The sequence below is a fragment of the Ornithinimicrobium sp. CNJ-824 genome (genome assembly GCF_001942405.1).
Lineage (GTDB): Bacteria > Actinomycetota > Actinomycetes > Actinomycetales > Dermatophilaceae > Ornithinicoccus > Ornithinicoccus kibberensis.
In genome coordinates, this window is the sequence record NZ_MKKA01000055.1 from 112,612 (window position 1) to 170,282 (window position 57,671).

At 74.5% G+C, this 57,671-nt stretch carries 49 protein-coding genes and 5 pseudogenes (2 of these 54 only partly in view); 34 read left to right on the forward strand and 20 right to left on the reverse strand.

Features of this window, described 5'->3' with window-relative positions; translation table 11 throughout:
• The 4 genes in view from BJF81_RS13485 to BJF81_RS13495 are tightly spaced (at most 10 nt apart) and all read right to left on the reverse strand, a layout consistent with a single transcriptional unit that may run on beyond the window.
• Nucleotides 1-503: the 5' portion of a 3-oxoacid CoA-transferase subunit B gene (locus BJF81_RS13485; RefSeq protein ID WP_075958772.1), read on the reverse strand. Its footprint begins 172 nt before the window's first position; the window shows 503 of its 675 coding nt (coding positions 1-503); it begins with the start codon at nt 501-503; its stop codon lies off the left edge, out of view.
• 3 nt (nt 504-506) lie between these two features.
• Nucleotides 507-1,310, reverse strand: a complete 804-nt coding sequence (locus BJF81_RS13490; RefSeq protein ID WP_075958773.1) for a CoA transferase subunit A — start codon at nt 1,308-1,310, stop codon at nt 507-509.
• Nucleotides 1,311-1,320: 10 nt separating this feature from the next.
• The gene (locus tag BJF81_RS18130; RefSeq protein WP_158068696.1) at nt 1,321-1,491 is read right to left on the reverse strand and encodes a hypothetical protein; all 171 of its coding nucleotides are present in this window, start codon (nt 1,489-1,491) and stop codon (nt 1,321-1,323) included.
• Nucleotides 1,488-2,060 carry a TIGR03089 family protein gene (locus tag BJF81_RS13495; protein ID WP_075958774.1) on the reverse strand — a complete coding sequence of 191 codons (573 nt, stop codon included), beginning with the start codon at nt 2,058-2,060 and terminating at the stop codon, nt 1,488-1,490. Before BJF81_RS13495 ends, BJF81_RS18130 begins: the two co-directional genes overlap by 4 nt.
• A 115-nt stretch (nt 2,061-2,175) precedes the next feature.
• Between BJF81_RS13495 and BJF81_RS13500 the strand changes: the two genes are divergently transcribed.
• Nucleotides 2,176-3,108, forward strand: a complete 933-nt coding sequence (locus BJF81_RS13500) for a DNA-3-methyladenine glycosylase family protein (RefSeq protein ID WP_075958775.1) — start codon at nt 2,176-2,178, stop codon at nt 3,106-3,108.
• 17 nt (nt 3,109-3,125) lie between these two features.
• Here the strand turns inward: BJF81_RS13500 and BJF81_RS13505 are convergent, their stop codons facing one another.
• Nucleotides 3,126-4,295 (reverse strand): coenzyme F420-0:L-glutamate ligase, encoded by a 1,170-nt coding sequence (locus tag BJF81_RS13505; RefSeq protein WP_237770243.1) that lies wholly within the window; start codon nt 4,293-4,295, stop codon nt 3,126-3,128.
• Nucleotides 4,292-5,324 (reverse strand): annotated as a pseudogene (locus tag BJF81_RS21625) (2-phospho-L-lactate transferase CofD family protein). The gene BJF81_RS13505 and the pseudogene BJF81_RS21625 overlap by 4 nt, the downstream one beginning before the upstream one ends.
• Before the next feature lie 268 nt (nt 5,325-5,592).
• Between BJF81_RS21625 and BJF81_RS13515 the strand changes: the two are divergent.
• The 4 genes and pseudogenes from BJF81_RS13515 to BJF81_RS13525 all read left to right on the forward strand — a co-directional run bounded on the left by BJF81_RS13515 (nt 5,593) and on the right by BJF81_RS13525 (nt 11,046).
• The gene (locus tag BJF81_RS13515) at nt 5,593-5,862 is read left to right on the forward strand and encodes a WhiB family transcriptional regulator (protein ID WP_075958776.1); all 270 of its coding nucleotides are present in this window, start codon (nt 5,593-5,595) and stop codon (nt 5,860-5,862) included.
• Nucleotides 5,863-5,927: 65 nt separating this feature from the next.
• Nucleotides 5,928-6,599, forward strand: a pseudogene (locus BJF81_RS21630) (glycosyltransferase family 2 protein); the annotation flags it as partial.
• A 56-nt stretch (nt 6,600-6,655) separates the two neighbouring features.
• Complete coding sequence (locus BJF81_RS19865) at nt 6,656-9,157, forward strand: hypothetical protein (protein ID WP_237770244.1); 2,502 nt, start codon at nt 6,656-6,658, stop codon at nt 9,155-9,157.
• Entirely contained in the window at nt 9,154-11,046 is a 1,893-nt protein-coding gene (locus tag BJF81_RS13525; RefSeq protein ID WP_075958778.1) for a DUF5719 family protein, read from the forward strand. Before BJF81_RS19865 ends, BJF81_RS13525 begins: the two co-directional genes overlap by 4 nt.
• 126 nt (nt 11,047-11,172) lie before the next feature.
• On the opposite strand, the gene BJF81_RS13530 is transcribed toward BJF81_RS13525, so the two are convergent.
• Nucleotides 11,173-11,559 (reverse strand): metallopeptidase family protein, encoded by a 387-nt coding sequence (locus BJF81_RS13530; RefSeq protein WP_075958779.1) that lies wholly within the window; start codon nt 11,557-11,559, stop codon nt 11,173-11,175.
• An 82-nt stretch (nt 11,560-11,641) separates the two neighbouring features.
• On the opposite strand from BJF81_RS13530, the gene BJF81_RS13535 reads away from it, so the two are divergent.
• The 4 genes from BJF81_RS13535 to BJF81_RS13550 are packed head-to-tail and all read left to right on the forward strand — an operon-like array spanning nt 11,642 to nt 14,997.
• Complete coding sequence (locus BJF81_RS13535) at nt 11,642-12,013, forward strand: DUF3499 domain-containing protein (RefSeq protein WP_075958780.1); 372 nt, start codon at nt 11,642-11,644, stop codon at nt 12,011-12,013.
• Between the two features lie 46 nt (nt 12,014-12,059).
• Nucleotides 12,060-13,493, forward strand: coding sequence for a phosphomannomutase/phosphoglucomutase (locus tag BJF81_RS13540; RefSeq protein ID WP_075958781.1), 1,434 nt, complete (start codon nt 12,060-12,062; stop codon nt 13,491-13,493).
• Entirely contained in the window at nt 13,486-13,707 is a 222-nt protein-coding gene (locus BJF81_RS13545; RefSeq protein WP_075958782.1) for a Trm112 family protein, read from the forward strand. Before BJF81_RS13540 ends, BJF81_RS13545 begins: the two co-directional genes overlap by 8 nt.
• Before the next feature lie 3 nt (nt 13,708-13,710).
• Nucleotides 13,711-14,997 carry an SIS domain-containing protein gene (locus BJF81_RS13550; protein WP_075958783.1) on the forward strand — a complete coding sequence of 429 codons (1,287 nt, stop codon included), beginning with the start codon at nt 13,711-13,713 and terminating at the stop codon, nt 14,995-14,997.
• Between the two features lie 82 nt (nt 14,998-15,079).
• Here BJF81_RS13550 and BJF81_RS13555 read toward each other — a convergent pair whose 3' ends face one another.
• Nucleotides 15,080-16,714 carry an HNH endonuclease gene (locus BJF81_RS13555; RefSeq protein ID WP_143780858.1) on the reverse strand — a complete coding sequence of 545 codons (1,635 nt, stop codon included), beginning with the start codon at nt 16,712-16,714 and terminating at the stop codon, nt 15,080-15,082.
• A 132-nt stretch (nt 16,715-16,846) separates the two neighbouring features.
• On the opposite strand from BJF81_RS13555, the gene kynA reads away from it, so the two are divergent.
• From kynA to secA, 12 genes are all read left to right on the forward strand, one after another.
• Nucleotides 16,847-17,779: a tryptophan 2,3-dioxygenase gene (gene kynA / locus BJF81_RS13560; RefSeq protein WP_075958785.1), complete on the forward strand. Its 933-nt coding sequence runs from the start codon at nt 16,847-16,849 to the stop codon at nt 17,777-17,779.
• Nucleotides 17,772-19,028, forward strand: a complete 1,257-nt coding sequence (locus tag BJF81_RS13565) for a kynureninase (protein ID WP_075958786.1) — start codon at nt 17,772-17,774, stop codon at nt 19,026-19,028. The genes kynA and BJF81_RS13565 overlap by 8 nt, the downstream gene beginning before the upstream one ends.
• Nucleotides 19,025-20,521, forward strand: a complete 1,497-nt coding sequence (locus BJF81_RS13570; RefSeq protein WP_075958787.1) for a mycothione reductase — start codon at nt 19,025-19,027, stop codon at nt 20,519-20,521. The genes BJF81_RS13565 and BJF81_RS13570 overlap by 4 nt, the downstream gene beginning before the upstream one ends.
• Nucleotides 20,522-20,560: 39 nt before the next feature.
• Nucleotides 20,561-22,039: an adenosylhomocysteinase gene (gene ahcY / locus BJF81_RS13575; RefSeq protein WP_075958788.1), complete on the forward strand. Its 1,479-nt coding sequence runs from the start codon at nt 20,561-20,563 to the stop codon at nt 22,037-22,039.
• 13 nt (nt 22,040-22,052) lie between these two features.
• Nucleotides 22,053-22,730: an MtrAB system response regulator MtrA gene (mtrA, locus tag BJF81_RS13580; RefSeq protein WP_075958789.1), complete on the forward strand. Its 678-nt coding sequence runs from the start codon at nt 22,053-22,055 to the stop codon at nt 22,728-22,730.
• Complete coding sequence (gene mtrB, locus BJF81_RS13585) at nt 22,699-24,534, forward strand: MtrAB system histidine kinase MtrB (RefSeq protein ID WP_075958790.1); 1,836 nt, start codon at nt 22,699-22,701, stop codon at nt 24,532-24,534. The genes mtrA and mtrB overlap by 32 nt, the downstream gene beginning before the upstream one ends.
• Nucleotides 24,535-24,769: 235 nt before the next feature.
• Nucleotides 24,770-26,305, forward strand: coding sequence for an LpqB family beta-propeller domain-containing protein (locus tag BJF81_RS13590; RefSeq protein ID WP_075958791.1), 1,536 nt, complete (start codon nt 24,770-24,772; stop codon nt 26,303-26,305).
• A 69-nt stretch (nt 26,306-26,374) separates the two neighbouring features.
• The gene (locus BJF81_RS20565; protein ID WP_075958792.1) at nt 26,375-27,145 is read left to right on the forward strand and encodes a ComF family protein; all 771 of its coding nucleotides are present in this window, start codon (nt 26,375-26,377) and stop codon (nt 27,143-27,145) included.
• Between the two features lie 116 nt (nt 27,146-27,261).
• A complete protein-coding gene (hpf, locus tag BJF81_RS13600; protein WP_075958793.1) occupies nt 27,262-27,960 on the forward strand; it encodes a ribosome hibernation-promoting factor, HPF/YfiA family in 699 nt (232 codons plus the stop codon).
• Nucleotides 27,961-28,104: 144 nt separating this feature from the next.
• Complete coding sequence (locus BJF81_RS13605) at nt 28,105-29,307, forward strand: winged helix-turn-helix domain-containing protein (protein WP_075958794.1); 1,203 nt, start codon at nt 28,105-28,107, stop codon at nt 29,305-29,307.
• A 117-nt stretch (nt 29,308-29,424) separates the two neighbouring features.
• The gene (locus BJF81_RS13610) at nt 29,425-32,058 is read left to right on the forward strand and encodes an ExeM/NucH family extracellular endonuclease (RefSeq protein WP_143780859.1); all 2,634 of its coding nucleotides are present in this window, start codon (nt 29,425-29,427) and stop codon (nt 32,056-32,058) included.
• Between the two features lie 93 nt (nt 32,059-32,151).
• Nucleotides 32,152-34,881: a preprotein translocase subunit SecA gene (gene secA / locus BJF81_RS13615; protein WP_075958796.1), complete on the forward strand. Its 2,730-nt coding sequence runs from the start codon at nt 32,152-32,154 to the stop codon at nt 34,879-34,881.
• Nucleotides 34,882-34,935: 54 nt separating this feature from the next.
• Here secA and BJF81_RS13620 read toward each other — a convergent pair whose 3' ends face one another.
• Both BJF81_RS13620 and BJF81_RS13625 read right to left on the reverse strand, forming a co-directional pair.
• A complete protein-coding gene (locus BJF81_RS13620; RefSeq protein ID WP_143780860.1) occupies nt 34,936-35,424 on the reverse strand; it encodes an Rv3235 family protein in 489 nt (162 codons plus the stop codon).
• A gap of 133 nt (nt 35,425-35,557) precedes the next feature.
• Nucleotides 35,558-36,310 carry a hypothetical protein gene (locus tag BJF81_RS13625; RefSeq protein ID WP_075958798.1) on the reverse strand — a complete coding sequence of 251 codons (753 nt, stop codon included), beginning with the start codon at nt 36,308-36,310 and terminating at the stop codon, nt 35,558-35,560.
• Nucleotides 36,311-36,455: 145 nt separating this feature from the next.
• On the opposite strand from BJF81_RS13625, the gene BJF81_RS13630 reads away from it, so the two are divergent.
• Nucleotides 36,456-37,019, forward strand: coding sequence for a hypothetical protein (locus BJF81_RS13630; protein ID WP_075958799.1), 564 nt, complete (start codon nt 36,456-36,458; stop codon nt 37,017-37,019).
• A 10-nt stretch (nt 37,020-37,029) separates the two neighbouring features.
• On the opposite strand, the gene BJF81_RS18705 is transcribed toward BJF81_RS13630, so the two are convergent.
• Complete coding sequence (locus tag BJF81_RS18705; RefSeq protein WP_075958800.1) at nt 37,030-37,251, reverse strand: helix-turn-helix domain-containing protein; 222 nt, start codon at nt 37,249-37,251, stop codon at nt 37,030-37,032.
• 145 nt (nt 37,252-37,396) lie between these two features.
• On the opposite strand from BJF81_RS18705, the gene BJF81_RS13640 reads away from it, so the two are divergent.
• The 6 genes and pseudogenes from BJF81_RS13640 (at nt 37,397) to pruA (ending at nt 41,971) form a co-directional block, all read left to right on the forward strand.
• The gene (locus BJF81_RS13640) at nt 37,397-38,083 is read left to right on the forward strand and encodes a hypothetical protein (protein WP_075958801.1); all 687 of its coding nucleotides are present in this window, start codon (nt 37,397-37,399) and stop codon (nt 38,081-38,083) included.
• Nucleotides 38,080-39,087: a hypothetical protein gene (locus tag BJF81_RS21160; RefSeq protein WP_083664236.1), complete on the forward strand. Its 1,008-nt coding sequence runs from the start codon at nt 38,080-38,082 to the stop codon at nt 39,085-39,087. Before BJF81_RS13640 ends, BJF81_RS21160 begins: the two co-directional genes overlap by 4 nt.
• Nucleotides 39,017-39,706 (forward strand): AAA family ATPase, encoded by a 690-nt coding sequence (locus BJF81_RS17670; protein WP_342447150.1) that lies wholly within the window; start codon nt 39,017-39,019, stop codon nt 39,704-39,706. The genes BJF81_RS21160 and BJF81_RS17670 overlap by 71 nt, the downstream gene beginning before the upstream one ends.
• A 74-nt stretch (nt 39,707-39,780) precedes the next feature.
• Nucleotides 39,781-40,026: pseudogene (locus tag BJF81_RS21635) on the forward strand (DUF6912 family protein); the annotation flags it as partial.
• A 26-nt stretch (nt 40,027-40,052) separates the two neighbouring features.
• On the forward strand, nt 40,053-40,262 hold the full coding sequence (locus BJF81_RS18135) for a hypothetical protein (RefSeq protein ID WP_075958803.1): 210 nt from the start codon (nt 40,053-40,055) through the stop codon (nt 40,260-40,262).
• 80 nt (nt 40,263-40,342) lie between these two features.
• Nucleotides 40,343-41,971, forward strand: a complete 1,629-nt coding sequence (pruA, locus tag BJF81_RS13655) for an L-glutamate gamma-semialdehyde dehydrogenase (RefSeq protein ID WP_075958804.1) — start codon at nt 40,343-40,345, stop codon at nt 41,969-41,971.
• 3 nt (nt 41,972-41,974) lie between these two features.
• Here pruA and BJF81_RS13660 read toward each other — a convergent pair whose 3' ends face one another.
• Complete coding sequence (locus tag BJF81_RS13660; RefSeq protein WP_075958805.1) at nt 41,975-42,481, reverse strand: DUF2505 domain-containing protein; 507 nt, start codon at nt 42,479-42,481, stop codon at nt 41,975-41,977.
• A gap of 5 nt (nt 42,482-42,486) precedes the next feature.
• On the reverse strand, nt 42,487-42,996 hold the full coding sequence (locus BJF81_RS13665) for a hypothetical protein (RefSeq protein WP_075958806.1): 510 nt from the start codon (nt 42,994-42,996) through the stop codon (nt 42,487-42,489).
• 133 nt (nt 42,997-43,129) lie between these two features.
• On the opposite strand from BJF81_RS13665, the pseudogene BJF81_RS20430 reads away from it, so the two are divergent.
• The 4 genes and pseudogenes from BJF81_RS20430 to BJF81_RS21170 form a co-directional block, all read left to right on the forward strand.
• Nucleotides 43,130-45,130: pseudogene (locus tag BJF81_RS20430) on the forward strand (NAD-glutamate dehydrogenase); the annotation flags it as partial.
• 175 nt (nt 45,131-45,305) lie between these two features.
• The gene (locus BJF81_RS20435) at nt 45,306-47,918 is read left to right on the forward strand and encodes an NAD-glutamate dehydrogenase domain-containing protein (protein WP_075958808.1); all 2,613 of its coding nucleotides are present in this window, start codon (nt 45,306-45,308) and stop codon (nt 47,916-47,918) included.
• 66 nt (nt 47,919-47,984) lie between these two features.
• The gene (locus BJF81_RS21165; protein WP_342447151.1) at nt 47,985-48,821 is read left to right on the forward strand and encodes a histidine kinase N-terminal domain-containing protein; all 837 of its coding nucleotides are present in this window, start codon (nt 47,985-47,987) and stop codon (nt 48,819-48,821) included.
• Between the two features lie 59 nt (nt 48,822-48,880).
• Complete coding sequence (locus BJF81_RS21170; protein WP_342447152.1) at nt 48,881-49,516, forward strand: sensor histidine kinase; 636 nt, start codon at nt 48,881-48,883, stop codon at nt 49,514-49,516.
• Nucleotides 49,517-49,555: 39 nt separating this feature from the next.
• Here BJF81_RS21170 and BJF81_RS13685 read toward each other — a convergent pair whose 3' ends face one another.
• Nucleotides 49,556-49,804 (reverse strand): WhiB family transcriptional regulator, encoded by a 249-nt coding sequence (locus BJF81_RS13685; RefSeq protein WP_075958809.1) that lies wholly within the window; start codon nt 49,802-49,804, stop codon nt 49,556-49,558.
• Between the two features lie 310 nt (nt 49,805-50,114).
• On the opposite strand from BJF81_RS13685, the gene BJF81_RS13690 reads away from it, so the two are divergent.
• Nucleotides 50,115-51,323 carry an amidohydrolase gene (locus BJF81_RS13690; RefSeq protein ID WP_075958810.1) on the forward strand — a complete coding sequence of 403 codons (1,209 nt, stop codon included), beginning with the start codon at nt 50,115-50,117 and terminating at the stop codon, nt 51,321-51,323.
• A 34-nt stretch (nt 51,324-51,357) separates the two neighbouring features.
• Here the strand turns inward: BJF81_RS13690 and BJF81_RS13695 are convergent, their stop codons facing one another.
• From BJF81_RS13695 to BJF81_RS13710, 5 genes are all read right to left on the reverse strand, one after another.
• Nucleotides 51,358-52,173: a (2Fe-2S)-binding protein gene (locus BJF81_RS13695; RefSeq protein ID WP_075958811.1), complete on the reverse strand. Its 816-nt coding sequence runs from the start codon at nt 52,171-52,173 to the stop codon at nt 51,358-51,360.
• The gene (gene ppdK / locus BJF81_RS13700; protein WP_075958812.1) at nt 52,170-54,830 is read right to left on the reverse strand and encodes a pyruvate, phosphate dikinase; all 2,661 of its coding nucleotides are present in this window, start codon (nt 54,828-54,830) and stop codon (nt 52,170-52,172) included. Before ppdK ends, BJF81_RS13695 begins: the two co-directional genes overlap by 4 nt.
• Before the next feature lie 77 nt (nt 54,831-54,907).
• Nucleotides 54,908-55,417 (reverse strand): kinase/pyrophosphorylase, encoded by a 510-nt coding sequence (locus tag BJF81_RS20440; protein WP_269087341.1) that lies wholly within the window; start codon nt 55,415-55,417, stop codon nt 54,908-54,910.
• Nucleotides 55,314-55,745 carry a kinase/pyrophosphorylase gene (locus tag BJF81_RS20445; protein ID WP_269087342.1) on the reverse strand — a complete coding sequence of 144 codons (432 nt, stop codon included), beginning with the start codon at nt 55,743-55,745 and terminating at the stop codon, nt 55,314-55,316. The genes BJF81_RS20440 and BJF81_RS20445 overlap by 104 nt, the downstream gene beginning before the upstream one ends.
• Before the next feature lie 25 nt (nt 55,746-55,770).
• On the reverse strand, nt 55,771-56,103 hold the full coding sequence (locus BJF81_RS13710; RefSeq protein WP_075958813.1) for a hypothetical protein: 333 nt from the start codon (nt 56,101-56,103) through the stop codon (nt 55,771-55,773).
• A gap of 62 nt (nt 56,104-56,165) precedes the next feature.
• On the opposite strand from BJF81_RS13710, the pseudogene miaA reads away from it, so the two are divergent.
• Nucleotides 56,166-57,112, forward strand: a pseudogene (gene miaA / locus BJF81_RS13715) (tRNA (adenosine(37)-N6)-dimethylallyltransferase MiaA).
• Here the strand turns inward: miaA and BJF81_RS13720 are convergent.
• A protein-coding gene (locus tag BJF81_RS13720) for a class I SAM-dependent methyltransferase (protein WP_075958841.1) crosses the window boundary here: on the reverse strand, nt 57,084-57,671 show its 3' portion. 39 nt of this gene lie beyond the right edge of the window; the window shows 588 of its 627 coding nt (coding positions 40-627); the start codon falls outside the window, past its right edge; it ends in the stop codon at nt 57,084-57,086. The pseudogene miaA and the gene BJF81_RS13720 sit on opposite strands and share 29 nt — an antisense overlap.

Below are 57,671 nucleotides of genomic sequence, written 5' to 3' on the forward strand. Positions count from 1 at the left end.
ACGACCCTCAGGCCGGTGATCGGCAGCGAGCACTCCTGGACGATCTTGTGGCTGCCGTCCTTGGCCACGTGGTCCATGAGCACGATGACCTTCTTGGCCCCCATGACCAGGTCCATCGCCCCGCCCATGCCCTTGACCATCTTGCCCGGGATCATCCAGTTGGCGATGTCCCCGTCGGCCGAGACCTGCATGGCACCCAGGATCGCCGCGTCGACCTTGCCGCCGCGGATCATCCCGAAGCTGGTGGCCGAGTCGAAGATCGAGGCGCCGGGGCGCAGCGTGACGGTCTCCTTGCCGGCGTTGATGAGGTCGGGGTGCTCCTCGCCCTCGTAGGGGTAGGGGCCCACGCCGAGGATGCCGTTCTCGGACTGCAGCACCAGCTCGACGTCGTCGGGCACGTAGTTGGGCACCAGGGTCGGCATGCCGATCCCGAGGTTGACGTAGTCGCCGTCCTTGAGCTCGGCGGCCGCGCGGGCCGCCATCTCCTCACGGGTCAGGGCCATGGCTCAGGCCTCCTGGGTCTGGTCGGAGGACCCGTCCGGCCGGGGCCGGGTGGTCCGCTTCTCGATGTCCTTGTCGGCGGCCTGCTCGGGGGTGAGGGCCACGACGCGCTGCACGTAGATGCCGGGCAGGTGGATCTCGTCGGGGTCCAGCTCGCCGGGCTCGACGAGCTCCTCGACCTCGGCCACGGCCACCTGCGCCGCCATCGCGCACAGCGGGTTGAAGTTGCGGGCCGACCGGTTGAAGACGAGGTTGCCGTGCCGGTCGCCCCTGGCCGCCCGGACCAGGCCGAAGTCGGCGAAGATCGAGTCCTCGAGGACGTAGTCGCGGGTCACGCCGCGCACGGTGTACTCGCGCGTCTCCTTGGGCGGGGACTCCTCGACGACGTTGCCCTCGGAGTCGTAGCGCCACGGCATACCCCCCTCGGAGACCTGCGACCCGACGCCGGTGGGCGTCCAGAACGCGGGGATGCCCGCACCGGCGGAGCGCATCTTCTCGGCGAGGGTGCCCTGCGGGGTGAGCTCGACCTCGAGCTCGCCGGCGAGGTACTGCCGCGCGAACTCCTTGTTCTCGCCCACGTAGGAGGCGATCGCCCGGCGGATCCGACGCTCGGCGAGGAGCAGGCCCAGCCCGGCGCCGTCGACCCCCATGTTGTTGGACACCACCTGCAGGTCGCGCGTGCCCCGGGCCAGGACCTCCTTGATGAGCACGGTCGGGATGCCGGCCAGACCGAAGCCGCCGACGGTCACGGTCATGCCGTCGTCGAGGCCCTCCAGGGCCTCCGCGGCGGAGGAAACGACTTTGTCCATGCGGGCGAGGCTACCCGGCGGTCCCCTCGCCGAGGCTGCCGGGGCAGCGGTGGGTCACGCCCTCGGCCGCGAGCCGCTCCTCGGGGCCGCCGGCCGAGCCGCGGACGAGGACGACCGAGCCGTCGGCGGCCAGGACCTGCAGGACCTGGCGGACGGTCAGCCCCGGGTCCGTGGTGGTCACCAGGGCCCGGGCGCGGGGGGCACGGCGGGCAGCTCCTCGAGCAGCTCGGCGTAGCTGAGGCGGTCGCCGTGGTGGACGAGGGCGGTGTCGTCCTCCTCGGCCTCGTCCCAGGGGGCGAAGTCGTCGGCGAACCCGGCCAGCTCGCCCGCCTCGTCCATGACCCCGGAGCGCAGCTCGGCGCCGAACCCGCGAGCCAGCGCCGGCAGGGCCACGGCCACCACCTCGTCGCAGTCGTCCGCCAGGGAGCTGTCCGGGTCGGTGGTGACGAGCACGTCGGCACCCTCGTGGGCGTCCACCGTCAGGGTCGCGCCCACCGACCAGGCCGCGAGGGCCCAGTAGACGAGCCGCCAGTGCGGGCTGGGCAGGTCGACGAGGACGACGGTCCCGGGCTGGGCGTCGAAGGACTCCTGGAGCGCGTTGGCCGCCTTGGCGACCCAGGTGGCCAGGACGCGGCGGGAGATCTCGATCCGCTCGCCGGCGGCCTCGGGGGAGTCGTCGTAGAAGGTGATCGCCGGACGGGTGGCATCGGCGCCGACCGCGTCGGCGAGCACCTGGGGAGGGAGCTGCACGGGCTACACGCTAACCCGTGGCCGCGCCTTGCGCCGCGCCGCCCGAAGCAGGCACAGTGTCCCGGTGACAGCCACGGGCCTGCGTGCCGTTCCCTCCCCGGGGGTCCCCGGCGGCGTGCCCGGGGGTGCCCGGCCCGCCCGGAGGGTATGGCGTGCCGCCTGGCCCGTGGACGTGCGCGCCACCTGGGGGGTGCTGCGCAGGGGGGCGGGGGACCCGGCCTGGCGGGTCGTCGCCGGGGCGCTGTGGCGGGCCATGACGACGCCCGCGGGACCGGTGACGCTGCGTGTCACGACGAGGGCCGCGGAGGCGACCGTGCTGGCGGACGCGTGGGGCCCGGGGGCCGACTGGGTGCTGGACCGGCTGCCGACGATGCTCGGCGAGGGGGACGTCGGGGCCGAGGGGTTCGTGCCCTGCCACGACCTGGTCGCCCGGGCGCTGCGGCTGCACCCGGGCTGGCGGGTCCCCCGGACCGGGCTGGTGCTGGAGTCGCTGGTGCCGGCCGTCATCGAGCAGAAGGTCACCGGCCAGGAGGCCTTCTCCGGCTGGCGCCGCGTCGTGCAGCGCTTCGGCGAGCCGGCCCCCGGTCCCGGCGGCGCGCTGGGGGTGCGGGTGCCTCCTCCGCCGGCCGTGCTGGCGCAGATCCCCAGCTGGGAGTGGCTGCGCGCCGGGGTGAGCCCGCAGCGCTCGGCCACGGTGGTGCGGGTGGCCCGGGTGGCCGCCCGGCTCGAGCAGCTGCCCGAGCTGGACCTGGCGGCCGCCCGGCGGCGCCTGGTGAGCATCCCGGGCGTGGGGGTCTGGACCGCGGCCGAGACGGCGCACCGGGCGCTGGGCGACCCCGACGCGGTGAGCTTCGGCGACTACCACGTCGCGGCCAACATCGGCTGGGCGCTGACCGGCCGGCCGGTGGACGACCAGTCGCTCGTGGAGCTGCTGCGGCCCTACGCCGGGCAGCGCTACCGGGTGCAGCGCCTGCTGGAGCTCTCCGGGGCGGTCCGGCCGCGCCGGGGGCCCAGGATGGCGCCCCGGCGGCACCTGCCCACGGGCTGAGGGGCCTTCGCCGGCGCTCAGGCGTCCGGCGGCACCACCCGCACCGGTCCGGTCAGGTCCTCCCCGGCGAGGGCCACCTCGAGCCGGGCCGCCACCCGGCCGGCCAGGACCGGGTCGGGCGCGGACACGGCATACCCCCCGGCGGCGGAGCCCCCGACCGAGGCACCGTCGTGCCCGACGAGCGCCACCCGCACCGCCCGCGCGCCCCGCACCTCCTCGTCCTCGGGGGCGACGGAGGCGATGCCGACCTCCTCGGCGCGCGCGCTACCCGGGGCCACCCCCAGGGCGGCGCGGACCGCCTCCCGGTGGCCCAGGGCGAACCAGTCGCCGGGGCCGGTCCGCACCAGGGCCGCCGCGCCCGTCCCGCCCTGGCCCGGGTCCGCGGCGGTGGCGATGACGAGCGCCCTGACGGCCGGTCCGCGCAGGAGCGCCGCGGGGACACCGTCGGCCTTGCCCCTGACCAGGTCGGCGGCGGCGGCCAGCTCGTCGCCGACCGCCCGGGTCGTCACGGCCAGGGGACGGCCGTCGTGGTCGGTGGCCCCGCGCAGGTCGTCGAGCACGGCCAGGCCGTGGGCCCCGAGGGCCAGGTCGGTCTGCCCGGCCCGCCAGGGCCGCCCGGCGGTGTCGCTGAGGAGCACGCCGAACCGCGTGCCGGGGGGCAGGGCCTCGGCGAGGGCGGCGTGCAGCGCGGCCGCGGCCGCGTCCGGGTCGCCGGGCAGCACGAGCAGCCCCCCGTCGGGACCGGTGTTGGACGCGTCGATCCCCGCGGCGGCCATGACGGGGCCGGCCTCCGCCTCGACGACCCGGGTGGTGCCGTGCGGCGTCCGGCGCTCGGCGACCACGCGACGGCTGCGCCGCAGGACCTCGGCCTCCCGGCCGCCCTGCGCGTCCGCGTCGACCCGCAGGCCCTGCGTCTTGGAGACGGCCTTGGCCGAGACGACGAGGACGTCGCCGTCCCGCAGGCCGCCGCGGGCCCTCGCCGCGTCCAGGAGCAGGCCCGCCAGGTCGTCGTCCGTGCGCAGCTCGGGCAGGCCGCGCAGGGGCAGGACGAGCAGCCCGTCCGGCCCGTCCTGCCCGGCCGGCACCGTCGGTCCGTCCTGCGCCGCCGGTCCGTCCTGCGCCGCCGGTCCGTCCGGTCCGTCCTGTACCTGCGACCTGCCCCCGGTCCCGGGTCCGACGGGGGTCACCGCAGCTCGTCGGCCAGGTCGAGGGCGGCCCCGGCGATGCGGGCGGCCCCCTCGACGTCCCGCATGAGCAGGTCGAGGGGACGGACCTGGACCCGCGGAGGGTAGCCCGCGTGCTCGTCGGCCGTGTCCACCAGCCAGCCGTCGAGCAGGTCCGCGTAGAGGCCGGCCACGCCGGCGGCGCTGACCTCGACGCCCAGGGGGGCCAGGCAGGCGTCCGCGTGCCCGCGGACGGGTCGCCCGCCGACGATGGGGCTGACCCCGACGACCGGCGCCCGGGTCCCTCGCAGCGCGTCCCTCACCCCGGGGACCCCCAGGACGATGCCGATCGAGACGACCGGGTTGCTCGGGGGCAGCAGGACCACGTCCGCGCCCCTGATGGCCTCCAGGACGCCCGGGGCGGGGGCGGCGCCGGACAGCCCGGCGACGGTGAACCGGCGCACCGGCAGGGACGCGCCGTGGCGCACCCACCATTCCTGGAAGTGGATCGCCCGCTCCGGCACGCCGTCATCGGCCCCCCGGTCGGTGCCTGCCGCGTCGCCACTCCGGCCGGCAGGACCGTCCAGGCGCCGGCGTCCACGAGACGTGGGTCTCGATGGGGCTGTCGGTGACGGGGAGCAGCCGCACGCCCTGCCCGGGCAGCCCCCACCGGGCGGCGAGCCGGGCCGTCACCTCCGAGAGGGTGGCGCCCTGGGCCAGCCAGAGGCTGCGGGCCACGTGGGTCCCCAGGTCCCGGTCGCCCAGGCCGAACCACTGCGGCTGCACGCCCAGGGCCCCCAGCTCGCCCATGACCTCCCGGGTGTCGCCCTCGCGGCCCCACCCCTGCTCCTCGTCGACCCCGCCGCCGAGGGTGTAGAGGACCGAGTCGAGGTCGGGGCAGACCCGCAGCCCGAAGAGGGTGATGTCGTCCCCGGTGTTGCCGACGACGGTGACCTCGACCTCCTCGCCGGGGGCACGCCGCCGGAGCTCGTGGACCAGGCCGCGGACGAAACGGGCGCCGCCGACGCCGCCGGACAGTGCGGTGATCTGCATGCGCCCCATTGTGCGGGCGGGCGGCGCCGGGGACGGAGGCGGGCGGCGCCGGCACCCCCGGCCACCTGCGGCGGGGCCGCTTGGGAGCCCCGCCGGGCCGGGGCCGCGCGACGTCCGCCCGCCGGCCAGGACGGGGACCACTAGCAGATCTGGGGTTGACTACGGCGGATGACACGCGTGTAATTCACCCATCGTGTTCTTCCCGACCGAAGGCAGCTCGGGCCCGGGAGTGGCGGTGGACGTGTTGGCGAGAGGTCGAGGAGGAGCCATGCACGAGATGGAGATGCTGAGCCTGCTGAGCGGGGCCGACGAGGTCGACGAGGCTTCCTGGCAGGAGCGCGCCCTGTGCGCGCAGACCGACCCCGAGGCCTTCTTCCCGGAGAAGGGCGGGTCGACCCGCGAGGCCAAGAAGGTGTGCGTCGGGTGCGAGGTGCGGGCCGAGTGCCTGGAGTACGCCCTGGCCAACGACGAACGCTTCGGCATCTGGGGCGGCCTGTCCGAGCGGGAGCGGCGCAAGCTCAAGAAGCGCGCCGTGTGACCGGCGGGTCCCGACCCGCCACGTCCGACCCCACCTCCGTGACGACCCCCGGCGGTCGGGCCCGGGTGGACGACGTCTCCGTCGTCGTCCTCACCCGGACCGACGGCCCGTCCCTGGACGGCCTCCTCGACGCTCTCGCCGCCCAGTCCCGCCGTCCCGGTCGGGTCGTCGTCGCCGGGGTCGACCCCGACGAGCCGCGGACCCGCGCCGCCTTCGAGCACCCGCTCGTGCGGGAGCACCGCGTGCCCCTCGTCCTGCGTCCCCCCGCCTCCGCGGGGTCGGAGGACGGCACGGCGACGGACGGGACCGCGACCGACGCCACGACCGCGAGGCCGGGGCGCCCGCCCCGCTGGCAGGCCGTCGAGGACGCCCGGTCCGTGCTGCCGGTGCATCCGGAGCACTGGCTCTGGCTGCTGACCGACGACAGCCTGCCCGAGCCGACCGCGCTCGCCGCCCTCGCCGCCGCCGTCCGGCGCAACAGCCGGGTGGGCGTGGTCGGGCCCAAGCTCGTGCGGGCCGACGACCCACGGCTGCTCGTGGGCGTCGGTCACCACGTCACCCCGGCCGGTCGCGAGGTCGACCTGCGACGGGCCGCGCTCGTCGACCAGGGCCAGCTGGACCTGCGCCAGGACGTCCTCGGCGTCCCCCTCGTGGGGTCGCTGGTCCGCAGCGACGCCCTCGAGACGTCCGGCGGGCTCTCGCCCGAGTTCGGCGACGACGGGGTCGAGGGGCTCGACCTGGGCTGGCGGGCCCACCTGACCGGCCACCGCGTGGTCGTGGCGCCCGACGCGTCGTGCGGACGGGGGACGACGGCCTGGGGGTGCAGGACCCGCGGCGCACCCGGGTGCGGCAGCGCCAGCTCGCCCTCGCCCGCGGATCGGCCTGGTCGGCGCCGTGGCGCGCGCTGGGGGTCGTCCTCACCAGTGCGCTGGCCGCCCTCGTCCTGCTGCTCGTCAAGCGTCCGGCCGAGGCGGCCGACGAGTGGGCCGACGTCCGCGCGGCCCTCGCCCCGCTGCGCGGGTGGCGGGCCCGGCGGCAGTTCCGTGGGCGACGCACGGTGCGACCGCGGGACCTGCGGGCCCTCTTCCTGCCGGCCACGGCCGGTTGGCGGTCGACCGTCGAGACGCTCGGGGACGCGCTCGACCCTCGTGCCCGGACCCGCCGTCGGCAGGCGGGGCCGGCGGCCGGCGGTCGTGCGGTGCCCGAGACCGGACCGGTCTCGGACGAGCTCGCCGAGATCTCCGGCGAGGAGGAACGGCGCCCCTGGGCGAGCTGGCCGTTGGCGCTGGCGGTGCTCGTCACGACGGCGGCGACGGTGTGGGGGTGGCGCCAGCACCTGGGCGACCTGCGGCCGGGTGGTCCCGGACTAGTGGGGGACGAGCTGGGCCCGGCGGCCACCGGGCCGGCCGGCCTGTGGCGCTCGGCGCTGGACGGCTGGCGCGGCGGCGGGCTCGGGCACGACCACCCGCCCGAGCCCTGGCTGCTGCCGTGGACCGCGCCCACCCTGCTCGTCGACGCGGTCGCGGGCCCCGGGGGCGCGCCGAACGCTGCCGGGGTGGCCCTCGGGTGGCTCCTGCTGGCCGCCGCCCCGGTGGCGCTCGTCACGGCATACCTCGCCCTGCGCCGGGTGACCCACCGGCGGTGGCTGCGCGCCGCGCTCGCGCTGGGCTGGGCGGGAGCCACCCCGCTGGTCTCCGCGACGCAGGACGGACGGGTCGGTCCCGTCGTGGTGCACCTGGTGGCGCCCCTCCTGGTGGCCGGCTACGTGGTCGCCGCCACCCGAGGCGGCGGGACGCGACGCACGGCCGCGGTCTTCGCGACCGCGCTGGGCGTCGCCCTGACCGCCCAGTGGGTGCCCCTCGTCCTGGTCCCCGCCACCGTCGCCGGGGTCCTGGTGCTGCTGCTCGGCAGCCGGGGGGCCCGGTGGCGGGGCGCGGTCCTGGCCGCGCTTCCCTGGGCCCTCCTGCTCCCGTGGCTGCCGGCCCTCCTCACCGACCCCGTACGGCTGCTGGGCGGGGCGGGGGCCACCGTGGCCGCACCAGCTCTCCCGGCCGGCGCCCCGGCCTGGCAGACCGCCCTGCTGGTGCCGGGAGCTGCGCTCGACCCGTCGGACCTCTCGGCGGCCCCGCTGTGGGCCGCCCTGGTGGCCTGGGCGGCGGCGCTCGCGGCGACCCTGCTGCCCGGGAGGTCCGGACGTCGTGCCGGGGTGCTCGTCGTCGGGGCCCTCCTGGGCCTGCTCCTGGCGCTGCTGGCGCCCCGGGCCGGGCTGGGCGTCCTGCCCGCCGGGCACGCCGAGGCCGGTCTGACGGTCACCGCCTGGAACGGGTCCATGCTCTCGGTCAGCGGCGCATCGCTGCTGCTCGCGACGGCCCTGTTCGTCGACCGGTCCTGGCGCGCCGAGGGCCCCCGCCGGAGGGAGCCGTGGCGTGCCGCGGTCCGGCGTCCGCGGGCCGTCGTGGCGGCACTGACCGCCGCGGTGGTGGTGCTGGCCGCGCTCGTCCCCCTGGCGGTCGCGGTCTGGCGTCCGCCGGCCGACGGGCTCCTCGCCGCCCCACCGGCCCTGCCTCCGGTCGCCGCGGCCCAGGCCGACGGCCCGTCCGCCCCCCGGACGCTCGTGCTCACCCCGGTCGGGGAGAACGAGGTCGTGGTGGACCTCGTGGGACGGGAGATCGAGCCGGCCAGGGTGCTGCGGGACCGGACCACGGAGCTGGCCGTGGGGGTCGGGCCGGCGGGCCCGGTCGAGGAGGTCGCCCGGACGGTCGTCTCGGAGGGCGGCGACCGGGCGGTCGCCGGACTGCTCGAGCTGGCCGCCGGCTACGTCCTCGTCGCCGCCGAGGAGGACCACCCGCTGGTGGGACGGGTCGACGCCCTGCCCGGCCTGACGAGGGTGGGCGGGCCCCAGGGGCAGGTGCTGTGGCGGATGAGCGACAACGAGGCCGCCCGGGTGCGGGTCCTGGACGCGGACGGCGGCCTGGTGTCGCGCGTGCCCAGCCAGGGACCGCACGGGGTCGCGGCCGGCCGGGTCGAGGACCTGCCGGACGGTGCGACGCTCCACGTCGCCGAGGGGACCGGCTGGTCGCAGGTGGCCCGGGTCGCGGTCGACGGGGAGGACGTGGCGGTCGGCGCGGACGGGGAGGTCGCCCTGCCGGAAGGGACCCACGACCTCGAGGTGCGGCTCGCCCGCCCGTCCCTCCCGTGGCACCTGGTCGCGCTGGTCCTGACGCTGGTCACCGTCTTCCTGGCCCTTCCGTTCGGACGACCCGAGCCGGACACCACCGAGGAGGAGGAGCCGTGAGCCCCGACGAGCAGACTCCGGGCACGGACACCGGACCGGGCACGGACCCTGTGGGCACGGAACGCTCCGAGGGCGGGGACCCGGGCGAGAGCGGGGACCCCGCACCGGAGGCGTCCGGTGCGACCGTGGCGCGGCCTCGTCGGGCCCGCTGGTGGCGGGGAGCCGGTGCCGCCCTCGTCCTGGCCGGGCTCGTGGGGGCTGCCGCAGCCGTCGACGGCGGATCCCTCGGCCGGTCCGTCCCCCCGGCTGCCGGTCCGGGCGACGCGGCCGTGACCGCGGGCCCCTCCGACGTGACCCTGGTGGACTCCGCCGCGCTCGCCTGCCCCGGCGCCGCCGCCGACGAGGTGCCGGTCCGGGTGGTCGCCGCACGGGCCCCCACGACGCTGCTGACGGACGACGCCGGTCCCGTGCCCGGGCAGGGTGCTGTCGACGACGCGGCGACGACGACCGCGGAGACCGCGCCGTCCTCGCCGTCCGAGGGGCCGTCCGAGGGGGATGACGACGACGCGAGCTCGACGCGGTCCCCAGGAGGGACCGCACGCCTGGTGCTCTCCGGCGACAGCGACGGGAGCCGCCGCCTGCCGGCCGACGAGGCCCTCGGCGTCGACCTCGCCGAGGCCCGCGCGGCCTTCGTCCTGGGCGAGGGCGGCGCGGCGCCCGGCCTCGTCGGGGCGCAGCTGGGGGTCGGCACAGAGGCCGGGGCGCGCGGGGCCTCCCTGACCCCCTGCGTGCAGCCGGCGGAGGAGAGCTGGCTCGTGGGCGGGGACGGCCGTGCGGGCGGGACGGAGCGGCTCGTGCTGAGCAACCCCGGCCCGGACCCGGTGACGGTCCAGGTGCGCGTGTGGGGCAGCGAGGGCGAGGCGACCACCACGGGCGCGGTGGGATCGTCGTGCCGGCCGGCGGACGGGTGGAGCGGCTGCTGGACGCCTGGCACCAGGGGTCCCCTCGCCGGTCGTGTCGGTGACGGCCACCGGGGGCCCGGTGTCCGCGCACCTGCACCTGCTCGTCCGGGACGGCACGACCGACCTCGGCTCCGGCACGGTGGCGCCGGGAGGGACACCAGGGCCGGCCACGGACCTGGTCGTCCCCGCGCCGCCCCCCGCCCCGGAGGCTCGGAGCACCGGGCCGTGCTGCGGGTGCTGCCTCCCGGCGACGAGGAGGCCGTCGTCGACCTGGTCGCGCTCACCGAGGACGGGGCGGTCCGGCTGCCCGACCTCGTCACGCGGGTCGCGGCCGGACGCACGGCCGAGATCGACCTCGCCGACCTGCCGCCCGGGACGACCGGTCTGCGCGTCCGGTCGGACGTGCCCGTCGTGGCCGCCGCGGGCGTCGAGGTCCTGCCTGCCGAGGGTGAGCCCGAGGAGGCGTCGCGGGACGACGCGGAGACGACCGATGCGCCGGAGGACGAGGCGGACGCCACCGCCGCGCCGGCGGACGAGACCGAGGCGACCGCCCCGTCGACCGACGAGGCGGACGCCACCGCGGCGCCGGCGGACGAGGACGGAGCCACGAGCGACCCGGGCGGGGACGACGCCGACTCCACCGCGGTCCCGCCACGCTCCCGCGAGGAGCCCCTGGTCCGCCCCGCCGGGGAGCTGGCGTGGGTTGCTGCCGGCGTGCCCTCGAGCAACCCGGTCGCATCGCGCTGCCCGACCCGGGCGTCATCCCGGCAGGCACGTCCCGGCTGGTCGTCAGCGCGGTCGACGCGACCACGGCGACCGTGCGGTGGCTGGATGCGGAGGGTGGGACCACGACCGAGGTCCTCGACCTGGCGAACGACACCGGACTCGGGCTGCCGGTGCCTGCGGACGCGCGTGCCGTCTGGATCACCACGACCGACCCGTTGGGGGAGGGCCCCGGAGCCGGCGTGGTGGCCGCCGTGCACGTGACCGGGGCGGACGGGCGTGGCCCCTTCGTGGCCTCGGCCACGCTGCCCGAGGTGCCCTGGACCCGGACGGTGACCACCGTCCGCCCCGCGGTGCCCTGAGCCGCAGGACCCGCGGTGCCCTGAGCCGCTAGAGGAGGTCCTCCGGGTCGCGGCCGTACATCCGCGCCAGCTGCTCGGCCATCACCTCCAGCACCAGGGCGGCGAGCTCGGCCTCGTCGTGGGCCCGGTGGGTGACGGGGCGCCGGTAGACCACCATCCGGGCCGCCAGCGCGCGCTCGGCGGGGAAGAGCCGTCCCAGCGGCACTCCGTCCTCCCAGGGGGCCGGGTCCGAGGGCGGCACGTCCTCCACCGCCAGCTCCACGCCGAGCTCGTGCCCGAGCCGGTGCTCCAGCGTCTCGGCGGCGTCGAGGACCATCTCGTCGAAGCGGGCGGCCCGGGTCGTCATGACGGGGACGCGCGGCCACGCCAGCGGCCCGCGCATCCCCCGGCCGTGCCGGTCCCGACGCCTGGTCACGGTCCCGACCCTAGTCCCTGGGCCGGAGGTCGACGGGGTGCCTCCACGGGAATGTCGGCCGGGGCACCTACAGTGGGGTGCTGTGACCGTCTCCCGCCAGTGCTCCAAGACAGCGTGCGTCCGCCCGGCGTCGTCGACGCTGACCTACGTCTACGCCGAGCAGACGGCGGTGCTGGGACCGTTGGCGACCTACGCCGAGCCGCACTCCTACGACCTGTGCGAGGAGCACGCCGGCCGGCTCACGGTGCCGCGCGGGTGGGACGTCGTGCGGATCGAGCTGCCGGAGGGCGAGCCCCGGCCACCGGTGGACGACCTGGCCGCCCTGGCCGACGCGGTCCGGGAGCACCGCGGGTCGGTGGTGCACGTCGACGGGCACGGCGGGGGCGAGGGCACCGGCGCCACTGTCACCGAGATCGCGCGCCGCGGCCACCTGCGCATGCTGCGCGACCGCTGAGCACGGGGTCCGTCCCGCAGGGTCCGCGTCGGTACCCTTTCCTGCTGTGACCTCCGTGAGACTGGCCGACGTCGTCAAGGCCTACGACGTGCGTGGCCTCGTGCCCGAGCAGCTGGACGTCGAGGTGGTGCGGGCGCTCGGGTCCGCCTTCGCCCAGGTCGTGGTCCTCCCCGAGGAGGAGGCCGGGGTGGTCGTCGGTCACGACATGCGCGACTCCTCGCCGGAGCTGGCGCGCGCCTTCGCCGCCGGGGTGGCGGTCCACGGCGTCGACGTCACGATGATCGGGCTGGCCTCGACCGACCAGCTCTACTACGCCAGCGGGGCGCTGGACCGGGCCGGCGCGATGTTCACGGCCAGCCACAACCCGGCCGCCTACAACGGCATCAAGCTGTGCCGGCGGGGCGCCCGGCCGGTGGGGCAGGATTCCGGGCTCGCGGAGGTCCGCGACCTGGCCCAGTGGCTGCTCGACCGCGGCGGTCTGCACGAGCTGCCCACCCCGGGGAGACCGGGGACCCTGGACGAGACCGACGTGCTCGCCGACTACGCGGCATACCTGCGCTCCCTGGTGCACCTGCGCGGAGGGCGTCCGCTCACCGTCGTCGTCGACGCCGGCAACGGGATGGCCGGGCACACCGTGCCCGCCGTGCTGGACCATCCGGACGTGCCGGTGCGGGTCGTGCCGCTGTACTTCGAGCTCGACGGCACCTTCCCCCACCACGAGGCCAACCCGCTCGTGCCGGAGAACCTGCGCGACCTGCAGGCGGCGGTCGTCCGGCACGGGGCCGATCTCGGCCTGGCCTTCGACGGCGACGCCGACCGCTGCTTCGTCGTCGACGAGGGCGGCCGCCCGGTGACCCCGAGCGCCATCACCGCCCTGGTCGCCGCCCGGGAGATCGCCAAGGAGGTCGCCGCGGGCGCCGATCCGTCGTCGGTCGCCGTCGTCCACAACGTCATCTGCTCCCGGGCCGTCCCCGAGACCATCGCCGCCCTCGGCGCGCGCCCGGTGCGCACCCGTGTGGGGCACAGCTTCGTCAAGGCGCAGATGGCCGAGCACGAGGCGGTCTTCGGCGGCGAGCACTCGGCCCACTACTACTTCCGCGACTTCTGGTACGCCGACACCGGGATGCTGGCGGCGCTGCACGTGCTGGCGGCTCTGGGCGAGCAGGACGGGCCGCTGTCGGCCCTGGTCGCCGCCTACGACCGGTATGCCGCGTCCGGGGAGATCAACTCGCGCGTGGCCGACGTGGCGGCCGCCGTGGCGCGCGCCCGGGACTGGGCCGAGGCGCAGGGGGCGGTCGCCGACACCCTCGACGGTCTCGTCATGACGAGGGAGCAGGCGCCCCTGTGGTGGTTCTCCCTGCGGGCCAGCAACACCGAGCCGCTGCTGCGGCTCAACGTCGAGGCCGCCGACACCACGACCATGGAGCAGGTCCGGGACGCCGTCCTGGGGCTGGTACGACAGGAGGACGCAGATGGCTAGGCCGCAGTACGAACCGTGGGTGCGGGAGATCCTGCGCTGCCCTGTCGGAGGGCACGAGCTCGTCGACGTCGTGGACGAGGACGGGCAGCCCGCGCTGCAGTGCGCGCAGGACTGCGACGGACCCGGCCGGCGGCGTCGCTTCCCCGTGGTCGACGGCATCCCCGTGCTGCTCGCCGACGACGCGACCGTCGTCGCGGTCGGGGACGGGGACTGACCCGTGGCCCCCCACCTCGACGAGGCGCTCCTCGACGACCCGGACGAGCTGCAGGGCAAGGACTCCCGCGGCACCCTCCGGGCGCTGGCCACCGCCGGGGCCCAGGTCCGCGAGGCCCTGCACCTGGGCCGGGAGGCCGGGATCGGGCGGCTGGCCGACCAGGGCCGGCCCCGGTCGGTGCTCGTCGCCGCGATCGGCGGCTCCTCGATCGTGGCCGAGGTGCTCGAGCTCCTCGCCGAGCCGGGCTCGCCCGTGCCGGTGCAGGCCCGCCGCAACCTGCCGCTGCCGGGCTGGGTCGGCCCGATGGACCTGGTCGTGGCCGTCTCCCTGTCCGGCCGGGCGCCCGGCCCGCTGGCGGTCGCCGCCGAGGCCGCCCGTCGCGGCGCCTCGCTTCTCACGGTCGGAGCCGACGACTCGCCGCTGGCCGAGGTCACCCGTCGGGCCCGCGGCATCCACGTGGGCACCGGCCGGGGCCGGACCAGCTCCCGGACCTCCCTGTGGACCATGCTCACCCCGGTGCTCGCGGGCGCCGACCTGCTCGGGCTGCTGGACGCCCCGGACAGCGTGCTGACCGCCGTCGCCGACCGGCTCGACGAACGGGCTGAGGAGCTGCGCCCCACCTCCGAGTCGTTCGTCAACCCGGCCAAGCTGCTCGCCCTCCAGCTCGCCGAGACGGTGCCCGTGGTGCTCGGCGACGGGCCGCTGGGCGGGGTGGCCGCCGCCCGCGCCTCCTCCATGCTCGCCCGCACGGCGCGGATGCCGGCTCCCTTCGGCGAGCTGCCCGACGCCGCCAGCGGGATCGTCGCCTGCTTCGACGGGCCCTACACCCACCGGGGCGGGCCGCGACCGGGCACGTACGACGAGCGGCGGATCCGGCTGGGCGACATCGACACCAGCGGCTGGGAGCCGCACCACTTCGACGAGCCGGAGGGGGAGCTGATGGAGCGTCGCCGCAGCCCCGACGGAGGTCGGGACATCTTCGCCGACCCCTTCCTCGACGGGCCGACCCTGCCGCCGCTGGGGCTGCTCATGCTGCGCGACGCCCCCGCCGACCCGCCCACCCGGGAGTCGGTCCAGGCCGACGCGCTCACGGAGGCCGTGCTCACCACGGCGCAGGAGGCCGGGGTCCGCGTCATGGAGGTCCGTGCCGGCCCCGGGGCACCGGTCGTCCGGCTCGCCGACCACGTCTCCATGGTCGACTTCACCGCCACCTACATGGCGCTCGGTCTGGGGCTGGACCCCTCGGTCAGCCCGCACGTGGCGGACCTGCGCGACCGCACCGGCGGCTGAGCCCCCGACGTCCACGACCCGGCCGGTCAGGCCGGCCCGGTTGGGCCGGCGTGGTCAGGGCGGCCCGGTTGGGTCGCCCTGGTCAGGCCGGGACGCCCATCCCTTCGTCGTCGTCGAGCTCCTCGCCGAGCCCGTCCCACTCCTCGGTGAACCTCTCCCACGATGCGGTGTCCTGGTCCCAGTCGTGCACGAGCCGCTCCCACTCGGCGACGAGCTGGCCCCGTCCCTTCTCCGGGTCGCCCCCGTCCCCTGCGGTGCGGCCGGACCACCACGGTGGTCGTTCGCCGTGCCACCGGGCCCCGAGGTCCTCGAGCGTGTCGAGCACCGGGGGTGGCTGGGAGTGGTGGACCTGGCCGTACCGGGTGCGGACCCTCACCGCCCGCGTGCCGTCGGCCGCCGTCACCACCTCGGTGCGCAGCTCCTCGGTCTCCTTGTCGAGGTTGCAGGCCCGGCACAGCCCCTGGCCGTTGTCGGCCGTGGTGGCGCCACCGTCCCGTGCCCTGGCCACGTGGTCGACGTCCTGGATCGGTGCGTGGCAGTAGGGCATCGCGCACTCCTGGTCGCGGGCGACCACGAACCTGCGCAGCGGACCGGTGAAGCACCGTCGGCGCCCGTCCACCTCGGCGAGCGTGGAGTCGACCGGGTCGAGCAGGAGCCGTCGCAGCCAGGCCCTGGCCTCGCCGACCTCCACGTCCCGGGTGCTGCCGGAGGCGGCGATCATGCGGGCCAGCGCGGCCGGCACCGGCCCGTAGCCCGGTGCGCGGGCCGGGTCCTCGCCCTCGTCGAGCAGGGCCCGGTCGGTCATCACCAGGCCGATCTCGACGGGCACGCCCTCGCGGGCGGGATCGACGCCGGTGACGCGCCGGACCAGCTCGTCGGCGCGCAGCTGGGCGACCGTGGGGACCTCGCCCTGCCCGGGGGTGCCGTCCCCGCCTCCCTCGGCCGCGGACGTGGCGGCCAGGTGGGCCGCCCGGGCGCTCTCCTCCAGCGACCGGTGCAGGGCGACGCCCTCGACCAGCGGCAGCAGGCCGCTCAGCCGGACCATCCCGTCGGCCGCGGGCCGGATCGAGACGTAACGGTCCCCGACCGCCCTGGCGTGCCGCTCCAGGAACCCGCGCTTGTCCGCCTCGTAGGCCAGCGACGCCGCCCTCCGGGCCAGCCGGCCCTCCGAGCAGGTGCCGAGCGTGGGCGCCAGCAGCGCGTCCACCTCCCGGGCCTGCTCGTCGGTCAGCCCCCTGGTCTCCTTCTCGACCAGCGACGCCGCCCACTCCGAGACCCGTCCCTCACGGAAGGCGGCCAGGGTCTGCGGCAGCCGGTCGTGCAGGGCGCGGGCCAGCCCGATCAGCGACCGGGACCGCTGCGGGGAGACCCTGCGGGCGAGCGACACCTCCAGGGTCACCCCCTCCCGCTCCCGGCGGCGGTGGCCCAGCTCGCCCTCCCTGGCCTGGCGGTCCACCGCCGCCTGCTCGTCCAGGTCGACGGTGACGGCCGCCTGCGCGGCGGCGCACACGTTCTTGAGTCGTTCGAGCTCGGCGAGCGTGGCCACCCGCTCCTCCTGCGTGAGCGGCTCCCCGGGCCCGGCCAGCAGGTCTGCCACCTCGCGGACCCGCACCAGGACCGCAGGGGCCGGGTCGGCCAGCTCCGGGCCGGCCAGGGGCAGCACCGGGACGGGTGCTGCCCGCGGTGGTGCCGGACCACCGTCCGTCGCGATCGGCATACCCTCCATCTGCACGTCCCCACCCCTTCCGTCGGGTGCACCCCTCCTCCCGAGGTGCCGTACCGGCACGCTAGGGCAGAGCACCGACAGGCCTGCTGACCTGCACAGATGTCGATGTGCCAGACTCCACCCGTGAGCAACGCCGCCCGCGACCACGCCGACGACCCCGTCACGCGCCATACCCGCGCCGTCCGCGACCTGGAGAGCGGCATCGAGCGGGACTTCGACCGCAACCTGTCCTACGGGGAGTACCTCGACCTGCACACGGTGCTCTCCGCCCAGCACCCGCGCGCGGTCCCGCCGCGCCACGACGAGCTGCTCTTCATCATCCAGCACCAGACCTCCGAGCTGTGGCTCAAGCTCATGCTCCACGAGCTCACGTCCGCCCGGCAGCTGATCCGCAGCGACGACCTCCAGCCGGCGCTCAAGCGGGTCGCGCGGGTCAAGCACATCCAGCACACGCTGACCGAGCAGTGGTCGGTGCTGGCCACCCTGACGCCGAGCGAGTACGCCCTCTTCCGCTCCTTCCTGGCCACCGGGTCCGGCTTCCAGTCGTGGCAGTACCGCGCCGTCGAGTTCTCCCTCGGCAACAAGAACGCGGACATGCTCCGCGTCTTCGCCCACGACCCGCAGGTGCACGACGAGCTGGAGCGGCTGCTGCACGAGCGCAGCCTCTACGACGAGGTGCTCCACTGGCTCGCGCGGCAGGGCCACCCGGTGCCCCAGGAGGTGCTCGAGCGTGACGTGACCCTGCCCTACGAGGCCTCCGAGGGGGTCGTCGACGTGTTCGCCGCCGTCTACGCCGACCCGGAGCGGCACTGGGTCGAGTACCACGTCGCCGAGGACCTCGTCGACGTCGAGGACAACTTCCAGGTATGGCGCTTCCGTCACCTCAAGACGGTCGAACGCATCATCGGCTCCAAGCGGGGGACCGGCGGCAGCTCCGGCGTGCCCTTCCTGCGGCGGGCCCTGGACCTGACCTTCTTCCCCGAGCTCTACGACGTGCGCACCCGGATCCAGGACGTGACGCCCGACGGGTACCACGGAGGTGAGGGCCGTGCGTGAGGTCCCCACCCGCGACGACGCGCTCGCCCTCGACGCCGCCGACCCGCTCGCGGCCTTCGCCGCCGAGTTCGAGCCGGCACCCGACGTCGTGGCCTACCTGGACGGCAACTCGCTGGGACGGCCGGTCGCCGGGACCGCCGAGGAGATGGCCCGCTTCGTCCGCGAGGACTGGGGCACCCGGCTCATCCGCAGCTGGGACGAGGGGTGGATGGGCTGGCCCGAGCAGGTCGGGGACCTCGTGGGCCGGGCCGCCCTGGGGGCGGCGCCGGGGCAGACCGTCGTGGCCGACTCGACCACGGTGCTGCTCTACAAGGTGCTGCGGGCGCTCGTGGACCACCAGCTGGCCCTCGACCCCGCCCGGACCGAGCTGGTGCTCGACACCGACAACTTCCCCACGGACCGCTACGTCGCCGAGGGGGTCGCCGCCGAGCGGGGGCTGCGGCTGGTCTGGATCGACGTCGACCCGGCGGCGGGTGTCACGCCGGAGCAGGTCGCCGACGCCGTCGGTCCCGCCACCGGGGTCGTGCTGCTCTCGCACGTGGCCTACCGCTCCGGCTGGGTCGCCGACGCCGAGGGGATCACCGGCGTCGTGCACGAGGCCGGGGGGCTGGTCCTGTGGGACACCTGCCACTCCGCCGGGTCGGTGCCGGTCCGGGCCGACGACTGGGGCTGGGACGCGGCGGTGGGCTGCGACTACAAGTACCTCAACGGCGGGCCGGGCGCACCCGCCCACGCCTACCTGACGGCGCGGCTGCACGACGTGCCCACGCTGCGCCAGCCGGTGCAGGGCTGGATGGGGCGGCGCGACCCCTTCCTCATGGAGCAGGGCTACGTCCCCGCCCCGGGGGAGCGCAGCCTGGTCAGCGGCACCCCGCCGGTCGTGGGGATGGTGCCGGTCGCCCGGGGTGCGGGCATGCTCGAACGGGCCGGGATCGAGCAGGTCCGGGACAAGTCGCTGCGCCTGACCGACCTGGCCCTGGCCGTCGTCGACTCCTGGCCGGACGAGCTGGGGGTCGTCGTCGCCAGCCCCCGGGACCGGGACCGGCGCGGCGGGCACGTGACCCTGCGCCACCCCGCCTTCGCGGAGGTGAACCCGCGGCTGTGGGCGCGCGGCGTCATACCGGACTTCCGTTCCCCCGACGGGCTCCGCCTCGGGCCCGCGCCGCTGTCGACCCGGTTCGTCGAGCTGTGGGACGGGCTGGCGGTGGTCCGGGAGGAGCTGGCGGCGGCGACTAGCCTGTCCGGGTGAGCGAGAGCACCGGCACGGATCCCGAACCCACCCGCTTCGACCTCGTCGTCATCGGCAGCGGGTCGGGCAACTCCCTGGTCACCCCCGACTTCGAGGACCGGCGGACCGCCGTGGTCGACCGCGGCATCTTCGGCGGCACCTGCCTCAACGTGGGCTGCATCCCCACGAAGATGTTCGTGCACGCCGCGGAGGTGGCCCACACGGTCCGCGACGCCGCGCGCTTCGGCGTCGACGCCACCCTCGACCGGGTCCGGTGGGACGACGTCCGGGACCGGATCTTCGGCCGGATCGACCCGATCAGCGACGGCGGGCGCGACTACCGCCGGGACGCGCCGCACACCGAGGCCTTCCTGGGGCACGCCCGCTTCGTCGGCGACCGCGAGCTCGAGGTGCGCATCGCCCACCCGGGCGGGGCCCACGAGGTCGGCAGCGTCCACCGCATCCGGGGGGACCAGGTCGTCGTCGCGGCCGGCAGCAGGCCGCACATCCCCGCGGTGATCGCCGACTCGGGGGTTCCGTACCACACCTCGGACACGGTCATGCGGATGGACGAGCTGCCGGCCAGCATGGTCGTCGTCGGGGGCGGGGTCATCGCCGCCGAGTTCGCGCACGTGTTCTCCGCGCTCGGCGTCCGGGTGACCGTCGTCAGCCGCGGGGAGCGGTTGCTGAGCCAGGTCGACGCGGAGATCTCCCGGGCGTTCACCGAGCTGGCGCGCGACCGCTGGCACGTGCACCTGCGCGCCGCCCCCGTGGCGGCCCGCCGGGGCGGGGACGGGGTCGAGCTGGAGCTGGCAGACGGCACGACCGTGACCGGGGAGGGCATGCTCGTGGCCACCGGCCGGGTGCCCAACAGCGACGGCATGGGGCTGGACGTCGCCGGGGTGCAGGTGCGCCCCGACGGGCGCGTCGAGGTCGACCAGCACGGACGGACCACGGCACCGGGCGTGTGGGCCCTGGGCGACGTCAGCTCGCCCTACCAGCTCAAGCACGTGGCCAACCACGAGGCCCGGGTGGTCGCGCACAACCTCGTCCACCCCGAGGACCTGTGGTCCTTCGACCACCGCTACGTGCCGGCCGGCGTCTTCAGCCACCCGCAGGTGGCCACGGTCGGCCTCACCGAGGCGCAGGCGCGCGAGCAGGGGTATGACGTGACGTGCAAGACCCAGGCGTACGGGGACACCGCCTACGGCTGGGCGATGGAGGACACGACCAGCCTGTTCAAGCTGGTCGCCGACCGGCGCACCGGCCACCTGCTCGGCGGGCACGCCATGGGGCCGCACGCGGCGAGCCTCATCCAGCCGGTGATCCAGGCCCTGAGCCTGGGCGGGCCGACGGGGCCGCTCACGGCGCTGCAGCTGGCGCGCGGGCAGTACTGGATCCACCCGGCGCTGGCGGAGGTGCTGGAGAACGCCCTGCTCGGGCTGGAGGTGGCGCCCTACGAGGACGTCACCGCCGACTACGACCCGCAGGGCGAGGACGCCGCCGCGTCGTAGCACCACGGTCCTGTCGGGGCCGACCCGTAGCATGGCCCCATGCCGAGCACGTCGACGTCCCTGCAGCACCGAGTCCGGGACCTGTCCCTGGCCCCCGCCGGCCGCCACCAGATCCGCCTGGCCGAGCACGAGATGCCCGGCCTGACCGCGCTGCGACGCCGCTACGAGGGCCAGGCGCCCCTGGCCGGGGCCCGGATCGCCGGGTCCCTGCACATGACCGTGCAGACGGCCGTCCTCATCGAGACGCTGGTCGAGCTGGGGGCCGAGGTGCGCTGGGCCTCCTGCAACATCTTCTCCACCCAGGACGAGGCGGCCGCGGCGGTCGTCGTCGGTCGGGACGGCACCCCCGAGGACCCGCAGGGGGTGCCCGTCTTCGCCTGGAAGGGCGAGACGCTCGAGGAGTATTGGTGGTGCACCACCCAGATCATGCTCTGGCCGGACGGGCAGGGCCCCAACACGATCCTCGACGACGGCGGGGACGCGACGCTGCTCGTCCACAAGGGCAGGGAGTGGGAGCAGCGCGGCGCGGTGCCGACCGCGGAGGAGGGCGACCCGGAGGAGTGGAGGGTCATCCTCGAGACGGTGCGGTCGGGCCTGGTCGAGGACCCGCAGCGCTGGACCCGGGTGGCCGACGGGATCCGCGGCGTGACGGAGGAGACCACGACCGGGGTGCACCGCCTCTACCAGCTGCACGAGGCCGGCCAGCTGCTCTTCCCGGCGATCAACGTCAACGACTCGGTGACCAAGTCCAAGTTCGACAACGTCTACGGCATCCGGCACAGCCTCCTCGACGGCATCAACCGCGCCACCGACGTCCTCATCGGCGGCAAGGTCGCCGTCGTCTGCGGCTTCGGCGACGTGGGCAAGGGCTGCGCCGAGGCGCTGCGCGGCCAGGGTGCCCGGGTGATCGTCACCGAGATCGACCCCATCTGCGCGCTCCAGGCCACGATGGAGGGCTACCAGGTGGCCCGGCTGGACGAGGTCGTCGGCCAGGCCGACTTCGTCGTCACCGCCACCGGCTGCCGCGACGTCGTGACCGCCGACCACGTGCGCGCGATGAAGGACAAGGCGGTCGTGGGCAACATCGGCCACTTCGACAACGAGATCGACATGGCCGGGGTCGCGCAGATTCCCGGGGTGGAGCGCACCGAGATCAAGCCGCAGGTGCACGAGTGGACCCTGCCGGCCGAGGAGGTCGACGGCGAGCAGCGCCCCGAGCGCTCGGTCATCGTGCTGTCCGAGGGCCGGCTGCTCAACCTCGGCAACGCCACGGGGCACCCCAGCTTCGTCATGTCGACCAGCTTCGCCAACCAGGTGCTCGCCCAGGTCGAGCTGTTCACCCGCCCGGACGACTACCCCCTCGGCGTGCACACCCTGCCCAAGGCGCTCGACGAGGAGGTGGCCCGGTTCCACCTGGAGTCGGTGGGGGCCGACCTGACCGAGCTGACCAAGGAGCAGGCCTCCTACCTCGGGGTGGACGTCGCCGGACCGTACAAGCCCGACCACTACCGCTACTGAGCAGGGGGACCACGTGACCGCCAGCGTTCTCGTCGTCGACGACGACCAGGCCCTCGCCGAGATGCTCGGCATCGTGCTCCGCAAGGAGGGCTACGACGTGGCCACCTGCGGGGACGGGGGTCGAGCCGTGGCGATGTTCCGCGAGCTGCGGCCCGACCTGGTCCTCCTGGACGTCATGCTGCCGACCCAGGACGGCATCGAGGTCGCCCGGCAGCTGCGCCTGGAGTCCGGGGTGCCGATCGTCATGCTCACCGCGCGCACGGACACCAAGGACGTCGTCGCCGGCCTGGAGGCCGGTGCGGACGACTACGTGGTCAAGCCGTTCAAGCCCCAGGAGCTGCTCGCCCGGATCCGGGCCCGGCTGCGCCGGGTCGACACCGGTGACGACGGCCGGCTCGTCGTCGGCGACGTGGTCATCGACGTGGCCGGACACGAGGTGACCAGGGGAGGGGAGACCATCCCGCTGACCCCCCTGGAGTTCGACCTGCTGGCCGCCCTGGCCAGCAAGCCGACCCAGGTGTTCGACCGTGAGTCGCTGCTGGAGCAGGTGTGGGGCTACCGGCACGCCGGGGACACCCGGCTGGTCAACGTGCACGTGCAGCGTCTGCGCTCCAAGATCGAGAAGGACCCGGAGAACCCGCAGATCGTGGTGACCGTCCGTGGCGTCGGGTACAAGGCCGGACATCCCTGACCTGCGGGCGGGGGAGACCGACGCGTCCGCCGGGCGCGCCGAGGCCCCCCGGCGGGTCGAGGCAGGAGCCGCCCCCGAGGCCGGAGCCACCGGCGCGTCCAGGTCCACCGGCGCGTCCAGGTCGCCCGTCCCCGGGCATGCGGACCGGGACGCCGCCCCCGAGGAGCCGTCGGACGTCGCGGAAGGAGCCTGGTGGTATGCCTGGTGGGGCCGGTCCCTGCGAGCCCGCGTCATCACCACCACCGTCCTCGTCGGCGTCTTCCTCTCCGCCCTGCTGGGGACGGTCCTCTACCAGCAGGTCGCCCAGGGCCTGGTGGCCCAGGCCGTCGCCGGCGCCGAGCGGGACGCCTCCCAGCAGGTCGCCCTCGCGCAGGAGGCCTTCGACTCCACCGACCGTCAGGACGACTCCGGCCTGACGCAGACCGCGGACGACCAGGTGCGCTCGATGGCCGGCAACAGCCCCGAGGAGGGGCGCCGGGTCCTGCTCATGCCGGGTCTGGACAACACCCGGGGCGCGGTCGTGCCGCCGACGGGCGTCGGGGTCAACGCCGAGGACCTGCCGCCGGCGCTGCAGGAGGCGATCGCCGCGGACCCGACCAACCAGCAGGTCGTCGTCGTCCCGATGAACCTCGCCGGCGAGACCGACCAGGTGACCTCCGTCGTCGTCGGGTCCCGGGTCAGCCTTCCCCGGGCGGGGGAGTACGACCTGTTCCTCGTCTACCCCCTCGTCCGGGAGCAGGAGACCCTGGACCTGCTGCGTCAGCTCTTCTACGCCGGAGGGCTGGCGCTGTCCCTCCTCGTGGCGGGCGTCGGCTGGCTGGCGACCCGGCTGGTGACCGGCCCGGTCGAGGAGGCGGCCTCGGTGGCCCAGCAGCTGGCCCGGGGCCGGCTGGGGGAGCGGCTCCCGGTCCGCGGCAGCGACGAGCTGGCCCAGCTGGCCACCTCGTTCAACACGATGGCCGACTCCATCCAGCTGCAGATCCGCGAGCTGCGCTCCCTGTCCCAGCTGCAGCAGCGGTTCGTCTCCGACGTCTCCCACGAGCTGCGCACCCCGCTGACCACCATCCGGATGGCCGGCGAGATGCTGCACATGTCCCGGGAGGAGTTCTCCGAACCGGTGGCCCGGTCCGCCGAGCTCCTGCAGCAGGAGCTCGACCGCTTCGAGGACCTGCTCAACGAGCTGCTCGAGATCAGCCGCTACGACTCCGGGGCCACCATCCTGGAACGTCACGACGAGGACATGGTCGCGCTCGTCGGGGCCGCCGCGGACGGGGTGGCGACCCTGGCCGAGCGCCTCGACGTCCTGGTCCGCGTGCACGCCACGACCGCCCCGGTCGTCGTCCGGATGGACGGCCGCCGGATCGCCCGGGTGCTGCGCAACCTGCTCGCCAACGCCGTCGAGCACGGCGAGGGCCGTCCGGTGGACGTCACCGTCGCCGCGACCGAGCACGTGGTCGCCGTGAGCGTGCGCGACCACGGCATCGGCCTGACCGAGCAGGAGGCCGCCCACGTCTTCGACCGGTTCTGGCGGGCCGACCCCTCCCGCGACCGCACGACCGGGGGCACGGGGCTGGGGCTGGCCATCGCCCAGGAGGACGCCCGCGTCCACGGAGGCTGGCTGCAGGTGGGCAGCGAACCGGGCCGGGGCGCCTGCTTCCGCCTGCTCCTGCCCCGCCAGGACAGGTATGCCGTGGCCGAGGCTCCGCCGCCCGTGCCCGGTCCCGACGAGGCGGCCCAGGACACCCGGGTACCCCCGGTGGTGCTGGCCCTGGCCTCCCGTGCCGAGGAGGACGAGCAGCCGTGAGGATCCGACGTCGCGCGCCGCGGCGCGCCGTGCCCGCCCTGGTGGCCGCGCTCGCGCTGGGCGGGTGCGCCTCGGCGCTGCCGACCGACCCCGTGCCCCAGCCGGGGCTGTCGGTGGAGGTCCAGCCGCGCCAGGACGTGCAGCGGTTCCTGCCCTCCCCGCAGCCCGGGGCCAGCCCGGAGGAGATCGTGCAAGGCTTCCTGCGGGCCAACGTGGCTTCGCCGACGACGAGGACGTGGCCCGGGAGTACCTCACCTCCACCCTGGCCAGCGAGTGGGTCCCCACCCGGGACGTGCTGGTCCTGGAGGGCAACCAGACGGTCGAGGAGCAGGCCCCCGGCGAGGTGACGGTGACCACCCCCGTCCAGGGCCGGATCGACGAGCAGGGCCGGCTGACCGAGCAGCCGGTGGCCCCCATCTCCCGCAGCTTCGAGCTGCAGCGGGTGGACGGGGAGTGGCGGATCAGCGCCTTCCCCGAGGGCTTCGGGCTGTGGCTCTCCGCCGCCGACCTCGACCGGGCCTTCCGCCCCTCCACCGTCTACTACCTCAACCCCCACCTCGACCTGTTCGTCCCCGACGTGCGCTGGCTCGCGCTGGGCGACGGGCTGACGACCTCCCTGGCCCGCACCCAGCTCGCGGAGGTGCCGTCCCACCTCGAGGGTGCGGTGCGCACCGGTGGCGGCCCGGACCTGCGGCTGGCGGTCGGGGCGGTGCCGGTGGACCCCACGACCCAGATGGCGGTGGTCAACCTGCAGGGTTCGGGCCTGTCCGACGACCCTGACCGGGTGGCCGACCTGCGCGCCCAGCTCGGCCACTCCCTCCTCGGGCTGCGGGGGGTCAGCGCCGTGGACCTGCGGGTGGCCGGGCGGTCCCTGCTCGAGGACGGGGCGGTCAACCTCGGCACCGAGCTGGGCTACGAGGAGGTGGTCCGCGAGACCGAGGTGGGCCTGCTGCGCATCGGGGAGGAGCTCATCCCGGTCGACCCGACCCGCTACGACCTGCGCAACCTTCCGGCCGCCGAGGTGCGGGACCTCGACCTGCCCCGGGTCGGCATGTCCTGGACGGGGGTGGCGGCGTCGGCCGACCTGTCCGAGCTGGCGGCCGTGTCCGCCGACCGGTCCGAGCTGTGGCGCTGGCGCGACGGCGAGAGCGAGGCGCACGCGGGCATCGGCGACGAGCTGACCGACCCCAGCTTCGACCCGCACGGGGACGTGTGGGTGGCCGGGACCTCGCGCAGCGCCCAGGACCCGCGCGTCTGGGTGCTGGAGACGGGCGACGTCTCCACGCTCGCGCGCCCGGTCGAGGTCCCCTGGCTGGCCGACGGCGAACGGGTCGAGACGCTGCGGGTCTCGCCGGACGGCACCCGGGCGCTGCTCGTCGTCCGGGCCGAGCGGGGCTCGGCCCGGGACCGCGTGCTCGTCGCCGGCATCGTGCGGGACTCCCAGGGGCGGGCCACCGCGCTGGCCGAGCCGTGGCACGCCGCACCGACGCTGGTGGAGGTCGCCTCCGCCCGGTGGGCCTCCACGACCGACCTCGTCGTCGCGGCCCGCCGCACGCAGGACCAGCGGGTCGCGGCGTTCACCGTCCCCCTGGGCGGCTGGCTGGACAGCCTGCCCGACCAGGCCGGCCTGGTCGACGTGCAGGCCGTGCCGACGGGGCAGGGCTTCGTCCCGGTCGCCCGCACGGAGGACGGACGGCTGCACACCCGCGACGGACCCTCCGTGTGGTTCGGCGCCCGCAACGGCGACGAGCTCATCGTCCCCGGCACCTGACCCGGGGCAGCCGGGCCCCGGATGTGGACGCGCCCGCGCGGCCGCCCGCCCCCGGGGGATGCTGGGGGTATGCCGTGGCGCCCCGGGGAGGACCTGCTCCACCTCCTCGAGCTGGCCGCCCCGACGGCCTGCGGCGGCTGCGGCCGGGCGGGCACCCGGTGGTGCGTGGCCTGCCGACAGGCGCTGGCGGCGGGGTCGGCCCGACGGTGGACGCCGACCCCCTGCCCGCCGGGGTTCCCCCCGACCTGGACGCACACGGCATACCGCGACGAGGTCCGGACCGCCGTGGTCGCCTGGAAGGACGGCGGCCGGGCCGACCTCACCGCCGTCCTCGCCGTCCCGCTGCGGGGCGTCCTGGCCGCCGCGCTCGCGGCGTCCCCGGACCACCTGCGGACGCTGCGGGGGACCGGCCGCCTCCCCCTGGTCCCGGCCCCGTCGGCCCGGGCCGGCACCCGGGCGAGGGGCGAGCACCGCGTCGCCGCGCTGTGCCGGGAGACGACCCGGGGCCGCCGCGCCCGGCTGCCGACCGTGGACGCGCTCCGGCTCGCCCGACGGGTCGAGGACCAGGCCGGGCTGGACGCCGAGCGGCGTCGGAGCAACCTGGCGGGCGCGGTCCAGGTCCGGCCGCGGGCGGCGGACGGGCTGGTCGGGCTGCCGTGCGTGCTCGTTGACGACGTCGTCACGACCGGGGCAACGCTCGTGGAGTGCGCCCGCGCGCTCACCGCGGCCGGGGCCGGACCGGTCCTCGCCGTGACCCTGGCGGCCACGCACCGACGGTCCTCCGGGGCGCCCGCCCGGAGGCCGAGGGGTCGACTGTCCGAAGCGACGGGTGCGGACTAGTGTGGGTGCATGGAAGCACTCCTCGCACGGGCCAGGGGGTGAGGCCGCTGGATCGAAAGGCGCCACGGACGACGCCAGAACGTACAGCACCACCCATCTTCTGCATGGAGGACTCAATGGAACTCACCGTGACCGGTCGCAAGAGGGACGTCTCCGAACGGTTCCGCAGCCACCTCGAAGACAAGCTCGACAAGATCCCCCAGCTGGCCCCTCGCGTGCGTCGCACGGAGGTCGTCATGACCCACGAGGCCAACCCTCGTCAGGCCAAGGAGTCCGAGCGCTGCGAGATCACCTGTCACGTCAACCGCCAGGTCGTCCGTGCCGAGGCCGCCGCTGACGACGAGTACGCGGCGGTCGACCTGGCCCTGTCCAAGCTCACCGAGCGCCTGCGCCGCCTCAACGACAAGCGCCGGATCAGCCACACCGGCAAGCACCGGCTGCCGTCCGTGGCGGAGGCCACCCGCGGGCTGCCGACCGAGCCCCTCGCCGGGTCCGCGGACGAGGAGCCGCGGGCGCACAGCACCGAGGAGGCGCTGGACGAGGACCTGCAGACCGAGGGCAACAGCCCGATCGAGATCCGCGAGAAGGTCCACCCCTCCACGCCGATGACCGTGGGCCAGGCGCTGTCCCACATGGAGCTGATCGGTCACGACTTCTTCCTCTACCACGACGTCGACTCCGACCAGCCCAGCGTGGTCTACCGGCGCCGTGGCTGGTCCTACGGCGTGCTGCGCCTGGACCTGAACGGCACCTCGCCGGCCGAGGGCGAGCAGGACGACGACCGCGCGCCCGAGTCCGACGCCGTGGCGTCCTGAGGCCCGCACCCTCCTGACGTCCTGACGTCCCGCCTGCGGGGCCCGTCACCCTCGGTGGCGGGCCCCGCCGCGCGCGTCAGCGGAGCACGGGCGGGCGGTCCACGAGGCCCCACGTGCGTCGGTGGGCTCTGGCACAGTGGCCGGATGAGCCGGGTCCCCACGATCAGCCTGGAGCAGGCCCGTCGCACCGCGCTGGCCGCGCAGGGGTTCGCCGACCCCCGGCCCGCTCAGGTCACGATGCGCCACGTCCAGCGTGTCGTCGACCGGGTGCGGGTCGTGCAGATCGACAGCGTCAACGTGCTGGTGCGCACCCAGTACCTGCCGTTCCTCTCCCGGCTGGGCCCCTACGACCGCGGCCTGCTCGACCGGGCCCGCGACGGCGGGCCGGGCCGCCGCCCCGCCCGGCTGGTGGAGTACTGGGCGCACGAGGCCTCGCTGGTGCCGCTGCCTACCTGGCCCCTGCTCGCGTTCCGCATGGCCGAGGCGGGCGAGCGCGCCTGGAGCCGGTCGATCGCGCAGAGCCACCCGGGGCTGGTGGACGCCGTGCTGGGGACCGTGCGGGAGCACGGCCCGCTGACCTCGCGCGAGGTCGAGGCCCACCTTCCGCACGGCGCCTCCCGGACCGGCGAGGGCTGGGGGTGGAACTGGTCGGCGGTCAAGAAGGCCCTCGAGCTGCTCTTCTGGTCGGGGCGGATCACCTCCGCCGGGCGGACGGCCTCGTTCGAGCGACGCTACGCCGATCCCGTCGACGTGCTCGGCCCTGAGCTGGTCCAGCGCCGTGACCAGCTGCTGGACGAGGACCCGCAGGAGGCCGTCACCGAGCTGCTGCAGCTGTCGTTGCGCGCCCACGGGCTCGGCAGCCGACGCTGCCTCGCGGACTACCTCCGGCTGCGCGGCCCGCGGGTGGACGCCGGCCTGGTCGCGCTCGAGGAGCGCGGCCTCGCCGAGCGGGTGCAGGTGCGCGGGTGGGACCAGACGGTATGGCGTGACCCGGCCGCCCGGTCTCCGCGCGCCGTGCCGCGGGCGGCGCTGCTGAGCCCGTTCGACTCCCTCGTCTGGCAGCGTGAGCGCACCGAGGCGCTGTGGGGGATGCGCTACCGGCTGGAGATCTACGTGCCGGCGCACCTGCGGGTGCACGGCTACTACGTGCTGCCCTTCCTGCTCGACGAACGGCTCGTCGGACGGGTCGACCTCAAGGCCGACCGGGCCGCCGGGCGGCTGCTCGTGCGGTCGGTGCACTGGGAGCCCGGGGTGGACCGGGCCGTCGCGGCCCGGGCGCTGGAGGAGCAGCTCGGGCAGATGGCCGGGTGGTTGGACCTGTCGCGGGTGGACTTTGCCCAATCGTGACCTTCCGTCCGCCCCCGCGTTGACGTTTCGCCACCACGACGCCGCCGATCCGTCCTAGGGTCCAAGACGGTGCGTCCCGGACGCGCCAGCCCACCCCCGAGAACGAAGGACAGTGCGATGACGCATCCTCCACGTCGACGGCGGGCCGTGGCGGTGACCGGAGCGACGGCGCTCCTGGCCAGCCTCCTCGTCCCCACCGCGGCTTCAGCTGACAACCACACCGACGTGTTCGTCAGCGAGATCCACTACGACAACGACGGTGCGGACGTCGGCGAGGCGATCGAGGTCCAGGCCCCGGCCGGGACCGACCTGACCGGCTGGACGTTGGCGCTCTACAACGGGTCGAACGGCGAGTTCTATGAAACGCTTCAGCTTGTCGGCGTCGTCCCGGACACGGGAGTCGTCGTCCTCGAGCACGCTGGCATCCAGAACGGCGGCCCGGACGGTCTGGCCCTGGTGGACGCCAGCGGCCAGGTGGTGGAGTTCCTCTCGTACGAGGGGACCATGACCGGCGTGGGCGGTCCCGCGGACGGGATGACGAGCACCGACATCGGGGTCCAGGAGGGCTCTTCGACCCCGGTCGGAGAGTCGCTCCAGCTCATCGACGGGGTCTGGACGGGCCCACTGGCCGAGAGCTTCGGTGTGATCAACGGCGCCGCGGACCCGGGTGACCCGGGAGACCCGGGAGACCCGGGTGACCCGGTCGACGTCTGCGAGGTGGAGTCGACCCCGATCGGTCAGGTGCAGGGGACCGGAGAGGCCACCCCGCTGGACGGCCAGACCGTCACCATCCGTGGCACCGTGGTCGGCGACTTCCAGCAGGGTGGCTTCGACGGCTACTACCTGCAGGACGCCGGTGACGGCGACCCAGCCACGTCCGACGGCATCTTCGTCTATGCGCCGAGCGGTGAGGAGGTATCCGTGGGCGACGTGGTCGGTGTCACCGGCACGGCCACCGAGCACTTCGGTCTGACGCAGGTCAAGGACGTCACGACTGAGGTCTGCGCGATCGGTGCGGAACTCCCGGCAGCCACCGTGCTGGAGATGCCCGTCCGGGACCACGAGCCCTACGAGGGCATGCTGGTCACCTATCCCGAGCAGCTGTCCATCCTGGAGTACTACAACTACGGCAGGTACGGCGAGCTGGTGCTCGGCACGGGCGACGGGACGGACCGGCAGTACCAGCCGACGGCGATCTACGAGCCGGGGTCGTCCGAGGCGGTGGCGCTCGCCGAGCACAACGCGGCATACCGGATCACCCTGGACGACGGTCTGAGCTGGCAGAACCCCGCGTTCCTGCGGCACCCCAACGGGGAGGAGTTCACCCTCGAGAACAGCTTCCGCGGCGGTGACCTTGTCTCGAACCTGACGGGCATCCTGGACTACCGTTTCAGCACCTGGAAGGTGCAGCCGACCGAGCCGGCGGAGTACACGGCCGTGAACGAGCGGCCGGACGTGCCCGAGGTAGGTGGCACGACCACCGTGGCGTCCTTCAACGTGCTCAACTACTTCACCACGCTGGAGAGTCGCGGTGCGGACACGGTGGCGGAGTTCGAGCGGCAGGAGGCCAAGATCGTGGCCGCCATCAACCCGATGGACGCAGACGTCGTCGGCCTGATCGAGATCGAGAACAACGGCGACGTGGCCGTCGGCACGCTCGTCGATGCGCTCAACGAGGCCGTCGGCGAGGACCGGTGGGCCTTCATCTCGACCGGGAAGGTCGGCACCGACGCCATCACGACGGCGTTCATCTACCAGCCGGCGGAGGTCACGCCGGTGGGCGACTTCGCGGTGCTCGACTCGTCCGTCGACGAGCGCTTCAACGACGAGAAGAACCGGCCGGCGCTGGCGCAGACCTTCGAGGAGAACCTCACCGGAGCCCAGTTCACCGTCGTCAACAACCACCTGAAGTCCAAGGGGTCGGACTGTGACGACCTCGGTGACCCGGACACCGGCGACGGCGCAGGCAACTGCAACCTGACGCGCGCGGCCGCGGCCGACGCGCTCGGTGACTGGGCCAACAGCGACCCGACCGACACCGGCACCGAGGACGTGCTGATCATCGGCGACCTCAACTCCTACGACAAGGAGGACCCGATCGACGCTCTCGAGGCTGACGGCTTCGTCGACCTGCTCGCCATGCGCCAGGACGAGTACGCCTACAGCTACGTCTTCGACGGGATGCTCGGCTACCTCGACTACGCGATGGCCAGCACCTCGATGCTCGAGAACGTCACCGGTGCGGCCGCGTGGGCCATCAACGCCGACGAGCCGAGCGTCATCGACTACGACATGTCCTTCAAGAGGGACGCCCAGGACGCCCTCTTCGCCCCGGACCCCTACCGCTCGAGCGACCACGACCCGGTCATCGTCGGACTCGACCTGGACGTGGAGGCACCTGAGGTCGACGCCTTCGTCGAGCCACCCCACATCTGGCCCGCGAACGGGAAGTGGCGCAACGTCACCACGGTGATCGACGCGACCGACAACCTGGACGAGGACCTGACGATCACCCTCGTCGGGGCCGAGGCCAGCGAAGGCGGCAAGGTCGAGGTCGTCGACGACGCCCGGTTCCGCGTGCTCGCGGTGCTCGGGGCGGAGTACACCTTCACCTACGACGTCACCGACGACTCGGACAACACGACCACCGTCACCCTCACGGTGACGGTGGAGAAGCCGGGCAAGGGCAAGGGTCTCGACAACGACAAGCCCGGAAAGCCCGGCAAGCCGGGCCGACCCGGAGGACGGTGAGCCTGACCGCTGACCGGTAGACATCTGGCACGGGGTGCAGGGGACCACGGTTCCCTGCACCCCGTCCGTCGTCGGGACGGTTAGCCTAGACAGGTGCCGAAACTGTTCGAGAAGATGCTGCGCGCCGGTGAGAAGACCGCGTTGCGCCGGCTGGAGACCATCGCCAAGCAGGTCAACGCCCTCGAGGCGGACTTCGAGGGGCTGACCGACGCCGAGCTGCGCGAGGAGACCGACAAGTTCAAGGCGCGCTTGGCCGACGGGGAAACGCTGGACCGGCTGCTGCCCGAGGCGTTCGCCGCCGTCCGGGAGGCGTCCAAGCGCACCATCGGCAAGCGGCACTTCGACGTGCAGATCATGGGTGGGGCCGCCCTGCACCAGGGCAACGTCGCCGAGATGCGGACCGGTGAGGGCAAGACGCTCGTGGCGACGCTGCCGTCCTACCTCAACGCCCTCACGGGCAAGGGTGTGCACGTCATCACGACCAACGACTACCTCGCCCAGTACCAGTCCGAGCTCATGGGCCGCGTGCACCGCGCGCTGGGCCTGGAGACCGGCTGCATCCTGTCCTCGATGACCCCGGCCCAGCGCCGGGAGCAGTACGCGATGGACATCACCTACGGCACCAACAACGAGTTCGGCTTCGACTACCTGCGGGACAACATGGCCTGGTCCCTGGCCGACCTCGTGCAGCGCGAGCACCACTACGCGATCGTCGACGAGGTCGACTCGATCCTCATCGACGAGGCCCGCACCCCGCTGATCATCTCCGGCCCCGCCGACGCCGCGACGAAGTGGTACACCGAGTTCTCCAAGCTCGTCCGCCGTCTGGAGCGGGGCGAGGCCGGCGACTCGCTGCGCGGCATCGAGCCCTGGGGCGACTACGAGGTCGACGAGAAGAAGAAGACCGTGGGTGTCCTGGAGCGGGGGATCGCCAAGGTCGAGGACTACCTGGGCATCGACAACCTCTACGAGTCGGCCAACACCCCGCTCATCGGCTACCTCAACAACGCCATCAAGGCCAAGGAGCTGTTCACCCGCGACAAGGACTACGTCGTCATGGACGGCCAGGTCATGATCGTCGACGAGCACACCGGCCGCATCCTGCCCGGCCGCCGCTACAACGAGGGCATGCACCAGGCGATCGAGGCCAAGGAGGGGGTGGACATCAAGAACGAGAACCAGACCCTGGCCACGGTGACCCTGCAGAACTACTTCCGCATGTACGACAAGATCTCCGGGATGACCGGCACCGCCCAGACGGAGGCCGCCGAGCTGCACTCGATCTACAAGGTCGGTGTGCTGTCCATCCCCACGAACCGGCCGATGATCCGCAAGGACCAGCCGGACCTGGTCTACCGGACCGAGGAGGCCAAGTTCCGGGCCGTCGTCGACGACATCGTCGACCGGCACCGCAGGGGCCAGCCCGTCCTCGTGGGCACGACCTCCGTGGCCAAGTCCGAGTACCTCTCCGAGCAGCTGCGCCGCCAGGGCGTGCGTCACGAGGTCCTCAACGCCAAGCACCACGAGCGGGAGGCCTCGATCGTGGCCGAGGCCGGCCGCAAGGGCGCGGTCACCGTGTCCACGAACATGGCCGGCCGCGGCACCGACATCATGCTCGGCGGCAACCCCGAGTTCCGTGCGGTGGCGGCCCTGTCCGCCCGCGGCCTCGACCCCACGGAGACGCCCGAGGAGTACGAGGCGGCCTGGGACGGCACGCTGGCCGAGGCCGAGGCCGCGGTGGCCAGCGAGCACGACGAGGTCACCAGCCTCGGGGGCCTCTACGTGCTGGGCACCGAGCGGCACGAGTCGCGCCGCATCGACAACCAGCTGCGCGGTCGTGCCGGCCGCCAGGGCGACCCGGGGGAGAGCCGGTTCTACCTGTCCCTGCAGGACGACCTCATGCGCATGTTCAACGCCGGGATGGTCGACCGCGTCATGTCCAGCACCGGCGTCTCCGACGACGTCCCCATCGAGTCCAAGCTGGTGTCCCGGTCGATCGCCAGCGCGCAGTCGCAGGTCGAGGCCCAGCACTTCGAGACCCGCAAGAACGTGCTCAAGTACGACGACGTCCTCAACCGCCAGCGCGAGGTCATCTACGCCGAGCGGCGCAGCGTCCTCGAGGGGGAGGACCTGCACGAGCAGGTGCGCCACTTCGTCAACGACGTCGTCGCCGACTACGTCCGTTCGGCCGCTGGCCTGGGCCTGGCCGACGGGATCGACCTGGAGGCGCTCTGGGAGGACCTCGGCCGGGTCTACCCCGTCCAGATCACCGTCGACGAGGTCGTGTCTACCGCCGGCGGCCGCAACGCCGTGAGCGCCGACCTGCTCGTCGAGGAGCTCACCTCCGACGCCCAGCACGCCTACGACCAGCGTGAGGAGACGGTCGGCCCGGAGCTCATGCGCGACGTCGAGCGTCGCGTCCTGCTGCAGGTGCTGGACCGCAAGTGGCGCGAGCACCTCTACGAGATGGACTACCTCAAGGAGGGCATCGGCCTGCGGGCGATGGCCCAGCGCGAACCGCTGGTCGAGTACCAGCGCGAGGGCTACCAGCTCTTCCAGGCGATGATGGAGGCGATCAAGGAGGAGGCCGTGCGGTTCCTCTTCCACGCCGAGGTCAAGCCGGCCGAGCCGGTGGCGCCCCGGCCGCAGGAGCAGCTCACCTTCGTCGCGCCGACCGAGGACGGCTCGGCCGAGGCGCGCCGGGTCCGGGAGGACGGCAGCCACCCGGAGGACGCGCCGGCGCAGCAGCCCGCCGCGGTGGCGGGTGCCCCCGAGGCAGGCACCAACCGGGCCCAGCGCAGGCGCGCCCAGCGCGCGCGCTGAGGACACCGGCCAGGTCGACGGGCGGGCGCAGCCGGCCACGGCGGGACACCCGGTTCAGCCGAGCTCCCAGGCGGTGATCAGCCAGCGCCCGTCGACCCCGCTCATCCGCATCGCCAGGGCGCGGACCCGCCCGTCGGCCTGCACGACCGCCGAGACCTCGCAGACGCCGTCGGCGGGGAAGCTGGTCAGCATGGTGCGCACCACCGGGGGGCGACCGGTCCGCCGGCCCCGCCGCCGGGCGAGGAGCCCGCGGCGCTGGGCACGTTCCCGGATCTCCGGGACGACCCATCGGCTGAGCTGGTCGGGGGACCGGCTGCCCTCGTAGGCCTCCAGCACCGCCCGGATCATCCGCAGCGCCCACGGCCCGGCCTCGGGCAGGTCGGGGGTGGAGGTGGCCTGGGGGCCGAAGAAGCTGTCGTCGTGCCGGTGGCGCAGGTCGACCGCGAGCCGTCCCTGGACGTACCGCGGCGTCGAGGCCGGCTCGGGGGGATCGTTCCAGTCCTGCCCGTCCGCGGGCGGCTCCACCACCGGGGCGGGCAGCACGCGCAGCACCCTGGGCGCCTCCGTCCGTCCCGCCGCGGGCGACAGGGACCGCGCCGCCGAGCCGCTCACCGGTCCGCCCCCGTCGGGACGACCAGCACCTGGCCCGGCAGGAGAAGATCGGGATCCTCCCCGATCAGCTCCCGGTTCGCGGCGTACCAGCGGGGCCAGGCGTCGGCCACGTCGCGTCCGTCGCCTGCTCGCCGAGGTGCCGGGCGGCGATGGACCACAGGCTGTCACCCCGGTGGACCACCACGTGGTCGGCCTCCTCGGAGGACCCGTCCGCGGCACCGGCACCGCCCGTGGTGACCAGGGACGCCGACGTCGCCGTGGCCTGCGCCGTGCGTGAGCGGCCTGGGGCGTCCGCGGTCGGGGTCCACCCCGGTATGGGCACCGTCGTCCCGTCGGGGCGGACGGGTGATCCCGGCGGCGCCGACGGCCTCGATGCACCGTCCGACGAGGCCCCGTCGACGCCGGGGGACAGGTGCGCCACCACCTGTGTGCCGTCCGTGGGGGCGACGCCCGCGTGGGCCGCCGTGGGCCCTGCGCCGAGAGCGGCCGCGGCCAGCAGGGCGGCGGTCACCCGGCCGGCCGCCCCGGCCGTGACGGAGGGTGCCACCCCGCGGGCGCGCTGACGGGTCGCGCCCCCGGCCGGGACCCTCCCCCGGGGGCCCAGCAGCGGAAGCGTGGCCGCGGCCACGACCACCGTCAGCCAGATGGCGACCCCGGCCGCGACGGCTGTGCTGAGGAAGCCGACGGCCCCGTCGAGCGGCACCGGCCCGAGTCCCGGCCACTGCCCGAGGGTGCTTCGCACGAGCCAGACCGTCAGCCCGCCCGACGCCACCGTGACCCCGGATCCCAGGGCGGCGGCCCGCTCCCGTGTCCCCATCTGTTCCTCCTGGATGCGTTCGGTTGCGTGTATTTGCGTCTTGATACAGCACGATAGGGCAGTCAGAGTCGTGCGGCAACGGGGGTCGGCGCGGACTGTGGACGGGGCGTGGTCGCCCGTCCGGTGCGGCTGGCACGATGCCGTCATGCGGTGGGACGACCTCTTCGAGGACCTCGGCGCCCAGCTGGAGCTGCTCGAGCGGCAGGAGCGGGCCGCCGAGGTGGCCGAGCACACCCGGTCCGAGCGTGGCACCGTGCGACTGGCCGACCGCCTCGCAGCCGCGCTCGACGGGCCGCTCCGCGTCCGCGTGCGGGGCTACGGCTGGCTGGAGGCCGTGCTGCGCGACGTCGGCACCGACTGGCTGCTCCTCGAGCAGGGTGGTGGGCAGGGGGCCCCGTCCCGCGAGCTCATCGTGCCCGCCGCGGCCCTCACGGCGGTCGAGGGGCTCACGCGGCGGGCGGACGACGGGGAGTCGGTGGGCAGCCGACGGTTCGGGCTGCGACACGCCCTGCGGGCGGTGAGCCGCGACCGGGCGGTCGTGCGGGTGCACGACGTGGACGGGGACCACGTGACCGGCACCCTCGACCGGGTCCTGGCCGACCACTGCGACCTAACCAGGCACGCCGACGACGAGCCCCGACGGCCGGGGAGCACCCGTGGCGTCCTGAGCCTGTCCTACGCCGCCGTCGCCCTGGTCCGCCGCCTCTGATGCAGCCCGCTCAGGGCTGGTCCGCCGTGCCCTGCCGGATGGCGTCCCTGGTCTGGTCGTACATGCGCTGGATGTAGGCCTCCAGCTCGGTGTTCTCCACCCGCCACACCCCACGTCCGCCGAGCTTGATGCCCGGGAGCTCGCCGGAACGGACCAGCGCCTTGACCTGCGACAACGAGACGTTGAGCGTCTCCGCCACGTCGGTGAGGGTCAGGAAGCGGGGGGCGGCCACGAGGGGTCCTTTCGTCGGTCTTGACCGAGATTTTACGGTTCGTTGGCCCACCCTTGACCGGCCTGTGGACAACAATGGCTGCCGCGCCCCCGGGCCGGGTACCGTCGGGCCGCCGCCGAGCACACCGCAGAAGGGGGAGCCTGTCATGCCCACGACCACCTCGGCCGACGCCGCCGCCGAGCCGCGTCGGGTCCGTCGGCTGGAGCGGCCCGGCTGGCGGGACGTGCGCCTCGTGGTCGGGGTCCTGCTCGTGCTGCTCTCCGTCGCCGGCGGGATCCGGCTCGTCGCCTCCCTCGACGACACCACGCCGGTGTATGCAGCCACCCGCGACCTGCTGCCCGGCCAGCCCGTGGGGGAGGGGGACGTGGTGGCGGTGCCGGTGCGGATGGAGGAGTACATCGCCCGCTACGTCGACGGCTCGGCCCCGTTGCAGCCGGGGACCCACCTGCTCCGGCAGGTCCGGGCCGGTGAGCTCGTGCCCGCGGCGGCCCTGGGGACGGCACGGGAGGCGCTGGACAAGACGGTCAGCGTGCCGGTCGACGTGTCCGCGGCCCGCACGCTGGAGGCGGGGACCGTCGTGGACGTCTGGGTCAGCCGACGCGACCCCGACGCCCTCGGGGAGGCCTACCTGGACCCTGAACGGCTGCTCGCCGGCGCCGTGGTGGACCACGTCCCGGCGGCCAGCTCGGGCCTGGGGGCGGGCGTGGGCCGCACGGCCGTGCAGGTCGTGGTCCCGGCCGACCGGGTGGGGGACCTCATCGCCGCGGTCGACCAGGGCTCCCGCACCACGCTGGTCCCTGCGCCCCGGGCAGGCTCGGAGCAGGGCCGATGACCCAGCCGCTGGTCACGGCGGTCGCCCCGCGGTGGGAGGTGGGCCTGGCGGGGACCCTGTCGCGGTCGTCGCGGGTCCGCGTGGTCCGCCGGTGCGCCGACGTCGCCGAGCTGCTGGGTGTCGTGGCGGCGGGGGTCGGGCGGGTCGCGGTGGTCTCCAGCGACCTGCGCGGGCTGGACCGCTCGGTCGTGGACGCCCTCGGGGACCAGGACGTCCTCGTCCTCGGGGTGCACCCGCCCGACGACGAGGCGGCCGAACGGCTCCTGCGCCGCTGGGGCGTGGCGGTCACGGTCCCCGCGGACGCCGACACCGCCGCGCTGGACGGGGCCCTCGTCGCGCTGCTGGACCCTCCCGGCCCCGCTGCCACCCGGACGCCCGGGCAGGGCAGGTCGCCCGCCATACCTGCGGCCGGCAGCGCCGACGCCGGCGTGGGCGAGTCGACCCCGGAGGGTGACCCGCCCCCGGCGCGGCCCACGCCTGCGCTCCGTGGGGGGCGGCCCCGGGAGGAGGGCCCCGACGACGCGGGGTCCGAGGGCCTGGGCTCCGGCGTCGGGCGGGCCGACGACGCGGCCCGCCCGGCCGGCCACGAGGACGGCTGGGCCATGGACCGGCCGGTTGCGGACGGCGACCTGGACGACGACGACGGGACCGACGGGCCGGGGGCGGACGAGGGGGCCGGGCCGGACGAGGGGACCGGGCCGGACGAGGGGACCGGGCCGGACGAGGGGACCGGGCCGGACGAGGGGACCGGGCCGGAAGGAGGGGGAGGTCGTGGTGGTCTGGGGACCGGTCGGCAGCAGCGGCCGGTCCACCGTCGCCGCCAACCTGGCCGCCGAGCTGGCCGACCCCCTGCAGCCGGTGGTCCTGGTCGACGCCGACACCTACGGGGCGAGCCAGGCGCAGCTCCTCGCGGTCCTCGACGAGGTGCCGGGCGTGGCCGCCGCCGCTCGGGCCGCCGACCAGGGGCAGCTCGACCGCGAGACCCTGGCACGGCTGGCCCCTGAGGTCCGACCCGGCCTGCGCCTGCTCACCGGCCTGCCCCGGGCCGACCGGTGGCCCGAGCTGCGCGACGTGGCCCTCGCCGACGTCCTCGCGCAGTGCCGTCGGCTGGCCCGCTGGACCGTCGTGGACGTCGCCCCGCCCCTGGAGCAGGACGAGGAGCTCTCCTTCGACACCCTCGCGCCCCGGCGCAACGGGGCGGCGCTGACGGCCCTCGAAGCGGCGGACCGGGTCGTGGTCGTCGGGACGGCCGACCCCGTCGGGCTCCAACGCCTGGTCCGGGGCCTGGACGAGCTGGCCGGGCACACCGTCGCGCCCCGCTCGGTCGTCGTCACCCGGGTGCGGCCCGGCCCGGTCGGTCCCGACCCGGGACGCCGCATCCAGGAGACCCTGACGCGGTTCGCGGGCACCGGCCCGGTGCACCTCGTCCCCGAGGACCAGGACGCCCTGGACGCCGCCCTCCTCCACGGCCGGCTCCTGGCGGAGGTGCGGCCCCGCAGCGCGGCCCGGACGGCGCTCCTCGGGCTGGCCGACGAGGTGGCCGGGCGCGAGCCGCAGAGCCGTCGCGAACGGGCTGCCGGCCGCTCCCGGGGCTGGCTGGGCCGGCGGCTCGCCCCCGCCTGACCGCGGTCGGCGCCGGGCGTGCGCGTCTGACACGATGGGAGCGTGCACGACGTCGCGCACGGAAGGGAGATCGCATGGTGACGGTGCGTTGCTACGTCCCGCTCAGCGCCGACGAGCTGGCCCGCCTGCAGACCGAGCGCCGGCTCGACGGTCCACGACCGGGGTATGCCGTGACCGGCCCGGTCCGGGAGGAGCGGGCCGCGGGCGACCAGGAGGAGTGGGAGTACGCCGCCCTCCAGGAGGCGGCGCAGGCCCTGCGCGCCCAGGGCGCCCCCGTCGTGCTGGCGGCCGTCGACCTGACGGCCGACCAGGTGGACGCCTCCCGGCCCGAGGTGCCTGCGTCCAGGTGGGCGACGTCGACCTTCCCCGGGTGGCCGCGCTGCACGTGGGCGACGACGTCGTCACCGGCGACCGGCAGGCGCTCGACGGCCAGGACGAGGAGCTGGAGCTGTCCTGGTACGACACGACCGAGATCGCCCACGTCCTCGACCTGGCCCGGGCCTGCCCGGCAGCCCCCGACCGGCCCGACCAGCCCGACCAGTCCGGCGCGGGCTGACCCGCGGCCGACCCAGCCCCGGGCCACGGGCGTCCCCGAGGACGCCGACGGGCCCACCGACGAGAACGAGGACAGCCGACATGGATGCCATCATCAACGTCCCCGACCCGGTCAACGAGCCGGTGCGGACCTACGCTCCCGGGAGCTCGGAGCGGGCCGAGCTGGAGGTCGAGCTGGCCAGGATGGCCAGCACGCCCATCGACCTGCCCCACGTCATCGGTGGTCGGGAGGTCGTCGGCGACGGCGAGGCCGTCGACGTGGTCCAGCCGCACGCGCACGCCGAGGTGCTGGGCACCCTGCACGACGGGACCGGGGCCGACGCCGCCGCCGCCGTCGACGCCGCGCTCGCCGCGTCCGTGCCGTGGCGCGAGCTGTCCTTCGAGGACCGTGCCTCGGTCATGCTCAAGGCGGCCGACCTGCTCTCCGGGCCGTGGCGGGCGCGGGTCAACGCCGCCACCATGCTGGGACAGAGCAAGACCGTGCACCAGGCCGAGATCGACTCGGCCTGCGAGCTGGCCGACTTCCTGCGGTTCAACGTGCACTTCGCCCGCCAGCTGCTGGCCGAGCAGCCGGTCACCAGCTCGCCGGGGACCTGGAACCGGATCGACCAGCGGCCGCTGGAGGGCTTCGTCTACGCGGTCACGCCGTTCAACTTCACCGCCATCGCCGGCAACCTGCCGACCGCGCCGGCCCTGATGGGCAACACCGTGGTCTGGAAGCCGGCGACCACCCAGACCCGGGCGGCCACCGAGCTGATGCGGCTGTTCGAGGCCGCCGGCCTGCCCGACGGCGTGGTCAACATGGTGACCGGCCGCGGCCCGGCGATCTCGGAGGTCCTGCTGAACCACCGCAACCTCGCCGGCATCCATTTCACCGGCTCCACCACGGTCTTCAACAGCCTCTGGAAGCAGGTCGGCGACAACCTGTCCACCTACCGGTCCTACCCGCGCATCGTCGGGGAGACCGGGGGCAAGGACTTCGTCGTGGCCCACCCCAGCGCCGACGTGGACGTCCTGCGGACCGCCCTCGTGCGCGGTGCCTTCGAGTACCAGGGCCAGAAGTGCTCGGCCGCCTCCCGCGCCTACGTCCCCGCCTCGGTCTGGGAGCGGCTGCGCGACGACCTGGTCGCCACCACCGAGGCGCTGCCCGTGGGCGACGTGCGCGACCTGTCCAACTTCATGGGCGCCGTCATCGACGACCGCGCCTTCGCCAAGCACAAGAAGGTGCTTGACATGGCGCACGCCGACGACCGGGTCGAGGTGGTCGCCGGCGGCACCTGCGACGACGAGGTCGGCTACTTCGTGCGGCCCACGATCGCGCTCGTCAGCGACCCCGAGCACGAGATGCTTACCACCGAGTACTTCGGCCCCATCCTGGCGGTCCACGTCTACCGGGACGAGGACTGGGACGCCATGCTCACCCAGATGGAGTCGGTGGCCGAGTACGCCCTCACCGGCGGGGTCATCGCCCAGGACCGGGCCGCGATCGCCGAGGTGACCCACCGGCTGCGCTTCGCCGCCGGCAACTTCTACGTCAACGACAAGCCCACCGGCGCCGTCGTCGGCCAGCAGCCCTTCGGCGGGGCCCGCGGGTCGGGCACCAACGACAAGGCCGGGTCCAAGGCCAACCTGCAGCGCTGGATCAGCACCCGGGTGATCAAGGAGACGTTCGCGCCCCCGACCGACTACCGCTACCCCCACATGGGGTGATCCTCAGCCGGGGTGGTCGGCCAGCCACTCGCGGGCGATCCGCTCCTCCAGCCGCACGACGTCGCTGATCTGGGGGGCGACGGCCGCCTCGATCCGTCGACCGAGGAAGGGCACGTTGGCCTCCAGGTCGCCGTCGACGACGTGGTCGGTGGTGCCCTCGTCCGTGCCGCGGCGCAGGTGGACCCCGCCGATGAACTGGACGGGCAGGCCCGGCATCTCCAGGGACATCGCGCCCTCCCGCTCGCCGTCCGGGTCGGCGTCGCCCCAGCGCACCGTCTCCACGACGAGCAGTTGGGGGCCCACGAACGGGCGGACCATCTCCGGCAGGTCGCCGGTGGGCAGGTGGCGCCGGGTCGTGACCACGGTCGCCCCGTCCTCCTGCTCCACGGTCACCGTCTGGTCCAGCGCGCCGGAGCGCTCGGCCCGCAGGTCCTGGTAGCCGCGGTCGCAGAGCATCTCGAAGGTGCGACGGGGGTCGGCGGGGTGCACGACGGTCTCGGTGATCCTCATACCGCTCAACCTAGTCCGTGCAGCCGACGCTGCAGCACGTGCATCCGCCGCAGCACCACGCCCTTGTGGGCGAGGGTGAGCCGCCCGCCGCGGTCCAGGTCGGCCACCTGGTCGAGCAGGCTCGCCAGGTCGGCGCACACGGCCCCGGCGCCGTCGGCCCACGCGGGTCCGTCGGCGAAGGTGGGGGCCGCCCGGCGCAGCGCGGCGGCCGCGGCCCGGCAGGAGGCGTGGTCGACCGGGCGGGCCGGCCCTCCGATCGCCCCCAGCACCGTCGGCCGCGGCGAGGGTCGTGGAGCACCGTCGGCCACGTCGACGAGCAGGTGGGCCAGCGCGTCCACGAGCCCGTCGCACAGCCCCGTCGCCTCGGGCCAGCCGAGGTCCGCCGCCGCGGCCTGCAGCTCCTCGACGGCGAGCAGCGTCGTCACCCGCCCCGCCCCGGCGGCCGGGTCGTCGCCCGGGGCGGGAGAGGCCGGGTCGACCGGGCGCGGCGACCGTCCGGGGGTCCGACGGGGCATGGGCCCACTGTAGGGCGACGGGGGGCTGCGCCGAGGCGACCGTCCCCAGGCGGCCCGTCGGGTGCGGGCGATAGGGTGACCGTGGCGCACATCGCCGTGCGCGCTGGCCTGCGACCAAGGAGTGCTTGAGCAGATGTCGTCCCCCGACACGCTGATCGACCGGTTCTACCACCACGCGCCCGACGCCACGGCGACCCGGGCCCCCGAGCAGCTGGCCGCGGCGGCCCGGTCCGTGGCCGCCCTCAGCGCCGGCCGGACCCCGGGCGAGGCCGCGGTCCGCGTGTTCAACCCTTCCGCCGACGGCGACGGCTGGAGCAGCCGGCACACCTTCGTCGAGGTGGTCAACGACGACATGCCCTTCCTCGTCGACTCCGTGCTCGGCGAAGTGGCCCGGCACGGCCTGGGCGTCCACCAGCTGTTCCACCCGCAGATGGTCGTCGCCGAGGAGGACGGCTCCGTGCTGGACGTGGACCACCGGCAGGCCGGTCCCGGTCAGCGGGCGGAGTCGTGGATCCTCGTCGAGGTCGACCGCGTGCCCGAGGAGGACGAGCGGACCTCCCTGGAGGAGGACCTGCGCCGGGTGCTGGCCGACGTGCGGCGGGCCTACGAGGACTGGGGGGCCATGCGCCAGCGGGCGCGGGCGATCATCGCCGAGCTGGAGATCTCCCCGCCCGGCACCGTCGACAAGGACAGCGTCCGACCGACCGTGGACTTCCTCAGCTGGCTGGACGACCACCACTTCACCTACTTGGGCTACCGGGCCTACGACCTCGTCGAGGAGGAGGGCACGGCATACCTGCGGTCGGTGCCCGGCAGCGGCCTGGGCATCCTGCGCGACCGTCCCGGGGCCGAGGCGACGATGAGCGAGCTGCGGCCCGAGGCCGCCGCCACGGCCCGCGAGCCCCGGCTGCTGACCATCACCAAGGCCAACACCCGGGCCACCGTGCACCGGACGGTGCCGCTGGACTACATCGGCATCCGCCGCTTCGACGACCAGGGGCGGGTCGTGGGGGAGCAGCGCTTCCTGGGCCTGTTCACCCAGACCGCCTACGCCGAGTCCACGACGCGGCTGCCCATCGCCGCCCCGAAGGTCAAACGGATCCTGGAGGCCAGCGGCTACGCGCCCGACAGCCACTCCGGCAAGGACCTGCTCGGCGTCCTGGAGGGCTACCCCCGCGACGAGCTCTTCCAGGCGCCCGAGGACTACCTGCGCGAGACCTCCGAGGACGTGCTGCGCCTGCTCGAGCGGCCGGAGGCCAAGGCCTACGTGCGCCGGGACGAGTTCGGCCGCTTCGTCAGCGCGCTCGTCTTCCTGCCCCGCGACCGCTACAACACCGCGAACCGGCTCAAGGTGCAGCGTCTGCTCGAGGACGCCTTCGGCGGGGAGATGTCCGACTACGCCACCCGGGTGGGCGACGGGCCGCTGGCCCAGCTGCACTTCATGATCCGTCTGCCCAAGGACCGGCCGGCCCCGGAGGTCGACCCCGACGACCTGCAGTGCCGCCTGGTCGCCGCCACCCGCACGTGGACCGAGACGCTGACCGACGCCGTCACCGAGAACGTGGACGACGAGAACGTCGTCGGCGACCTGGTGGCCCACTACGCCGGCGCCTTCCCCGAGGCCTACAAGGAGGACTTCGACGGGCGCGCCGCCTACTTCGACATCGCCCGGCTCGCCGAGCTGGCGGACTCCTCGGCCTCGGTCCGGCCGCACCTGTACCGGGCGGAGGACGACGACCCGCAGGAGCGGCGGATGAAGGTCTACCGCACCGAGGAGATGTCGCTGACCGACGTGCTGCCGGTCTTCGCGGACCTGGGGCTGGAGGTGACCGTCCAGCGGCCCTACGTGCTGGAGGGGGCCAAGATCACGACCAGCTATATCTACGACTTCGGGCTGCGGGCCCCCGGCGAGGACGTGTGGACCGGCCGGGACGGGCGCACCGAGGAGGAGGTCGCCGAGGCCTTCGAGGACGCCTTCACGGCGGTATGGAGCGGCGCGGCCGAGTCCGACCAGCTCAACTCCCTCGTGCTCACCGCGGGGCTGGACTGGCGCCGGGTGGTCATCCTGCGCACCCTGGTCCGCTACCTGCGCCAGGTCGGCACCTTCAGCCTGGGCTACGTCGAGGAGGCCCTGGTGGCCAACCCCTCGGTCGCGGGGCTGCTCATCGACCTGTTCGCGGCACGCTTCGACCCGGACGCCGACCTGGACGAGGAGGCCCGCGCCGCCCGCGTCGAGGAGCTCGGCCAGGAGATCGTCAGCGAGCTGGACGACGTCTCCAGCCTCGACCAGGACCGCATCCTGAGCGCTGGTGTCGGTCGTCGGGGCGGCCGTGCGCACCAACTTCTACCAGCGGGACGAGGACGGGCAGCCCAAGGCCCGCGTCTCGGTCAAGCTGCTGCCGCGCGAGCTGTCCCTGCTGCCGGAGCCGCGGCCGGCGTTCGAGATCTGGGTGTACGCGCCCCGCGTCGAGGGCTCGCACCTGCGGTTCGGTGCCGTCGCCCGCGGCGGGCTGCGGTGGTCTGACCGCCGCGAGGACTTCCGCACCGAGGTCCTCGGCCTGGTCAAGGCCCAGATGGTCAAGAACGCCGTCATCGTGCCGACCGGGTCCAAGGGTGCCTTCTTTGCCAAGCAGCTGCCGGACCCCTCGGTGGACCGGGAGGCGTGGCTGGCCGAGGGCAAGGCCGCCTACACCACCTTCATCTCCGGGCTGCTGGACATCACCGACAACCGGCAGGGCGAGGAGGTCGTGGCCCCCGACCGGGTGCTGCGCTACGACGACGACGACCCCTACCTGGTGGTCGCCGCCGACAAGGGCACCGCGACCTTCTCCGACCTGGCGAACTCGGTCGCCCGCGACTACGGGTTCTGGCTGGACGACGCGTTCGCCTCCGGCGGCTCGGCCGGCTACGACCACAAGGAGATGGGGATCACCGCCCGGGGGGCCTGGGAGTCGGTCAAGCGGCACTTCCGGGAGCTCGGGCTGGACACCCAGGCCGAGGACTTCACCGTGGTCGGCGTCGGCGACATGGGCGGCGACGTCTTCGGCAACGGGATGCTGCTGTCGGAGCACATCCGGCTGGTCGCGGCCTTCGACCACCGGCACATCTTCCTGGACCCCGACCCCGACGCGGAGCGCTCCTACGCCGAGCGGCAGCGGCTCTTCGAGCTGCCCCGCTCCAGCTGGGCGGACTACGACACCAGCCTGCTCAGCGAGGGCGGCGGGATCCACCCCCGGTCGGCCAAGTCGGTCCCGGTCAGCCCCCAGGTGCGCGAACGCCTCGGGCTGCCGGAGGGCACGACGAGCCTGACCCCCCACGAGCTGCTCCGGGCGATCCTCTCGGCCCCCGTCGACCTGCTGTGGAACGGCGGCATCGGCACCTACGTCAAGGCCTCCACCGAGACGCACGCCGACATCGGGGACCGGTCCAACGACGCCATCCGGGTGGACGGCCGGGACCTGCGGGTGCGGGTCGTGGGCGAGGGCGGCAACCTCGGGATGAGCCAGCTGGGCCGGATCGAGGCCGCCCTGCACGGGGTGCACGTCAACACCGACGCCATCGACAACTCCGCCGGCGTGGACAGCTCGGACCACGAGGTGAACATCAAGATCGCCCTCACCCCGCTCGTGGCGGACGGCGCGATGACGATGGAGGAGCGCAACGAGCTCCTGGAGTCGATGACCGAGGAGGTCGCGGCCAAGGTCCTGCGGCACAACTACGAGCAGAACGTGCTCATCGGCAACGGCCGCAGCCAGCGCGAGGTGATGGCCCCCGTCCACCAGCGCCTCATCGGCTACCTGCGCGAGACCGCCGGGCTCGACCCGGCGCTGGAGTTCCTGCCCGACCGCAAGGAGTGGGCCCGTCGCGAGCGGGAGGGTCTGGGGCTGACCAGCCCCGAGTTCTCCGTGCTCGTCGCCTACGCCAAGCTCGGGCTCAAGGACGCCCTCAACGACAGCGAGCTGCCGGAGGACCCGGCGATGACGCAGACCCTCGTGAACTACTTCCCGGGGCCGCTGCAGGAGGTCGCCGGCGAGCGCCTGCAGGCGCACCCCCTGCGGCGCCAGATCGTGGTCAACGAGATCGCCAACGCCATGGTCAACCGGGGCGGGGTCAGCTTCGCCTACCGGGCCGTGGACGAGACGGGCGCCACCCTGACCCAGATCGCCCGCGCCTTCCACGTCGTCCGGGCCGTGTTCGACATGAACACCTTCATGGCCCAGGTCGAGGAGCTGGACAACGAGGTCGACACCGACACCCAGACCGAGCTCTACCTCGAGTTCCGCCGGCTCATCGACCGCGGCGTGCGCTGGTTCCTCAACAACCGCTCGCTGTCCAGCCGGATGGAGCAGGAGATCGAGCACTTCGCCGGACCGGTCCAGTCGCTGGTCCCGGTCATGGAGGAGCTGCTGCAGGGCACCGAGCTGGACCGCTGGCAGGAGCGGGTCGACTGGGCCAGGAAGCGGGGTGTTCCGCAGGAGCTGGCCCAGGCCTACGCCTCGCTGCTGGACAGCTACTCCCTGCTGGACGTCACCGAGCTGTCGATGGACATGGACCGGGACGTGCGGGAGGTCGCGGAGATCTACTTCGGGGTCTCCGAGGCGTTCAGCCTCGACGACCTGCTCACGCACGTGTCCAACCTGCCCCGGCCGGACCGGTGGTCCTCGCTGGCCCGGGGGGCCATGCGCGACGACATCTACGGCGTCATGCGCGGGCTGGCCCGGACCGTCGCCGAACGCACGACCCCGGGGTCGGACTCGGTGGAGCGGGTCGAGGAGTGGATGATCGAGAACCGGGACGCCCTCGTGCGCACCAGCCAGGTGCTGCGGACCGTCGGCGCCATGGAGGAGCCCAGCCTGGCGCCGCTGTCGGTGGCCCTGCGCACCCTGCGCGGCCTGGTGCGGCAGGGGTCGGCCACCGACTGACCCGCAGGACGGTGCCCGGGCCGGCGGACGCAGGTGGCGGCCGGCCCGGGCGGTAGGGTCTGCTGCGTGCCCACCCTGCGCGACACGCTCTCCCGCGCCTCGATGTCGGACGCGGACGTCGACTGGCTGCACCGGCTCGTCGGCGACTGGCAGATGGTGGCCGACCTCTCCTTCGCCGACCTGACCCTGTGGATCCCGGTCGAGCTCGACGACCACGACGACCCCTTCCTGTCCCCGTGGTTCCTGGCGGCCCACGCCCGACCCACCACCGGTCCGAACTTCTACCACGACGACGTCATCGGCCAGCCGCCGACGCCCGAACGGCAGCGGTGGCTGACCCAGGTGCTCGCGTCCGGACGTGCGGTCACGCCCGACGAGATGGGCTACGTGCGCGAGCAGTACGTCCCCGTCGTGCGGCGGGGACGGACGATCGCGGTGCTGGTGCGGCACACCGACCTGCAGAACATGCGTCAGCAGGGCGGCCTGGAGGTCAACTACCTCCAGATCAGCCAGCAGCTCTTCAGCATGATCGCCGAGGGCGCCTTCCCGGTGGAGGGCGGCGCCACCGGCGTCGGCCGCGGCACGCCCAGGGTCGGGGACGGGGTCGTCCGGCTCACCGCCGACGGCCTCATCGACTACGCCAGTCCCAACGCGGTCTCGGCGCTGCGCCGGCTGGGGCACACCGACCAGGTCAACGGGGCCGACCTGTCCCGCATCGTCACCGACCGGCTGGTGGAGGGCACGCACGTCGACGAGACCGTCCCGCTCGTGCTCACCGGGCGCGCGCCGTGGGGGACCGAGATCGAGACGTCCGGCATCAACCTGACCCTGCGGGCGGTGCCCCTGACCCGCGAGGCACCCGCCTGGGCGCCCTGCTGCTGCTCCGCGACGTCTCCGAGCTGAGGCGCCGCGAGCGGGAGCTGCTGAGCAAGGACGCGACCATCCGGGAGATCCACCACCGGGTGAAGAACAACCTGCAGACCGTCGCGGCGCTGCTGCGGCTGCAGTCCCGCCGGCTGGACGACCCGGCCGCCCGGGAGGCCCTGGCCGAGGCCGGCCGGCGGCTCTCGACCGTGGCGCTGGTGCACGACACGCTCAGCCAGGGCTTCTCCGAGCAGGTCGACTTCGACGAGGTGGCCACGCGCATCATGCGCGCGACCGTCGAGGTGGCCTCCACCCGGACCGTCGTGGCGACCGAGCTGCGCGGCACCTTCGGCTCGTTGCTGGCCGAGGACGCCACCCACCTGGCGATGGTGCTGGCCGAGCTGGTGCACAACGCGGTCGAGCACGGCTTCGAGGAGCACCGCGACGCTCCCGGCGAGCTAGGCCCGGGGGAGGGCGTCCGTCCGCGCGTCGTGGTGGAGGCCCGGCGGCGCGCCCAGGTGTCGGCCCCGGGGGAGGTCGTCGAGGTCACCGTCTCCGACAACGGGGCCGGCCTGCCGCCCGGGCAGGCGGGGCCCGGGGCCGACGGGCTGGGGATGCAGATCGTCCAGGCGCTGATCACCGACCTGCGGGGCACGATCTCCTGGGAGACGGCGGAGCCGCACGGGACCGTCGTGCGGTTCACCGTGCGGCTCAGGGCGAGCCCGTCCGTCTGAGGACGGGCCGGTCGCGGCGGGGCCGGGCGGGCCGGGGGGTCAGCCGGCGCGGCGCGCGCGGGCCTTGCGGCGCTTGAGGGCGCGCCGCTCGTCCTCGGACAGCCCGCCCCACACACCGGCGTCCTGACCGGTCTCCAGGGCCCACTTCAGGCAGGTGTCGATGACCGGGCAGGTCCGGCACACGGCCTTGGCCTCCTCGATCTGCTGCAGGGCAGGACCGGTGTTGCCGATCGGGAAGAACAGCTCGGGGTCCTCGTCGAGGCAGGCTGCGCGATCGCGCCAGTCCATCTGTGGTGCTCCTTGGTCGTGCCGTCGGTCGGGTCTGGTCGCCCCCGGGCCGGCTCTGCGCCTCGCCGGTCAAGGGACGATACTGCTCCGTATCTCTTGCCTGCGAGCGCGGCCGTCCGGCGCACGTCGCGTCTGACCGTGCCAACGCCGTGGTCGAGCACAGTGTTCCCCATACTCCCAGAGGTATCGCGACCCGCACAAGGGTCTGACCGAGGTTCGTCACCCGAGGGGGTGAGGCGTCGCTCACACGGTGGGCCCGGCTGCGTACGCTGGCACCGACCCCGTCCCCGTCCCAGGAGGAGCCCTCCCCATGCACCAGGACCACCCGCTCGCCATCGTCGGCGCCCACGTCGTGCCCGTCGCCTCCGACCCCGTGCCCGACGGGGTCGTGCTGCTGCGGGACGGTCGGATCGAGGCCGTGGGCACCCGTGAGGAGGTGACCGTCCCCGGTGACGCCGAGGTGGTCGACGCCTCCGGCGGCTGGCTGGTGCCCGGCCTGGTCGACGCGCACGTCCACCTGGGCGTGTGGGAGGAGGGCGAGGGCTGGGCCGGGCAGGACACCAACGAGATGACCGACCCGGTCATGGCCGCCGCCCGCGCGATCGACGGCATCAACCCGCGGGAGCAGGGCTTCGACGACGCGCTCATGGGCGGGGTCACCACCGTCAACGTCAATCCCGGCTCGGGGAACCCGATCGGCGGGCAGGCCGTGGCGCTGAAGACGTACGGCCGCTACGTCGACGAGATGGTCCTGCGCAACCCGGCGGGGGTGAAGTCCGCGCTCGGGGAGAACCCCAAGCGGGTCTACGGCGAGCAGAAGAAGACGCCCTCGACGCGGCTCGGGGTCGCGCTGGTGCTGCGGACCGCCTTCGAGGCGGCCCGCTCCTACCGCGCCCGCCGGGACGCCTCGGACGGCAAGCCGGTCGACACCGACCTGGTGAGCGAGATCCTCGTCAAGGTGCTCGACCGGGAGATCCCCTGGCGCCAGCACTGCCACCGGGCCGACGACATCGCCACCGCCCTGCGGCTGGCCGACGAGTTCGGCTACGAGCTGGTGCTGGACCACGGCACCGAGTCCTACCTGCTGGCCGACGTGCTGGCCGAGCGGCAGGTCCCCGTCCTCTACGGGCCGCTCATCGTGAGCCGCTCCAAGGTCGAGGTGCGCGACCGGTCGCTGGCCGCCCCCGGCATCCTCGACCGCGCCGGCGTGCCGGTCTCGATCATCACCGACCACCCGGTGGTGCCGATCGAGTACCTCATCACCCAGGTCGCCCTGGCCGTCCGGGAGGGCATGGACCGGGACGCGGCGCTGCGCTCGGTCACCCTCAACCCCGCCCGGGTCCTGGGCGTGGACGAGCGGGTCGGCTCGATCGAGGCGGGCAAGGACGCCGACGTCGTCCTGTGGTCCGGCGACCCGCTGGATCTGCAGTCCCGGGTGCTGCGCACCTGGGTCGACGGGACGGAGGTCTGGACCTGGGACGCCGAGGCCCGGGCGGGGCGGGTGCGCCCGCGCGGCTGAGAGGCCGCCCGGACGGCCCCGGGGGTATGCCGCGTCAGTGCGCCTTGGTGACCCGTCCCGGGTGGACCGGAGCGAGCACGCAGTCGGGGCACAGCCCGTGCTCCGGCAGGTGGTAGAACACGCAGCAGCCAGAGCGCACGAAGGCCTGCTCGGCCGGGTCCACGCCCGGCACCGTCGTGCCCACCCCGGGCGGCAGGTCGGCGGCCGGCACCAGGTCCCCGCCGGCCCGGACGGCCGGGTCGGCCAGCAGGAGGTTTCCCAGCTCGGCGACCCGGCCGGCGTGCTCGGGCCGTCGCGCGGACAGCACCCGCAACGCGCCCACGAGGCTCGAGGTGCTGTTGCTGACGAGCACCCGCGGCGGCGTGCGCCCCTCGCGGGCGCAGGCCTCGTGCAGGTCCCGCAACGAGGAGCCGACCACCGTCCCCACGATGCGGCGCGCGGCCTCCTCGGGGGAGTCGACGGCATACCCCGCGGCGAGGTCCCTGACCGCGAGCGGCACCTGCCCGCGGTGGACCGGGCTGGCCAGCAGGGAGGTGGAGGACAGGTCCGGCAGCCAGGAGTGCAGCACTGCCGAGGCGAGGCCGACCGACCACAGCCGGGACGCCAGGCCCACCTGCACGGCCGAGACCGCCACCTTCGGGTCGAGCCCGTCGGCCGGCATCCCGGCACCGTCGGCCAGGATGGTGCGGACGACCTCGAAGCGGGCGCGCAGGGCGGGGCCGGCGAGCACGTCCGCCCAGGGCACGGCGTCGGTCCCGTCGGGAGGCGCGGCGGGGAGCGCGAAGAAGCCGCCGAGCCCGTCCAGGGTGCGGACGAGCCCGGCGGCTCCCGGCGAGGGGGTCGAGGTCACTCCCGGTGGGCCAGCACCGCCCGCGCGGCGGCGAAGCGGGCGATCGGCACCCGGAAGGGCGAGCACGACACGTAGCTCAGGCCGAGCTCCTCGAACAGGTCGATGGAGGCCGGGTCCCCGCCGTGCTCGCCGCAGACGCCGAGCTTGAGGTCGGGCTTGGCCGACCGGCCGCGCTCGGCGGCGATCTGCACGAGCCCGCCGACGCCGTCCTTGTCGATGGACTCGAACGGGTTGGTCGGGATGACCTCCTCGGAGACGTAGGCCGAGAGGAACCCGCCCTCGGCGTCGTCGCGGCTGATGCCGATCCCGGTCTGGGTCAGGTCGTTGGTGCCGAAGGAGAAGAAGTCGGCGTGCTCGGCGATCTGGTCTGCCACGATCGCCGCACGGGGCAGCTCGATCATCGTCCCGACGTGCACCTCCATCTCCATGCCGGCGGCCTGGAGCTCGTCGGCGACGGTGCGCTCGACGACCTCGCGCTGCACCTGCAGCTCCTTGGCGTAGGCGACCAGCGGGATCATGATCTCCACGGTGGCGGTGTCGCCGTCGCGCTCCTTGACCGCCAGCGCCGCGCGGATGATCGCCCGGGTCTGCATCTCGGGGATCTCCGGGTAGAGCATGGCCAGCCGGCAGCCGCGGGTGCCGAGCATGGGGTTCTGCTCATGCAGGCGCTTGACCTGGCCCAGCAGCGTGCGGGCCTCGGCCAGCTCGTCCTGGTCGCCTCCCGTGAGCTCCAGGCGCTGGACGAGCAGGGACTGCTCGACGAGGTCGGGCAGGAACTCGTGCAGCGGCGGGTCGAGCAGCCGGACGGTCACCGGCAGCCCCTTCATCTCGGTGAAGATCGCCTCGAAGTCCTCCTGCTGCATCGGCAGGATCGCCTCGAGCGCCTCGGCGCGCTCCTCGGAGTCCTCGGCCAGGATCATCCGGCGGACGGCGGGCAGGCGGTCCGCGGCCATGAACATGTGCTCGGTGCGGCACAGGCCGATGCCCTCGGCGCCCAGCTCGCGGGCCTTGGCGGCGTCCTCGCCGGTGTCGGCGTTGGCGCGCACGCCCAGGCGGCGGATGTCGTCGGCCCAGCTGACGATGGCGCTGAAGTCCTCGTTGATCTGCGGCGGGACCAGATCCAGGGCCTCGCCGTAGACCTCGCCGGTGGAGCCGTCCAGGGTGATGACGTCGCCCTCGGCGAAGGTGGAGTCGCCCACGGTGAGCTTCTTCTCGGCGGTGTTGATGCGGATCCCCTGGGCGCCGGCCACGCAGGGCTTGCCCATGCCGCGGGCGACGACTGCGGCGTGCGAGGTCATGCCGCCGTGCGCGGTGAGCACGCCCTGGGCCAGGATCACGCCGTGGATGTCGTCCGGCGTCGTCTCGTAGCGGACCAGGACGACGGACTCCCCGGCGCGCCCCCGCTCCTCGGCGGTGTCGGCGTCGAAGACGACCGCCCCGACGGCTGCGCCGGGGGAGGCCGGCAGGCCCTTGGTCACCGGGGTGCGGCCGTGGTCGGCGCCGATCGCCGGGTGCAGCAGCTGGTCCAGCTGGGCGGGGGCGATCCGCTGCAGGGCCTCCTCCCGGGTGAGCACGCCCTCCTCGACCATGTCGCGGGCCACCTTGAGGGCGGCGGCCGCGGTGCGCTTGCCGTTGCGGGTCTGCAGCAGGTAGAGGGTGCCCTCCTCGACGGTGAACTCGATGTCCTGCATGTCCTTGTAGTGGCTCTCCAGGTCGTGCATCGTCTGGATGAGCTGGCCGTACGCCTCCGGCAGCACCGCCTCCATCTCGGAGAGCTCGCGCGGGGTGCGGATCCCGGCCACGACGTCCTCGCCCTGGGCGTTGACGAGGAACTCCCCGTAGAGCGCCTTCCCGCCGGTCGAGGGGTTGCGCGTGAAGCACACGCCGGTGGCCGAGGTCTCGCCGCGGTTGCCGAAGACCATCTGCATGACGTTGACGGCGGTGCCCAGGTCGTCGGGGATGTCGTTGGCCTTGCGGTAGACCCGTGCCCGGGGGGTGTCCCAGGAGCGGAAGACCGCGTCGATCGCGCTGCGCAGCTGCTCCCGCGGGTCGGCGGGGAGGTCCCGCCCGAGCTCGCGCCGGGAGACCTCCTTGAAGGTGGCCACCAGCTCCTTGAGGTCCTCGATGGACAGGTCGGTGTCCTGCTCGACGCCGCGCCGTGCCTTGAGGGCGGTGAGCTCGTCCTCGTAGAGGTGCGGCGGGACACCCTCGACGACCTCGCCGAACATCTGGAGGAACCGGCGGTAGGAGTCCCAGGCGAAGCGGGGGTTGTCCGCCTCGGCGCCCAGCGCGTCGACGGTCTCGTCGCTGACGCCCAGGTTGAGGATGGTGTCCATCATCCCGGGCATGGAGACGACGGCCCCGGAGCGGACCGAGAGCAGCAGCGGCTTCTCGGTGTCTCCCAGCCGGCGCCCGGTGCGCTCCTCGAGCCGCTCCAGCGCGGCCAGGGTGTCGTCCCACAGGTGCCCGGGCCACTCGCCGGAGTTCTCCATCGTCGCCACGCACGCGGCGGTGCTGACGGTGAAACCGTCGGGGACGGGGATGCCCAGACGGGTCATCTCGGCCAGGTTGGCCCCCTTGCCTCCGAGGAGGGTCTTCATCTCGGCGTTGCCCTCGGACATGTCGTAGAGGTACTTGACCTGGTCGTTCTCGCTCATGCTGGCGTGCTCCGCTCTGTGCGTGGTCCCGGTGCGTCGTCGCCCCGTCTACACCTTATGACCTTAGCGCGCGCGGCTCACCGGCCGGCAGCCGCCTCCCGACGCTTCTGCACGACCTCGATCACCCGGCCGGCGGCCTCCTCCAGGGCCAGGCTGGTGGTGTCGATGACGGGGCAGCCCAGGCTGCGCTGGACCGCGGCGACCTCGTCCAGCTCGTCGAAGATGTGGGCCAGCTCGGTGTAGCCGTCCCGCTGCACCGCCCTGCTGCCCATCGTGCGGACGCGGCGGGTGCGGATCTGGGCGAGGCGCTCGGGGTCGATGGTCAGCCCGACCACCTTCCAGCGCTGCACGTCGAAGAGCTGGTCGGGGGCCGGGATGCCGGGCACGAGCGGGATGTTGGCGGTCTTGTAGCCCAGGTAGCCCAGGTACATCGACAGCGGCGTCTTGCCCGACCGGCTGACCCCGACCAGCACGATGTCGGCCTCACGCAGGTGGTTGGACAGGTTGCCGTCGTCGTTGGCGATGGAGAACTCCATCGCCTGCACCCGCTTGAAGTAGTCCTCGCCCACCCCGACGGGTCGGACCACCCGCTCCGGGTCCTGCCCGGTGGCCTCCCGCAGCCCCGACGGCCGGCTCCAGCAGGTCGGCGTGCGGCAGGGACCGTTCGGTGCACAGCTGGGCCACGAGGTGCCGCAGGCCCTCGTCGACGACCGTGGAGAAGACGACGGTGCGGGCCCGCTCCGGGTGCATCCGGGCGAACGCGTCGTGCAGCCCCTCGGCGGAGGACTGCCGCGGGTGCCGGATGATCCGCACGTCGTAGCCGACGTACTGCGCTGCGGCCGCGCGGGCCACCCGGGCGGCGGTGTCGCCGGTCGAGTCGGCGATGATGTGGACCTCGATCGGGGTGTCCGGCATGGCCCACAGCGTAGGGGACGGCTGCTCAGACGGGGTCGTTGCGCTCCCCGGGCGCCGGCTCGGTGCTCGTGCCCTCGACGTCGGAGGGGAAGGCGTCGTCGGGGATCGAGCCGGGGTCGGAGGTGCCGGTCACCTGCTCCTGCACCTCGGCCGGGACGGTCGCGTCGTCCCGGCGGGCCCCGCCGGCCAGGTAGGCGGGGCCGTCGGGCGCCGTCTGCGCCTCCAGCTGCTCGGCGGTCGTGGCCGGGGCGTCCGCGTCGTCCTCGCCGCCGCCGCCGAAGGACCCGCCCAGGAAGGTGCCCTCCTCGGTGCCCGCGTCGTCGGAGGTGCCGTCCGGGGTGCTCGTCTGCTCGTCCATGGGCCTCACCCTGCCCCGGTCCCGACGGCGCGGCAACCGGTGGGCTGCCAGACTGGACGACCATGGCCCCCGACGCTCCTGCCCCGGTCGTGGCGGTCGTCGGGCCGACCGCGACCGGCAAGTCCGACCTGGGGGTGGCGCTGGCGCTGGCCCTGGACGGCGAGGTCGTCAACGCCGACGCTCCCAGCTCTACCGGGGCATGGACGTCGGCACCGCCAAGCTCCCGCCCGCGCAGCGCCGCGGCGTGCCGCACCACCAGCTGGACGTGCTCGTCGTGCGCGAGGAGGCGACGGTCGCGGCATACCAGACTGCCGCCCGGGCCGACCTGGAGGCGGTCCACGCACGGGGGCGGGTGCCCGTGGTCGTCGGCGGGTCCGGCCTCTACGTCCGGGCGCTGCTCGACCGGATGGAGATCCCGCCGACGGACCCCGGCGTGCGGGCCCGCTGGGAGGCCGAGCTGGAGCGGGTGGGCGCCGAGGCGCTGCACGCCCGGCTGGCCGAGGTCGACCCCGTCGCCGCGCGGGCGATCCAGCCCCGGAACGGCCGCCGGGTCGTCCGGGCCCTGGAGGTCGTCGAGCTCACCGGGCGGCCGTTCAGCGCGACCATGCCCGCGCGCGAGCACGTGCGGCCCACGGTGGTGCTGGGGCTGCGGGCGGACCGGGAGGTGCTGGACGCGCGGATCGGCCGGCGGGCGGAGGCGATGTGGCGGGCCGGTCTCGTCGAGGAGGTCCGGGGGCTGGTGGAGCGGGGCCTGCGGGAGGGGCGCACCGCCTCGCGGGCGGTGGGCTACGCCCAGGCGCTGCGCCAGCTCGACGGGGAGCTGACGCAGGAGGAGGCCGTGGCGGACACGGTCGGAGCCACGAGGCGCCTGGCCCGCCGGCAGGAACGGTGGTTCGGCCCCGACCCCCGCGTCGTCTGGCTCGAGCACGACGCCCCCGACCTCCTGGACCAGGCGCTCGCCGCGGTCGCGGCCGGTCCGGTCAGCCCCGGGTCACCCGCAGGACCCTGAACCCCCTGCTGCTCGCGGTGCGCTCCACCGCCACCGGCCCCATGAGACCGGGCAGGGTGTCGGCGAGCCAGCGCTGCAGCGAGTCTGCGCCGAGGTTCTTCTGGACCACGAGGTATGCCGTGCCCTCCGGGGCCAGGCGCGGCAGCCAGGTGGTGAGCAGCTCGTGCAGCGCCGCCTTGCCGACGCGGATCGGCGGGTTGGACCACACCAGGTCGAAGGTCAGGTCGGCGGGCACGTCGCGGGGGGCCAGCACCTCGACCCGGTCGGCGACGTCCACCGCGACGGCGTTGCGCCGGGCCAGGTCGAGCGCGCGCTCGTTGACGTCGACCGCCACGACCCGTCCGGCGGGGGACTCCAGCGCCATCGTCAGGGCCAGCGGGCCCCAGCCGCAGCCGAGGTCGAGGAACGTGCCCGCGGCCGGCGGCGGGGGGACCTCCGCGAGCAGGACGCGGGTGCCCCGGTCGATCCCGTCGGGGGAGAAGATCCCGCCGGCGGTCACCACCTCGACGTCCCGCCCGGCCAGGTGCACGGGGACCGTCCGCAGCTCGCCGTCGGAGGC

Coding starts and splice junctions, on each gene's coding strand:
- BJF81_RS13490 (WP_075958773.1), bottom strand. CDS start 1,310: ATGGACAAAGTCGTTTCCTCCGCCGCGGAGGCCCTGGAGGGCCTCGAC.
- BJF81_RS13515 (WP_075958776.1), top strand. CDS start 5,593: ATGCACGAGATGGAGATGCTGAGCCTGCTGAGCGGGGCCGACGAGGTC.
- BJF81_RS13545 (WP_075958782.1), top strand. CDS start 13,486: ATGGCTAGGCCGCAGTACGAACCGTGGGTGCGGGAGATCCTGCGCTGC.
- BJF81_RS13555 (WP_143780858.1), bottom strand. CDS start 16,714: ATGCCGATCGCGACGGACGGTGGTCCGGCACCACCGCGGGCAGCACCC.
- ahcY (WP_075958788.1), top strand. CDS start 20,561: ATGCCGAGCACGTCGACGTCCCTGCAGCACCGAGTCCGGGACCTGTCC.
- BJF81_RS20565 (WP_075958792.1), top strand. CDS start 26,375: ATGCCGTGGCGCCCCGGGGAGGACCTGCTCCACCTCCTCGAGCTGGCC.
- hpf (WP_075958793.1), top strand. CDS start 27,262: ATGGAACTCACCGTGACCGGTCGCAAGAGGGACGTCTCCGAACGGTTC.
- BJF81_RS13605 (WP_075958794.1), top strand. CDS start 28,105: ATGAGCCGGGTCCCCACGATCAGCCTGGAGCAGGCCCGTCGCACCGCG.
- BJF81_RS13610 (WP_143780859.1), top strand. CDS start 29,425: ATGACGCATCCTCCACGTCGACGGCGGGCCGTGGCGGTGACCGGAGCG.
- BJF81_RS13625 (WP_075958798.1), bottom strand. CDS start 36,310: ATGGGGACACGGGAGCGGGCCGCCGCCCTGGGATCCGGGGTCACGGTG.
- BJF81_RS13630 (WP_075958799.1), top strand. CDS start 36,456: ATGCGGTGGGACGACCTCTTCGAGGACCTCGGCGCCCAGCTGGAGCTG.
- BJF81_RS13640 (WP_075958801.1), top strand. CDS start 37,397: ATGCCCACGACCACCTCGGCCGACGCCGCCGCCGAGCCGCGTCGGGTC.
- BJF81_RS21160 (WP_083664236.1), top strand. CDS start 38,080: ATGACCCAGCCGCTGGTCACGGCGGTCGCCCCGCGGTGGGAGGTGGGC.
- pruA (WP_075958804.1), top strand. CDS start 40,343: ATGGATGCCATCATCAACGTCCCCGACCCGGTCAACGAGCCGGTGCGG.
- BJF81_RS13660 (WP_075958805.1), bottom strand. CDS start 42,481: ATGAGGATCACCGAGACCGTCGTGCACCCCGCCGACCCCCGTCGCACC.
- BJF81_RS13665 (WP_075958806.1), bottom strand. CDS start 42,996: ATGCCCCGTCGGACCCCCGGACGGTCGCCGCGCCCGGTCGACCCGGCC.
- BJF81_RS13685 (WP_075958809.1), bottom strand. CDS start 49,804: ATGGACTGGCGCGATCGCGCAGCCTGCCTCGACGAGGACCCCGAGCTG.
- BJF81_RS13690 (WP_075958810.1), top strand. CDS start 50,115: ATGCACCAGGACCACCCGCTCGCCATCGTCGGCGCCCACGTCGTGCCC.
- ppdK (WP_075958812.1), bottom strand. CDS start 54,830: ATGAGCGAGAACGACCAGGTCAAGTACCTCTACGACATGTCCGAGGGC.
- BJF81_RS20445 (WP_269087342.1), bottom strand. CDS start 55,745: ATGCCGGACACCCCGATCGAGGTCCACATCATCGCCGACTCGACCGGC.
- BJF81_RS13710 (WP_075958813.1), bottom strand. CDS start 56,103: ATGGACGAGCAGACGAGCACCCCGGACGGCACCTCCGACGACGCGGGC.